The 57,671-nt window shown below is 29.3% G+C and carries 59 protein-coding genes and 1 other RNA gene; 29 read left to right on the top strand and 31 right to left on the bottom strand.

The annotated features are described in order from the left end of the window. Window positions 1–110: 110 nt before the first annotated feature. From ACUSRV_RS06240 to ACUSRV_RS06220, 5 genes are all read left to right on the top strand, one after another. Window positions 111–842 carry a DUF4397 domain-containing protein gene (locus tag ACUSRV_RS06240; RefSeq protein ID WP_490141072.1) on the top strand — a complete coding sequence of 244 codons (732 nt, stop codon included), beginning with the start codon at window positions 111–113 and terminating at the stop codon, window positions 840–842. A gap of 13 nt (window positions 843–855) precedes the next feature. Beyond that, entirely contained in the window at window positions 856–1,581 is a 726-nt protein-coding gene (locus ACUSRV_RS06235) for a DUF4397 domain-containing protein (protein WP_490141071.1), read from the top strand. Between the two features lie 47 nt (window positions 1,582–1,628). Continuing rightward, window positions 1,629–2,378 (top strand): LysM peptidoglycan-binding domain-containing protein, encoded by a 750-nt coding sequence (locus ACUSRV_RS06230; protein WP_490141070.1) that lies wholly within the window; start codon window positions 1,629–1,631, stop codon window positions 2,376–2,378. Between the two features lie 288 nt (window positions 2,379–2,666). Further along, the gene (locus ACUSRV_RS06225; protein WP_490141069.1) at window positions 2,667–3,005 is read left to right on the top strand and encodes a hypothetical protein; all 339 of its coding nucleotides are present in this window, start codon (window positions 2,667–2,669) and stop codon (window positions 3,003–3,005) included. Between the two features lie 102 nt (window positions 3,006–3,107). Beyond that, the gene (locus ACUSRV_RS06220; RefSeq protein ID WP_490141068.1) at window positions 3,108–4,022 is read left to right on the top strand and encodes a selenium metabolism-associated LysR family transcriptional regulator; all 915 of its coding nucleotides are present in this window, start codon (window positions 3,108–3,110) and stop codon (window positions 4,020–4,022) included. Window positions 4,023–4,037: 15 nt separating this feature from the next. On the opposite strand, the gene ACUSRV_RS06215 is transcribed toward ACUSRV_RS06220, so the two are convergent. The 3 genes from ACUSRV_RS06215 to pdxR are packed head-to-tail and all read right to left on the bottom strand — an operon-like array spanning window position 4,038 to window position 7,088. Further along, window positions 4,038–5,417, bottom strand: a complete 1,380-nt coding sequence (locus ACUSRV_RS06215) for an aminopeptidase (protein ID WP_490141067.1) — start codon at window positions 5,415–5,417, stop codon at window positions 4,038–4,040. A gap of 22 nt (window positions 5,418–5,439) precedes the next feature. Beyond that, the gene (locus tag ACUSRV_RS06210; RefSeq protein ID WP_490141066.1) at window positions 5,440–5,652 is read right to left on the bottom strand and encodes a DUF896 domain-containing protein; all 213 of its coding nucleotides are present in this window, start codon (window positions 5,650–5,652) and stop codon (window positions 5,440–5,442) included. Window positions 5,653–5,663: 11 nt separating this feature from the next. Then, a complete protein-coding gene (pdxR, locus tag ACUSRV_RS06205) occupies window positions 5,664–7,088 on the bottom strand; it encodes a MocR-like pyridoxine biosynthesis transcription factor PdxR (protein ID WP_490141065.1) in 1,425 nt (474 codons plus the stop codon). Between the two features lie 98 nt (window positions 7,089–7,186). Here pdxR and ACUSRV_RS06200 point away from each other — a divergent pair, with 98 nt between their 5' ends. After that, the gene (locus tag ACUSRV_RS06200) at window positions 7,187–7,981 is read left to right on the top strand and encodes a histidinol-phosphatase HisJ family protein (protein ID WP_490141064.1); all 795 of its coding nucleotides are present in this window, start codon (window positions 7,187–7,189) and stop codon (window positions 7,979–7,981) included. Between the two features lie 143 nt (window positions 7,982–8,124). On the opposite strand, the gene ACUSRV_RS06195 is transcribed toward ACUSRV_RS06200, so the two are convergent. Both ACUSRV_RS06195 and ACUSRV_RS06190 read right to left on the bottom strand, forming a co-directional pair. Further along, on the bottom strand, window positions 8,125–9,603 hold the full coding sequence (locus tag ACUSRV_RS06195; RefSeq protein WP_490141063.1) for a PAS domain-containing sensor histidine kinase: 1,479 nt from the start codon (window positions 9,601–9,603) through the stop codon (window positions 8,125–8,127). 159 nt (window positions 9,604–9,762) lie between these two features. After that, a complete protein-coding gene (locus tag ACUSRV_RS06190) occupies window positions 9,763–11,037 on the bottom strand; it encodes an amidohydrolase (RefSeq protein WP_490141062.1) in 1,275 nt (424 codons plus the stop codon). A gap of 101 nt (window positions 11,038–11,138) precedes the next feature. On the opposite strand from ACUSRV_RS06190, the gene ACUSRV_RS06185 reads away from it, so the two are divergent. Together ACUSRV_RS06185 and ACUSRV_RS06180 are read left to right on the top strand one after the other, a co-directional pair. Then, window positions 11,139–12,470, top strand: coding sequence for an oligosaccharide flippase family protein (locus ACUSRV_RS06185; RefSeq protein WP_490141061.1), 1,332 nt, complete (start codon window positions 11,139–11,141; stop codon window positions 12,468–12,470). Continuing rightward, the gene (locus tag ACUSRV_RS06180; protein ID WP_490141060.1) at window positions 12,471–13,271 is read left to right on the top strand and encodes a hypothetical protein; all 801 of its coding nucleotides are present in this window, start codon (window positions 12,471–12,473) and stop codon (window positions 13,269–13,271) included. A 17-nt stretch (window positions 13,272–13,288) separates the two neighbouring features. Here ACUSRV_RS06180 and ACUSRV_RS06175 read toward each other — a convergent pair whose 3' ends face one another. After that, window positions 13,289–14,509, bottom strand: a complete 1,221-nt coding sequence (locus tag ACUSRV_RS06175) for a hypothetical protein (protein ID WP_490141059.1) — start codon at window positions 14,507–14,509, stop codon at window positions 13,289–13,291. A 108-nt stretch (window positions 14,510–14,617) separates the two neighbouring features. Continuing rightward, window positions 14,618–15,694 carry a hypothetical protein gene (locus tag ACUSRV_RS06170; RefSeq protein ID WP_490141058.1) on the bottom strand — a complete coding sequence of 359 codons (1,077 nt, stop codon included), beginning with the start codon at window positions 15,692–15,694 and terminating at the stop codon, window positions 14,618–14,620. Window positions 15,695–15,919: 225 nt separating this feature from the next. Here ACUSRV_RS06170 and ACUSRV_RS06165 point away from each other — a divergent pair, with 225 nt between their 5' ends. Further along, window positions 15,920–16,930: a hypothetical protein gene (locus tag ACUSRV_RS06165; protein ID WP_490141057.1), complete on the top strand. Its 1,011-nt coding sequence runs from the start codon at window positions 15,920–15,922 to the stop codon at window positions 16,928–16,930. A gap of 69 nt (window positions 16,931–16,999) precedes the next feature. On the opposite strand, the gene ssrS is transcribed toward ACUSRV_RS06165, so the two are convergent. Next, window positions 17,000–17,180: non-coding RNA, 6S RNA (gene ssrS, locus ACUSRV_RS06160), on the bottom strand. Between the two features lie 87 nt (window positions 17,181–17,267). Further along, window positions 17,268–18,038 carry a hypothetical protein gene (locus ACUSRV_RS06155; RefSeq protein ID WP_490141056.1) on the bottom strand — a complete coding sequence of 257 codons (771 nt, stop codon included), beginning with the start codon at window positions 18,036–18,038 and terminating at the stop codon, window positions 17,268–17,270. Between the two features lie 132 nt (window positions 18,039–18,170). Here ACUSRV_RS06155 and ACUSRV_RS06150 point away from each other — a divergent pair, with 132 nt between their 5' ends. Continuing rightward, a complete protein-coding gene (locus tag ACUSRV_RS06150; RefSeq protein ID WP_490141055.1) occupies window positions 18,171–18,464 on the top strand; it encodes a hypothetical protein in 294 nt (97 codons plus the stop codon). Window positions 18,465–18,503: 39 nt separating this feature from the next. Here the strand turns inward: ACUSRV_RS06150 and ACUSRV_RS06145 are convergent, their stop codons facing one another. From ACUSRV_RS06145 to ACUSRV_RS06085, 13 genes are all read right to left on the bottom strand, one after another. After that, on the bottom strand, window positions 18,504–19,157 hold the full coding sequence (locus ACUSRV_RS06145) for a cyclodeaminase/cyclohydrolase family protein (RefSeq protein WP_490141054.1): 654 nt from the start codon (window positions 19,155–19,157) through the stop codon (window positions 18,504–18,506). 39 nt (window positions 19,158–19,196) lie between these two features. Continuing rightward, window positions 19,197–20,462: an imidazolonepropionase gene (hutI, locus tag ACUSRV_RS06140; protein WP_490141053.1), complete on the bottom strand. Its 1,266-nt coding sequence runs from the start codon at window positions 20,460–20,462 to the stop codon at window positions 19,197–19,199. A 7-nt stretch (window positions 20,463–20,469) separates the two neighbouring features. Beyond that, a complete protein-coding gene (gene ftcD, locus ACUSRV_RS06135) occupies window positions 20,470–21,363 on the bottom strand; it encodes a glutamate formimidoyltransferase (protein ID WP_490141052.1) in 894 nt (297 codons plus the stop codon). 138 nt (window positions 21,364–21,501) lie between these two features. After that, complete coding sequence (hutU, locus tag ACUSRV_RS06130; RefSeq protein WP_490141051.1) at window positions 21,502–23,553, bottom strand: urocanate hydratase; 2,052 nt, start codon at window positions 23,551–23,553, stop codon at window positions 21,502–21,504. A 30-nt stretch (window positions 23,554–23,583) separates the two neighbouring features. Beyond that, window positions 23,584–25,161: a histidine ammonia-lyase gene (gene hutH / locus ACUSRV_RS06125; RefSeq protein WP_490141050.1), complete on the bottom strand. Its 1,578-nt coding sequence runs from the start codon at window positions 25,159–25,161 to the stop codon at window positions 23,584–23,586. Between the two features lie 256 nt (window positions 25,162–25,417). Further along, a complete protein-coding gene (locus ACUSRV_RS06120; protein ID WP_490141049.1) occupies window positions 25,418–26,431 on the bottom strand; it encodes a LacI family DNA-binding transcriptional regulator in 1,014 nt (337 codons plus the stop codon). A 134-nt stretch (window positions 26,432–26,565) separates the two neighbouring features. Then, a complete protein-coding gene (locus ACUSRV_RS06115; RefSeq protein WP_490141048.1) occupies window positions 26,566–26,733 on the bottom strand; it encodes a hypothetical protein in 168 nt (55 codons plus the stop codon). 38 nt (window positions 26,734–26,771) lie between these two features. After that, window positions 26,772–26,939 carry a hypothetical protein gene (locus ACUSRV_RS06110; protein ID WP_490141047.1) on the bottom strand — a complete coding sequence of 56 codons (168 nt, stop codon included), beginning with the start codon at window positions 26,937–26,939 and terminating at the stop codon, window positions 26,772–26,774. A gap of 266 nt (window positions 26,940–27,205) precedes the next feature. Next, on the bottom strand, window positions 27,206–27,370 hold the full coding sequence (locus ACUSRV_RS06105) for a hypothetical protein (protein WP_490141046.1): 165 nt from the start codon (window positions 27,368–27,370) through the stop codon (window positions 27,206–27,208). Window positions 27,371–27,509: 139 nt separating this feature from the next. Further along, window positions 27,510–27,692, bottom strand: a complete 183-nt coding sequence (locus ACUSRV_RS06100) for a hypothetical protein (protein WP_490141045.1) — start codon at window positions 27,690–27,692, stop codon at window positions 27,510–27,512. A gap of 24 nt (window positions 27,693–27,716) precedes the next feature. Then, window positions 27,717–27,884, bottom strand: coding sequence for a hypothetical protein (locus tag ACUSRV_RS06095; protein ID WP_490141044.1), 168 nt, complete (start codon window positions 27,882–27,884; stop codon window positions 27,717–27,719). A gap of 159 nt (window positions 27,885–28,043) precedes the next feature. Beyond that, window positions 28,044–28,268: a hypothetical protein gene (locus ACUSRV_RS06090; protein ID WP_490141043.1), complete on the bottom strand. Its 225-nt coding sequence runs from the start codon at window positions 28,266–28,268 to the stop codon at window positions 28,044–28,046. Window positions 28,269–28,312: 44 nt separating this feature from the next. Beyond that, window positions 28,313–28,756, bottom strand: a complete 444-nt coding sequence (locus ACUSRV_RS06085; RefSeq protein ID WP_490141042.1) for a hypothetical protein — start codon at window positions 28,754–28,756, stop codon at window positions 28,313–28,315. Window positions 28,757–28,916: 160 nt separating this feature from the next. Between ACUSRV_RS06085 and acpP the strand changes: the two genes are divergently transcribed. Next, a complete protein-coding gene (acpP, locus tag ACUSRV_RS06080) occupies window positions 28,917–29,147 on the top strand; it encodes an acyl carrier protein (RefSeq protein WP_490141041.1) in 231 nt (76 codons plus the stop codon). Window positions 29,148–29,187: 40 nt separating this feature from the next. Here acpP and ACUSRV_RS06075 read toward each other — a convergent pair whose 3' ends face one another. Both ACUSRV_RS06075 and ACUSRV_RS06070 read right to left on the bottom strand, forming a co-directional pair. Continuing rightward, window positions 29,188–30,195, bottom strand: a complete 1,008-nt coding sequence (locus ACUSRV_RS06075; protein WP_490141040.1) for a nucleoid-associated protein — start codon at window positions 30,193–30,195, stop codon at window positions 29,188–29,190. An 11-nt stretch (window positions 30,196–30,206) separates the two neighbouring features. Continuing rightward, window positions 30,207–31,109, bottom strand: coding sequence for an RluA family pseudouridine synthase (locus ACUSRV_RS06070; RefSeq protein ID WP_490141039.1), 903 nt, complete (start codon window positions 31,107–31,109; stop codon window positions 30,207–30,209). Between the two features lie 217 nt (window positions 31,110–31,326). Between ACUSRV_RS06070 and ACUSRV_RS06065 the strand changes: the two genes are divergently transcribed. Together ACUSRV_RS06065 and yfcE are read left to right on the top strand one after the other, a co-directional pair. Next, entirely contained in the window at window positions 31,327–32,127 is an 801-nt protein-coding gene (locus tag ACUSRV_RS06065; protein ID WP_490141038.1) for an NAD(+)/NADH kinase, read from the top strand. 19 nt (window positions 32,128–32,146) lie between these two features. Next, window positions 32,147–32,713 (top strand): phosphodiesterase, encoded by a 567-nt coding sequence (yfcE, locus tag ACUSRV_RS06060; protein WP_490141037.1) that lies wholly within the window; start codon window positions 32,147–32,149, stop codon window positions 32,711–32,713. A 48-nt stretch (window positions 32,714–32,761) separates the two neighbouring features. Here the strand turns inward: yfcE and ACUSRV_RS06055 are convergent, their stop codons facing one another. From ACUSRV_RS06055 to ACUSRV_RS06025, 7 genes are all read right to left on the bottom strand, one after another. Next, complete coding sequence (locus ACUSRV_RS06055; protein WP_490141036.1) at window positions 32,762–34,204, bottom strand: ArsB/NhaD family transporter; 1,443 nt, start codon at window positions 34,202–34,204, stop codon at window positions 32,762–32,764. A gap of 256 nt (window positions 34,205–34,460) precedes the next feature. Further along, entirely contained in the window at window positions 34,461–35,924 is a 1,464-nt protein-coding gene (locus tag ACUSRV_RS06050; RefSeq protein ID WP_490141035.1) for a hypothetical protein, read from the bottom strand. 242 nt (window positions 35,925–36,166) lie between these two features. After that, a complete protein-coding gene (locus ACUSRV_RS06045; RefSeq protein WP_490141034.1) occupies window positions 36,167–36,733 on the bottom strand; it encodes an SPOCS domain-containing protein in 567 nt (188 codons plus the stop codon). 173 nt (window positions 36,734–36,906) lie between these two features. Then, entirely contained in the window at window positions 36,907–38,133 is a 1,227-nt protein-coding gene (pepT, locus tag ACUSRV_RS06040; RefSeq protein ID WP_490141033.1) for a peptidase T, read from the bottom strand. 29 nt (window positions 38,134–38,162) lie between these two features. Beyond that, the gene (gene ytvI, locus ACUSRV_RS06035; RefSeq protein WP_490141032.1) at window positions 38,163–39,212 is read right to left on the bottom strand and encodes a sporulation integral membrane protein YtvI; all 1,050 of its coding nucleotides are present in this window, start codon (window positions 39,210–39,212) and stop codon (window positions 38,163–38,165) included. A 63-nt stretch (window positions 39,213–39,275) separates the two neighbouring features. Continuing rightward, window positions 39,276–40,523, bottom strand: a complete 1,248-nt coding sequence (locus tag ACUSRV_RS06030; protein WP_490141031.1) for an HlyC/CorC family transporter — start codon at window positions 40,521–40,523, stop codon at window positions 39,276–39,278. Window positions 40,524–40,718: 195 nt separating this feature from the next. Continuing rightward, window positions 40,719–43,394, bottom strand: a complete 2,676-nt coding sequence (locus ACUSRV_RS06025) for a calcium-translocating P-type ATPase, PMCA-type (RefSeq protein ID WP_490141030.1) — start codon at window positions 43,392–43,394, stop codon at window positions 40,719–40,721. Between the two features lie 399 nt (window positions 43,395–43,793). On the opposite strand from ACUSRV_RS06025, the gene ACUSRV_RS06020 reads away from it, so the two are divergent. The 16 genes from ACUSRV_RS06020 to ACUSRV_RS05945 all read left to right on the top strand — a co-directional run. Further along, window positions 43,794–44,465 (top strand): hypothetical protein, encoded by a 672-nt coding sequence (locus ACUSRV_RS06020; RefSeq protein WP_490141029.1) that lies wholly within the window; start codon window positions 43,794–43,796, stop codon window positions 44,463–44,465. Between the two features lie 182 nt (window positions 44,466–44,647). Next, window positions 44,648–45,295, top strand: a complete 648-nt coding sequence (locus ACUSRV_RS06015) for a hypothetical protein (protein ID WP_490141028.1) — start codon at window positions 44,648–44,650, stop codon at window positions 45,293–45,295. Window positions 45,296–45,481: 186 nt separating this feature from the next. Further along, window positions 45,482–46,078, top strand: a complete 597-nt coding sequence (locus ACUSRV_RS06010) for a hypothetical protein (RefSeq protein WP_490141027.1) — start codon at window positions 45,482–45,484, stop codon at window positions 46,076–46,078. Window positions 46,079–46,326: 248 nt separating this feature from the next. After that, window positions 46,327–46,998, top strand: a complete 672-nt coding sequence (locus tag ACUSRV_RS06005; RefSeq protein ID WP_490141026.1) for a hypothetical protein — start codon at window positions 46,327–46,329, stop codon at window positions 46,996–46,998. A 326-nt stretch (window positions 46,999–47,324) separates the two neighbouring features. Beyond that, complete coding sequence (locus ACUSRV_RS06000) at window positions 47,325–47,951, top strand: hypothetical protein (RefSeq protein WP_490141025.1); 627 nt, start codon at window positions 47,325–47,327, stop codon at window positions 47,949–47,951. Between the two features lie 239 nt (window positions 47,952–48,190). Further along, window positions 48,191–48,784: a hypothetical protein gene (locus ACUSRV_RS05995; protein ID WP_490141024.1), complete on the top strand. Its 594-nt coding sequence runs from the start codon at window positions 48,191–48,193 to the stop codon at window positions 48,782–48,784. Window positions 48,785–48,920: 136 nt separating this feature from the next. Next, window positions 48,921–50,222: a hypothetical protein gene (locus ACUSRV_RS05990; protein WP_490141023.1), complete on the top strand. Its 1,302-nt coding sequence runs from the start codon at window positions 48,921–48,923 to the stop codon at window positions 50,220–50,222. Window positions 50,223–50,401: 179 nt separating this feature from the next. Then, the gene (locus ACUSRV_RS05985) at window positions 50,402–51,046 is read left to right on the top strand and encodes a hypothetical protein (protein WP_490141022.1); all 645 of its coding nucleotides are present in this window, start codon (window positions 50,402–50,404) and stop codon (window positions 51,044–51,046) included. A 157-nt stretch (window positions 51,047–51,203) separates the two neighbouring features. Beyond that, on the top strand, window positions 51,204–51,914 hold the full coding sequence (locus tag ACUSRV_RS05980) for a hypothetical protein (RefSeq protein WP_490141021.1): 711 nt from the start codon (window positions 51,204–51,206) through the stop codon (window positions 51,912–51,914). A gap of 23 nt (window positions 51,915–51,937) precedes the next feature. Beyond that, complete coding sequence (locus ACUSRV_RS05975) at window positions 51,938–52,555, top strand: hypothetical protein (RefSeq protein ID WP_490141020.1); 618 nt, start codon at window positions 51,938–51,940, stop codon at window positions 52,553–52,555. Between the two features lie 122 nt (window positions 52,556–52,677). Continuing rightward, complete coding sequence (locus ACUSRV_RS05970; RefSeq protein WP_490141019.1) at window positions 52,678–53,310, top strand: hypothetical protein; 633 nt, start codon at window positions 52,678–52,680, stop codon at window positions 53,308–53,310. 139 nt (window positions 53,311–53,449) lie between these two features. Continuing rightward, on the top strand, window positions 53,450–54,061 hold the full coding sequence (locus ACUSRV_RS05965) for a hypothetical protein (protein WP_490141018.1): 612 nt from the start codon (window positions 53,450–53,452) through the stop codon (window positions 54,059–54,061). Between the two features lie 192 nt (window positions 54,062–54,253). Next, entirely contained in the window at window positions 54,254–54,862 is a 609-nt protein-coding gene (locus ACUSRV_RS05960) for a hypothetical protein (protein ID WP_490141017.1), read from the top strand. A 57-nt stretch (window positions 54,863–54,919) separates the two neighbouring features. Further along, window positions 54,920–55,687 (top strand): hypothetical protein, encoded by a 768-nt coding sequence (locus ACUSRV_RS05955; RefSeq protein WP_490141016.1) that lies wholly within the window; start codon window positions 54,920–54,922, stop codon window positions 55,685–55,687. Window positions 55,688–55,825: 138 nt separating this feature from the next. Continuing rightward, entirely contained in the window at window positions 55,826–56,551 is a 726-nt protein-coding gene (locus tag ACUSRV_RS05950; RefSeq protein WP_490141015.1) for a hypothetical protein, read from the top strand. 318 nt (window positions 56,552–56,869) lie between these two features. Further along, window positions 56,870–57,671, top strand: an 802-nt coding sequence (locus ACUSRV_RS05945; protein ID WP_490141014.1) for a hypothetical protein, incomplete at its 3' end; no start/stop codon positions are given.

Genomic DNA, 57,671 nt, shown 5'->3' with positions numbered 1-57,671 from the left:
ATTTATATATATGTTTAAGAAGAGGTGTGTGATTACTATATTTCTTTAACATTAGATAACAAAATTCATATATTAAATTAATATATATTATTGAAAAAGGAGATGTCATTTTGTTTATTTATAGACAACAATATCCAGACTTTACAACATTGTTTCAATTTTTAAATAATGAACTAGGTAAGATTTGTTTACCTTATAAAGTGAGCCTTGTTAGAGCACTTAACGCAATACCTTCAGATGCTAAACTTGATGTATATGTAGATGAAATATTATTAGCCCGTGAACTAAAATACAAACAATTTAGTTATGCTATAGCTGTATCAACACTTAGAAGCCACAATATAAGAGTTTTTGATTCTAGCAAACCAGATAGCCCTATAATAGAAACACAAATACAAATACCTGAAGGTCATATAGCTACAATTGCTATAACTGGCACTATAGAAAATCCTAAAATACTCATGTTAACATCTAGTTCTAATCAGCCAACTTATAGTGATAGGGCCTTAATTAGATACTCTAATTTATCCAATAGCGACATTACAGTTAATGTAATAAAAAGTCAGAATGTTATTTCATCTACAATAGTCAAAGCAAATCATCAGGGTCAATATGAAATTATAGCCCCAGAAACATACAAATTTCAATTTAAATTAACAGATTCTGTAGGAAATAATGTTTCATCTTCTGCAATACATGAAATAAAACCTACTAGAATATATAAGTTTTATCTTGTAGGAAGTCCAACTAATGATCAAGATTATCCATTAGAACTTGTACTAGCAGTAGATATTATGACAGTAATAAAGCAGTGCCCACCTATGAGGAACTATTTTTTATAAAGGAGGTGTTATTTTGAATAGACAAGTGACTAATATAAGTTTATATGAATTTTTAACTAAGGAATTAGTTCTTCCTTGTATATCCTACAATACTTCAATTTTTAGAGTTTTTAATGCATTGCCATCAGATGCTAAATTAAATGTATATTTAGATAATGAATTGTTGGCTACTGAACTAGAATACAAACAATTTAGCTTTTATATACCTATACTTGAAGCTGAAACTCACAATATAAAAGTTTTTGTTTCCGGTAAAAATAATACTCCAATAATAGATACACAAATACAAATATATCAAGCACAAATTGAGACATTGGCTATAGTTGGTAATTTACAAAACCCTAGTTTATTGGGTATACCTGGAGAACTTAGACAAGAGCTTTCCCCTTACAAATCAATAATTAGATATGCTAATTTATCCAACAGTAATGTTGTAATTAATATAATATCTAATGAAAACATTATTCAATCTGGACCTATTAATATAAATGAATACAATAAATATTCACTTTTAAATACAGGATTGTATAAATTTGAGTTTATAAATCAAAAAGACAACTTTAAAACTTCTGTTGACACTATTTTAAAGCCTACTAGAGTATATACATTTTATCTTGTAGGAACTTTGGATTCTAATTCTCCAATGTATTTAAGTTATCCATTAGAGCTTGTAATATCAGTAGATATAGCTACAATACTAAAACAATGTCCACCGGATATGAAGCGATATAAAGGATGAACATTTTTATTTTAATAATCATATTTTATTATTAAAGGGGTGAAGAAATGAACACATTTTCTCATAGAATATATTATTATAAAATTCAACCAGGAGATACATTACAATCTTTAGCACAAAGATATTATACAAGTGTTAATTCGATTTTGGCTGCAAATCCATGGTTAAATCCTTATAATTTTTGTGTAGGCCAAATGATTTCTATATATCCTGGAAATTATATATCTAATAATAGACCAACTAATTGTATACCAAACTCAGTATTTGAACTAAGTAACCTTATGCGACTTCTTTGGATGCAGCATATTGAATGGACAAGGGAGGCTATTATATCCCTTGTTGAAGATTATCCAGCTAAGGAGTTAGTTGTTGAAAGATTACTTAGAAATCCAAAGGATATAGGAAAGGCCCTTGAGTCTTTCTATCCAGACCAAATAGTATCAACATTTATCACTTTACTAACAGACCATTTGACAATAGCAGCAGATCTTGTTAATGCAATAAAAGCAGGTGATACAGATACTGCTACTGATGCAAATAAAAGATGGTATGAAAATGCAGATCAAATTGCCACATTTTTAAGTAGTATAAATCCTTATTGGCCTAAGAAAGAAGTTTTGGAAATGTTTAATAGACATTTAGATCTTACAAAGGAAGAGGTTTTATATAGAATTAACAAAGACTATGAAAGTGATATAAAGAACCATTACGATATAATGCAAACACAAATTTTAGAAATGGCAGATATGTTTACAAATGGAATTGTAAAACAATTTCCAAATAAGTTTTTGAATTAATGTATATAAATTTCTATTTTGTCTATAATTAGAATGTACGGAAAACAAAAACATAATTCCCCCAAGAAGTAATACTTAGAAGGCCAGGATATATCCCCCATATCCTGGTCAATTTTTTTGTATTTTTTCAATGTTAGGTAGTATTCCTACATTATCTTTTCCTAATATAATAATACTTATATATTGCATGAAAATTACAATTATTTACTACAATTTAAGTTACTATAAAAGGTAAATTATTCATGTTGTCGAATATATATATCAAGACAGGATTATGGGGGGATTTACATGGGTTTAGCAACTAATAACTTAGAAAATGTAAAGCTAGTGCAGCCAAAATTTAACACTAATACTTTTATTTTAGTTATAATAGCATTTATCTTATTTACAGTAAGAATGTCTGCACCATTTGCAATAACAGCTATAACAATTATTCTTTTTGCTCTTATGCTATTTGATACCTATGTACTTAAAGTACCATGTATATTTTCTTATAGAATAGACTTTGAGTGTCCATGTTGCGGACAAACAACATCTCTTAGACTTGGGAGTATAGAAAAAACTTTTAAAAAAATAGACCACTTAGAAATTAATTGTAAAAACTGTTATAATATATATAATTTATAGAATTCGTGCTTGCTTTTGCAGGCATTATTTTTTTTGTACTTTTACATTGTTAAAATTAAAATGTTATAATATAGTTAATAACTAAACAACCGGAGGATAAAAATGGATTTCAAACAACTTGAGATATTTGTAGCTGTAGCAAAACATAATAGCTTTTCAAAAGCGGCAAAAGAACTATTTTTAACACAGCCTACAGTTAGTTCACATATGCAAAATCTTGAAAATGAATTAAATACAGTTCTTATTAATAGAAATAACAAAAGTGTTAATTTAACTGAAGCTGGAAAAATACTATATGGACATGCCCTTGAAATACTAAACAATCGCCAAAAGGCACTATACAACCTAAATGAATATAGTGGAAAAATAGAAGGAATTATAGATATGGCATGTAGTTCTATTCCTGAAACTTATATACTTCCAGGATTTCTTAAGTTTTTTATAAGCAAATACCCTGATGTTAAATTTAATATAAGTCACTACGACTCACAAGATGCAATATCAGAAATAATAGACGAAAAAATAAGCTTTGGGTTTGTTGGAAGCAAAGTAAATAACCCTCAAATTAAGTATGTAGACTTGGCAGGCGATGAACTTGTTCTTATAGCTTCTAAAGAATTAGAAATCCCTAACGACAACGGCTATATAAATATAGAAGACATAAAAAAATTCAATTTTATAATGAGAAAAGAAGGCTCTGGAACTAGAAATCTTATAGTAAAACAATTTGAAAAAAATAAAGTAGAACTAGAAAATTTTAATGTTATAGCCCATGTTGAAAATAACGAAACAATAAAGGAAATGGTAAGAATAGGACTTGGACTTTCATTTGTATCTTATAGATCAGCTATTGATTATATTGATACTAATAAAATAAATTATTATAAAATAAAAAATATGGAATTTAGTCGTAATTTTTATTTTATTCATTCAAAAAAGAAAACATTCACTCCACTAGAAGAAAAGCTATTAGATGGATTATACGAATATTTTGATATTACAAAAGGAGTTGTCTAAGACAACTCCTTCCTTCTATTTTACAAAAGCTTTGTAGCCTTTGTACATTTCATATATATCTGCTTTAGATACTACTTCGTATGGAGCATGCATGTTTAAAACACCAACTCCACAGTCTATAACATCAGCACCATAGTTTGCTAGTATATAAGCTATAGTACCTCCGCCACCTTCGTCAACTTTTCCAAGTTCGCCTATTTGCCAGATTACATTGTTGTCATTAAATACACCTCTAATACCCGACATAAATTCTGCACTTGCCTCACTAGCTCCACTTTTTCCTTTAGATCCAGTATACTTAGTAAGTACAACCCCTTTTCCCATATATGCATTATTTCTCTTATCTATAACTTCTGGGTAATTTGGGTCATATGCATTACAAACATCTGCAGACAATACCTGAGAATTAGCTAATGCTCTTTTTAGCTTTAATTCACAATAATCCGTTTGTAAATTAATTAGTTCTGCAACAGTATTTTCAAAAAACTTAGACTGCATACCAGTACTTCCCATAGAACCTACTTCTTCTTTATCTACAAACAATCCAACTGATGTGTATATTGGATTTTCAGCTTCAATTACAGCTCTAACTCCTGCATAGGAACATACTCTATCGTCATGTGCATATGCCAATATCATAGATCTATCAAATCCTAAATCTCGAGCACGTCCTGCTGGAACTATTTGAAGATCAGCACTTAAAAAGTCACATTCAACCATTTGGTATTTTGCATTTAATAATCTTAATACATTGCATTTAATAGCTTCTTTTTCTTCATCTTTAATTGGCATATGCCCAACTAATAGATTTAAGTTTTCTCCAGTTATGCCTTCACCTAATTTCTTTTGCATTTGACTTGATGCCAAGTGAATTAGTAAATCTGTTATACAAAATACTGGATCATTGTCGTCTTCACCTATAGATATATCTACTGTAGTTCCATCTTTTAATATAACTACTCCATGTAGTGCTAATGGTATAGTAGTCCATTGATATTTTTTGATACCGCCGTAATAGTGAGTCTTAAAAAATGCCATCTCTCCATCTTCATATAGTGGATTTGGCTTTAAGTCTATTCTAGGTGCATCTATGTGTCCACCTATTACTCTCATTCCTTTTTCTATATCTTCATTACCTATAACAAATAAAGCTACTGCTCTATTTCTGTTAACTGCATATATTTTGTCTCCAGGAGATATGCTCTTTTTATTCATAGCTTCTTCTAATGATACAAATCCATTTTCCTGTGCTATTCTCACTATCTCTTTAGCAGACTCTCTCTCTGTCTTTCCAACATCTAAGAAATGCATATATTCCTTAGAGTATTTCATTACAGCATCTAAGTTATCGCATTCTTTCCAAACATTTTTGAATTCGTGTTTTAAATTTTCCATAAATACCTCCAAAATACATTTACTACTTCTTATTATTTTCCTTTTTGTGCTTTTCATATTCATCTGGAGTCATTACTTTTATAGTCTCTAAGTGTCCTTTAAGGTTCTTTTTAAAACCATCTATGTATTCTCTTCTTAAAATGTCTCTTTCTTTAATTTCTTCTTCTGTAAGTCCCACACTTTTGGATTTTTTTGCCAATTCGTTTATTCTATTTATCTTTTCTTCAGTTATCATTGTATTTCCTCCTAATAAAATAATTTGTTGTTTGTAAAGTGAGATTTATACTTATAATTTTGTAAAAACTCATCTAGGTTATTAGATATTATATCTATACCATTTATTATTTCGTCAACTGATGTTGAAGCAATATTAATTCTAAAATACCTATCGTCTACTGGATTTTCAAAAAAATAGCTTCCAGGAAGTATTAATACCCCTTTGTTTAACATAAACTCTCTGAAATCATGAGATGAATAACCTCTAGGAAGTTCCAAAAAGAAGTTTATTCCACCCGATGGTATGTTGTATTTTATCTTACCTTTTAGTTTATTGTCTATAGATTGACAACATGTTTCAAACTTTATATTATATATTTTCCCAACATTTTTCAAGTAATCATACCAATCAAAATGCTCCATATAATAATAAAGTGATCTTTGTATAAGGCCCGATGTTGATATATCACTTGAATATTTTGCCCAAAGCACCTTATTTAATATCTCTGTAGGCATTTCTATAAATCCTATTCTAAGCCCTGGCATAAGTATTTTTGAAAAACTTTTTATATATATAACTCTATTACTATTATCATATGACCTAAGTGGCTTATTGTCATTTGAATTAAATTCAAAATCACTAATAAAATCATCTTCTAATATATAAAAGTCGTATTCTTCAGCAAGTTTTATTAATTGTTCTTTTTTCTTAGTAGCGTATGATATTCCAGTTGGATTTTGAAAATTTGGCATTACATATATTAATTTTGGTCTTATTTTTTCCAACTTCATTTTGAGAAGTCCTATGTCTATACCGTCATTTAGCATTGGTATACCTATAACCTTAGCCCCTCTAGTTTTGAACACCTCAAGTGCTCCACTATATGTGGGCTCTTCAACAAATACAACATCTCCATAATGTATAAGGCTTTTACAAATAATATCTATACCCTGTTGTGCACCAGATATTATTTGTATATTGTCCTTTGAAGTATTTATATTAAGATTATTAAGATATGAACATATACTTTTTCTCAAATTAGTATAACCTAACCCATCGTCGTATTCAAATATAGCTGGCCCTTCTTTTTCAAGTGCCATATTTATAGCTTTTTTGAAATTATCAACTGGGAACATATCCATAGATGGGTTACCTATATCAAAGGTTATAACATCTTTGTTTAATTCTATTTTATTTTCTTCTTTGTATCCATTTATATCACATACATAACTTCCACTTCCTACAACCTTGTATATATATCCTTCCTTTTCAAGTAGTTCATATCCCTTAACTATAGTTGTATTGTTAACATTAAGTAGCTCTGATAATTTTCTTATTGGAGGAAGCTTTTCGTGTTTGTTAAGTTTATTATTTTCTATCATATCTTTTATACGAGTATATATCTGCAGATACTTTGTATTATCTTCATTTATATCTATCTTGTATCTATTCATATTACCTCCTCTATAATATTACATTCCTTGAAGGCTATTATCATCTTTGGTATTATTATTATATAATATCAAATTTTAAATAAAAAGGGGTCATTAATATGTTCTACGATTATCATATGCACTCAGACTTCTCTGCTGATTGCAAAATACCTATGAAGGATATGATAGAAGGTGCTATAAAACTTGGGCTTAATGAAATATGTTTTACTGACCATGTTGATTACGACATAATAGGTGAAAAACCTTTTGAAGTAAATTATGAGGATTACTTTGAAGCTTTAGAAAAATACATAAGAATGTATAAGGATAAAATATCTATAAAAAGAGGTATGGAGATAGGCCTTCAACACCATATAATAGAAAAGTGTTCTAATGATGTATGTGCTCGTCCATTTGACTTTATTATATGTTCTGTTCATGCAATAGATAGAGAAGATTTATATTACGAAAATTTTTATAAGGATAAATCTCAAAGTGAAGCATACAGGGTATATTATGAAAAACTATACGAAATAGTTAAAAATTATAATGACTACTCTGTTATAGGTCACTTAGATATAGTAAAAAGATACGGTGGATATGAAAATCCGCTAAAGGACAATGACTTTGTAGATATAATAGAAATGATTTTAAAGGAAATTATTCATAATGGAAAAGGTATAGAAATAAATACATCTTCATTTAGATACAATCTTCCTGATTTATCTCCATCTACTTATATTCTTCAAATGTACAAGGATTTAGGTGGAGAAATAATAACTACAGGCTCTGATTCTCATATACCTTCAACAATTGGTTATAAATTTGATTATGTTTATCATACTTTAGAAAAACTAGGATTTAAGTATATAACTAAGTTTGATAAAATGAAACCTGAGTTTATAAAATTATAAAATTCGCTGCGCTCATGTCGCCAACGACCTTGAAAAGCAGGTCCGTTACTCAAAAACTCACAATATAAATAACAAAAAAAGAGTATGTTTTCAACTGAAAACATACTCTTTTTTTGAAAAAATAAGTTATAATCTTTAAATTATTAATTATTACTATTATCTTTTATTACTGGGACAAAGAAATAAAACTCACTTCCTTCTCCAAATTTTGAATTAACTCCAATATCTCCACCATGAGCCATTATAATTTCTTTACATATTACAAGGCCAAGGCCAGTACCTCCAACCTTTCTATGATCAGAACTATCTACTCTATAAAACTTAGTAAATAACATAGGAATACTTTCTTGCGGAATTCCAAGACCTTTATCTATTACAGATACATATATAAAACCATCTTTTTCTCTTAATTTTATTGTTATTTCATCGTAATGTGCTGAATACTTTATTGCATTTGAAACAAGATTCGTAATAAGCTGCTTTATCTTTAAATAATCACCATATATATCACTATAATGTCCTGTATCTAAATCTAGTATAATATTATATTCTCCAGATATTTCATAAAGTTCAATAACTTCATCTATAACATCTAATACAGACATTTTGTCTTTTATAAATGCATGTCTCCCACTTTCTATTTTCTGTATATCTAAAAAATCATTTACTAGATCTGATAGTCGCCTTGTCTCTTTATACATTGTATCGTAATATTTTTTTACTTTTTCTCTTTCTAAATCTTCTTTACTAATTAAAAGTTGAATTAATGCTAAAACTATAGTTATTGGAGTTCTTATTTCATGACTGACTGTATTTACAAACTCAGTTTTCATTCTGTCTATTTCTTTTCTTTGTGTAGCATCGTCACCATATGCTAACATCCCTGTAACATTTCCGTTATCATCTTTTAATAAAGAAGTATGCCATCCTATTATTATCTCATCGCCGTTCTTTGTGGTTACATAACTTTCGTAATAACTTTTGTGATCTATTGGAATACCCATTACCTTTATATAATCTCTTTTTTGTTCTTCTCTTTTAGGAGCAATCACAAAGTTATCAAACCAGTTTTTGCCTATAATATCTTCTTTACTGCATTTTAAAATTTCTAAACCTTTTTTATTAATAAGCTTAACATTTGCTTCTGTATCAAATGTAAGAATTGCAACATCTGCAATATTAAGATAACTTTGTGCTAGATCTCTTTCTTGTATAATCTGTTTTTCATAATCTATTTTGTCAGTAATATCTCTGCCTATATTCACTATATCAGTAACATTACCTTCTTTATCTTTTATAAAACTTCTTGATATTTCAATAAAAAAATATGTATTGTCTTTTCTTTTATGGTAAAATGTTCCTAAATTTTCTTTATGTGATTTTTCAATTGAAATTTTATAATCATCTTCATTTTTCCACAATACTGTACTTTTTTTTCCTATTATCTCATTATCACTATATTTATAACATTTTCTAAATGCATTGTTTACAAACTTTATATTATAATTTTCATCAGTTATATATACAATATCATTTATATTTTCTATTAAGTGATATTGTATATATAACTTGTCTATTTCATTATCCTTTATATGTGAAATTTTCGGACTCAAATTTTCCATAAAACCTCCTTTTTAAAAATTCTGGTTTTAGATAAGGTATGTGCCTGTGTTATATCCTATTTCTTACTATTTTACTGTCTTTTTAATATTATTGTCAATTTATATAATATAAACTTAATTTTTAATTATAATGAAAAAGACCAATTATATAACTGGTCTTTACTTAACCAAAGCTTCTAGTTTATCTATATCGTAATAAAGCTTTTCTATATCTATAGTCTTTAGTTCCCTTTTTTCCATAAGTATCTTACCATCTACTATAACAGTATCTACATCTGATCCTTGAGCTGAGTAAACAAGATTGCTTACTGTATCAATATCTGGATATAAATGTGGTTTTCTTAAGTCTATAAGAATTAAATCAGCCTTATACCCCTCAACTACATCTCCTATATTCATATTAAATATATGCTTTCCATTATATGTTGCAAGTTTAAGAGTATCACTAGTGTTTAAAACTGTTGGGTCTAGACTATAACCTTTGTGTATCATTGAAGTTAAATGCATTTCTTCAAACATATTAATATTGTTATTACTAGCACTTCCATCTGTTCCTATTGTAACTATTGCACCTTTTTCTATTAACTTAGGCACAGGTGATATACCACTACCTAGCTTTAGGTTTGAAGATGGGTTGTGTGCACATATAACATTATTACTTGCTAGAATTTCTATATCGTCATCATTTATATGAATACAATGTGCTGCTACTACTTGACTATTAAAATATCCTAAATCATAAAAATATTTAACAGGTGTTACTCCAAATTTATCATGTGCGAAATCTACTTCATCTTTTGTTTCTGCTATATGGGTATGTATACCTACCCCTAGTTTATTTGCATAATTTAGTGAGTCTATTAAAAACTCATTAGAACAAGTATACATTGCATGTGGTGCTATTTTTACTTGGATTCTACCATTGTCTAAATTGTTATAGTTATTGTAAACAAAGTCTATGTCTTTTTTTATAGCGCCAAAATCATCTCCCATTATACTAACCCCTATGCTTCCTCTAAGTCCGCTATCATAAACTCCCTTTGCTGAATATGTAGCATTAAAGTACATATCGTTAAGTGATGTTGTTCCGCTCATTATAAGTTCTGCACAAGATAGTAGTGATCCTAGATATATATGATCATCGCTTAAGTTTTTTTCAGCTGGAAAAACATGATTATATAACCAGTCCATAAGCACCTTATCAGAGCCAACTCCTTTTAGCAAGCTCATAGGTATATGAGTATGGGCATTTGTCATTCCAGGCATTAGTAGTTTATGTTTTCCATCTATTTCATAACTATATACAAAATCATTAGGTATATCTTTACTTATAAACTTTATAATATCTTTTTCTATTCCTACAAACATATTTTTAAGTATAGTTGCTTTTGACCTAACTTGAAGTAAGTTTACATTTTTTATTAATATGTTCATTTTATATCCCCTTTCAAACTATTCATTAATTATATATTCTCTATAAAGTTATTATTTTTTCTTTTTTTTATGAATATATTTAATTATAAGGAGGTGATTTGTTGAGAGTCCCTAATCTAGTCTTTTCAACTATAATATTATTCATATCAAATTTTATAGTACGGATTTTAGGATTTGCTTATAGAGTATTTTTATCACGAGCCATTGGGGCAACAGGTCTTGGTATTTTCAATATGGTTATAAATTTACTTATGATGTGTGTATCACTTACGACAACAGGGGTTCCGGTTGCCCTTAATTCACTTATAGCTAAGAGAAAGGCCCTAAAAGATAAACACAATATGAATGTTTTGTTTATATCTACTTTGTATGTAGCTTTTTTAATATCACTTACAGTATCTATAGGGATTTCTTTATACTCAAACTTTTTGGCCTTTAAGTTATTAAAAAGCGCTCAACTAAACATATACATCTTGGCAATTGCTCCAGCTATAAGTTTGATAACAATATCAAATGTTCTTAGAGGCTATTACTATGGAATAAAAAAAGTTAGTATACCTGCTACTGGCCAAATTTTAGAACAATTGAGCAAAATAGCCTTTGTAGTTTTAGTAATTACTTATTTCAAAAACCCTAGTATGAATACTTTAATAGCTCTAATTGGAGTATCTGTAGGTGAAGTAGTAAACATACTATTTACTACATTTAATTTAGCCAAAGATCCAGATCTTGAAAATAAGTACACAATAAATATAAGAGAGTTTTTAAATGGAACAATGGAAACATTCAAAATGGCTGTACCTATAACATGTAATAGAATGTCCTCAGTGATGCTTCAATCTATTAGCTCTATGATTATACCAGGTAGACTCGCCCTTAGTGGTATGGAATACTCAAAGGCCCTTGGTTTATACGGTATTATAGGAGGTATGGTATATCCATTTTTATTATTACCTTTTACTGTTACTTCTGCGCTAGTAGTTAATCTAATTCCTAGTTTATCACAAGAAGTAGCAACCAAGAATTACAAAAATTTAAATAAAAAGATTTATTTTTCTTTATTATTGACATTTTCAGTTGGAATATTATCAAGTCTTACCTTTTATTTCTTTGGTGAGCCGTTGTGTGTAGCTATATTCAAAAATAAATTAGCTGGTGAGTATTTAAAAGCTTTATCACTTTCTTCACTGTTTATAGTTTTGAATCATACTTTATCTGGGATTCTTAATTCAATAGGAAAGGAATATATATCAAGTATCAATAATATAATAGGAATGTGTATACAGCTTATAGCCATATACTTCTTATTACCTATACCAAGTCTTAATATATATGGATATATATACACACTTAATGTAACTTCTATTTTGACTTTCTTATTACAATTTACGGTTTTGATGAGGGCAAAAACAAAATTAAAAGGGGGTTATTAAATGGATATAAATAGTAGTATGAAGCCTTTTTATATATACACTGAAAATGATATTTTGTATATTAAAAATATAAACGAGGAGACATCTAAAATAGCTGACAATATTAAGTTTTATTCAGTAGCTATAAACGACAAAGAAGACATACATATATGTTGTGTAAACTCTGAGGGGAATTTACTTCATATATACAATATAAAAAACAGTTGGAGAAGAAAGTTATTATTTAGATATAGAAATAATTTAGAAAATATTAGGGATATAAAACTTCATTTAATAGAAGACTATCTAAACATATTTTTACTAGAAAAAAGTTCATTAAGCTCAAACTTATTTCATGTAACTCATATTAACAAAAGTATAAATAAAAGAAAGTTGAGTATTAATGAAATAAACAATGTTATTTATGAAAATAACTCTTTTTATAAAATAGATGTAGATGAAGATAATAACATTAGATTTGAATATAACTGTTTTGAAGATAGAGGCAGAAGACGTAAGTTAAGGATATTTAATAATAAAAATAAAACTTGGTCTAATAAAGAAATTTCAGAAGAAGTTCAAGAAGAAAATGTTCAAAAAGAAGTTTTGGAAGAAAGTGTTCAAACTCCTCAAAAAGAAGAAATTATTGAAAAAGAATATCCTATACCAATGGAATATCTAAATAAACCTAGAGTTGAACATAAAAGAAATTCAAAGAATAAAAGAGTTAACCAAAATGATGTAGTAAATGAAACTAAAAAAGAATCTACTATTGAGGATGACATAATGAAATATTGTCACAGTATAAGATATAATAAATAAAAGAAGAGCTTAGATATCTAAGCTCTTCTTTTATTTACCATAGTAATTTTATCTCGCGTGATTTCTGTTCTTTTAGGTTTTGAAATTTTATTTTTATTTGTAGCTACAGAATTAGGCACAATTGATTCTACTTCAGAACATACACAATAAGTTATAACGAATTTTCCAAGTAATTTTTCTATATTAGCATTCTCATCTGGCAATGCTGATAAAAATATAAAGTTTTCATCGACAAATGCTTGTATACTATTACTTTGTTTTAGGAAAGGTATATTATCACTTCCTATAAAATTTGGAACAGATATACAATACATAAGCGGAATGCAAACTTCATCTTCTACAATACCTACTGCTTCGAATTCTACTTCATCAAAAGATTCGCCAACATAGGCTATTCCCTTTATACATATTACTATTTCAACACAAGCTTCTACCCATTCATTTACCTTTAGGTCGAATCGAGTACATCCTCTACGACTACATATATTTATTAAACTTTCATCTAGATTAATTATATTAGTCTCGTTAGAAGGTATTTTATTATCTATACCTGTATCGATTTCATTGCCTTGTATAAATATCTTATTACATATTTTTTTTATTTTAATTTTAACATTTGCTTCACAAATGTCTACCTTACTATTAAATGGGATATTATCTGGACTTGTTATTTCAAAATCTGTACATCTAGGGCTATGTTCTTTAACGCAAGTTTCTACACAATCAAATATCCTGTCTATTAATACAGGTTCAATCTTTTTAACGTCTCCCTTATTGGCTTTAGCTTTATTTACGTTAGCTTTATTTACTTTAATATTATTTTTTCTTTTATTGCCATTGTATCTTATTTCTACCTTGTTATTGTATCGTATCTCAGCTGGATTTATTATTTTAGCATCTGCATTTTTAAGGCTATTCTCTTCAACTATAGTTTCTACTAACTCATTTATGTTATCAACTACTATAGGTTCTACTATATCATTTAGCTCTTCTACTAACTCAGGTTCAATTAAATCATTTAGCTCCTCTACTACAGGCTCTACTGCATCATTAAGTTCATCTACTATTACAGGCTCTAATATATCATTTAGTTCGTCTACTATTACAGGCTCTAATATATCATTTAGTTCGTCTACTACAGGTTCTATATTTTTAGCACCTTCTTTAGCAATTTTAGGTTTGTTTTTTCGTTTATTTCTTTTGTATACTTTTACTTTATCTATATATACCTTATTCATAAATTTCACTCCTTATAAAAGACTTCCTATACTACAATATGAAATAATCTCCGAAATGTTATATATAAAATAAAAAAACCTAGGCAGTATACCTAGGTTTTTTTGAACTTACTCTTCTGATCTACATCCACATTTATGTTTCTTATTATTGTTATTGTTATCATTTACCCCTTGTATATTTTCACATATACTAGCTATGCCTAATACTCTTGATGGTATTGGTTGAGCAGAACCTAATAAAGCTAATTGTGCTCTTGCTATAGAGTTTACTGTAGTCTCTGCACATAATACGAAGTCTACTTCGTCTACACATAAGCGGAAGCAACCATGACAATCTCTAACTAATCTTGCATCTCCTATACAATCTATAGTAAATGTTGAGTTAAATCTTTGTGTTAATCTAGTATTATTTCTAGATGGTATAAATATTCTAGCAGGCCCAAATCTTAAGTCAAAATCTACTGCATCGCCAAAATCAGCAACAGCTGTAAATGTTGAGCATCCAAATCTACCTTTTATTTCTACTTTTAAATTTCTAACTATTGCAACTACATCTCTTTGAACGAATCTTACAGTAGCACCTTCTTCAGCATCATCAATATTACATCCTGTAAGAATATATTCAAATTCATCGTTACATTCTTCATCATCATTTACTAACTCTACTTCACATCCATTTACTCTAGGTTCAGTTACTTCATAATCTATACAGTCAAATGTTAAACAAACCTTTTCTATAGTTACGTCTACATGCTCTCCTTGTGGTTTTGGTCCACATAATTCCTCAAGTTCAAACTCTATACCTTCTTCTGTTTCACAATCTTCTTCATCAAATATAAATGGATGATCATCTTCATCTCTTAAAACTATACTGTCAAATATTCTATCTACTTCTACTGGAAATAAAACAGCATTTCTTACATTTATACTGTTATCTACAACTACGAAATCGCTTACACCTGCTACTTCTCCAGTACATGAATCTGGGCAAATTATACATTCATCCCCATCTATATCACATGGTTTTTCACATTTCTTTGTGCATGGGTTAAAGCAGTCATCATCATGATGCTTATCACATTTGTCATCACATTTGTCATGGCATTTATCATGCTTATGATCATCGCATTTGTTGCAAAACTCGTTTTTCTTACATCCACATTTCTTTCTCATTAAATCTTGCATATATACATCCTCCTAAATAAAAATTATTAAGATAGATTAAAAACACATCTTCTCACTATAATATGATTTTTCAGTTATAAATGTTACTAAGTTGGCAATACCAATAAAATTATTAGAATAAATTTATAAATATAACATTTACTAATTTATACTATGAAAACTATGTATAAATGTTTACTAATAAAATATATATATTAGTAGGATATTTTTTTAGGAGGGATGATTATGGCATTTATAAATACATGCGAGGGATTAATAAGAAAATCCAACAAGGATATGATACATTTCAAATACGATAAAGGCCTTGTGGCAGACTACATAACACCAGATGAAAATATAGTTGATTCTAAGAAATTAATACATGGAGACATATCTTTTATAGATACTTGTTTTGATGTAGATAATAATGACAATGTATATGGAGTTGTAAACAACAAAGAAGGTAATCTATTATATATCCATAATAATGATACAGGTTTTGATACATCAACAATTCTAAACTATGATTCTAATAAGTTTAATATATCTTATCCATATGTGAAAAACATTAATGGAGATAGACATGTTATATACTATCTAAGTAATAAAGCTAATAATACTGTATCAGCATTGTTTCACCACTACAAAAAAGGTGGAGAGTGGTTTGAAAACAAAATAGACTTTATAAATCACCTTGTTCTTAATAACTTTATAGTTACTTGGAATGGAGATACTCCTACTGTATTTTATTTTAATAGTATAGATGGAGCTGAAGAATTATTTGCTTGTAGATTTAATAATGCAACTAAAGTATGGTCCAATCCTATAAAAGTAACTAATTCTAAGAGTCCAAAGATATATTTATCAATTATTAAAGATTCTATGAATTTTTACCATATAGCTTTTTCAGAAAATGTTAATTTAGGCTATGCTGTAAAATATACAAATGGATATCTTAAAGAAGGTTCATTTGAAACAAATATATCGAATTTCGTAACAGGAGCTTCTACTTGTTCTTTCCCTAGCTTAACTCAGGTAAATTCAGATTTATACTTATCTTGGATTCAATACAATAAACTTTGTACCTCTATATCAAATGATTTAGGAAATACATGGAGCGATAGAAACATAGATGAACACAGCATAGAAGAAGATTTTATAAGATTCTCATTTAGATCTAATTGCATAAACGATAAGGACTATAGTACAGATACTGTATTTGGAACTAAAGATCCATTTGGAATATTAGGATTCTAAAACAATCCGTTGCTCAAAAATTAAAAAAGTGTGTGAATTTAAATTCACACACTTTTTTTGCAAAAAAAAGAAAATCCCGGAGCACCGTTTTTCCTCATAAATTCATACCTGAGTTCACCCAGGTGGGTGCCTTGATGTCAGTTTCTAACTTCCCCTGCGCAATGAGGGCTTGTTATCTGCTGTCAAACTCAGCTCCCGTAATAATACTGTAGGTTGAATTTATAAGTTATTTCGAATGCTCTAGGACTTTCTTTAATATTATTATAAACCATAGTACCATTTTTTAAAAGCATTTTTAATTTCCAATTTTTCTAATAAAATCTAGTTTTTCAACTTTTTATTTCTCGTCTTCGACATCAAATTCATCTTCTTCATACTCTTCATAATCATCTATTTCATAGTCTTCATCTTCATAAACATCTTCATAAACATCTTCATCTTCATCTTCATCTTTACCTTTTCTAAATAGACCACTCAACAATTCTAAATTACTTAAACTTCCTAAATTATTTAAATTTAATATAGATCCTAAGTTAAATCCTTCTCCATTTTCTCCTATATCATCTGGTAAGAATAATTCCGCAAATAATTCTATTTTATCTTTAATATCCATAGCTTTTTCTATAGATTCTTTTTTGTTTTCAGGGAATACTTCTAATATCTCTTTTATCATCATATTCTTTTTATCTTCTTCATCCATACTTCTAAAAAATTCCGATTCATTTATATCGTTGCTGTAATCTACACCACTTAATCTCTTTATCCCGCGAACTAAATCTAACATACTTTCTACTTTAATTAAAAATACTTGTTCATCACTTGTAACATACTTTTTACTTCTACTTATTACTTCTAGACCTCTATCTAAGTCCTCATCACTTAAATCTAATAGCTTCATTCCCTTATTTATATCTGACATATTAAAGTTAAAGGTATTATTTTTATCTGAGCTTCGCTTTTTTGATTTATTTATGTTAGTTTTATTTTTTTTATTGTTAACTACAACTGGTTTATTTTTTCCTTTATTGTTATTAAGTAAGTTACCTATATTTATATTTCCGTTGCTTAAGGCTACTATCCCAAGTAAGAATAATAATTTGTTACCCACGCCTTTTCCCCCCTTAAAAATACCTTATATTAAATAGTACTCCATAATATATAAAATATGTATAATTTATAGTTTTTGTTACTTTTTTTTCTAAGACTGCATATACATTATTATATGAGGGGGGATTTCAATATGAAAAAGGTTGATAAGTCAAAAGTAGAACAAATGGCCAAGGAAAAAAATATAGACAAAGATAAGATAAAACAAAATCTAGAAGAATACGAAGATAAATCCCAAGAGGAATTAATGGATGAATTAGCAAAAATAGGCGAAACTCTAAAAGGCAAAGAAGAAATAATGGAAAAATTTAAAATGTTCCTTGATGATAAGCAAAAAAAGAAATTAGACAATATAATGAGCAAACTTGCAAGTAATGATGCTCAGAAAAAAGTTCAAGAAAAAAAAGCAGCTAAAAAAAATAAATAAAATTAAAAAGTGTGTAAACCTAGGTTTACACACTTTTTATTAAGCTTTAGCTGGATCTAAGCTTTTATGTATATTACTCATTATTCTATCTTTTATTTCACTACCTTCTTTTATCATAGAAGTGCATTTGCTACTATATTCTTCAACTATTTTTGTATCTTCTAATCCCATTAAGTTAACCTTTACATTTAGTATGGCACCTTCCATACCACTATATGAAAGAAGTGTTCCTACTCCTACATCAGTTATAGCATTTTGGTTGCCATATCCTACTAAATATTCTAAAAGTCTTAGGGCTTCTAAAGATAATTCTGCAGTCTTATATGGTACTTCTATAGAAAATAAAGTTGCTTCTTGTATAGCCTTATTTCTAAAGTCTTTTTCTTCATCTGTTGCTTTTGGCATCTTAAAAGCCTTCATAACTTCATTAAAAGACTCAGTGTCTCTATCTACTAATTCCATTAACTCATTTCTTATATCCCCTAATTTTTCAAATCTGTTATTAAATTCAGCTTTTATATCTTCATCTAATGCTTCGTACTTTTTCTTTCCAAAGCTTAAATTAGCCATCATTCTAGCTAAGCTAACTCCTATATTTGAAGATAGTGCTGCAACAGATCCACCTCCAGGCGCTGGAGAATTTGAATCTACCTCATTTGAAAATTGGTTTAAAGTCATTTCTATTAGTTTCATATTTGTCACCCCCGCTTATAATTATATGTACAAGTATTATTAATATACTAATCTTTGATTATCTACAACCAACTTGCCTTCTTTGTATACTTTATTAGTATGATTTATTCCAAAATGATACATTAAGTAATCTACATTTGGAGCATCAAATATTACTAAATCAGCCTTTTTACCTACTTCTACAGAACCTATTTCTTTTTCTCTACCTATAGAGCAAGCTGCATTTATAGTAACTGAACTTAGTACTTCATTAGGAGTCATTTTAAGACCTAAACATCCTAACTGCATTATAAACTGCATATTTTCACTAGGACAACTTCCTGGATTATAATCACTAGATAAAGCTACAGGTACTCCTAGTTCTATCATTTTTCTAGCATTTGCGTAATTTTTCATTAAACTAAATGATGTAGCTGGAAGTATATTTGCTATAACTCCCTTATCTGCCATCATCTTCATACCTTCTTCACTAGCTGCCATTAAGTGGTCTGCTGATATACATCCAACTTCTGCAGATAGTTCAGCTCCACCAAGGGATACTATTTCATCAGCATGAACTTTTGCACCAAATCCTAGTTTTTTAGCTTCTGTTAATATTCTTATAGTTTCAGGTACAGAGAATACCCCTTCTTCACAGAACACATCACAAAACTCTGCAAGGTCTAACTCCTTAACCTTAGGCATCATTTCATTTATAAGTATATCTATATATTTTTCTGAATTCTCTTTGTACTCAACTGGTACAGCATGAGCACCCATAAAAGTAGAAACTAAGTCTACTGGATGATCATCGTTTAACTTTTTAGCAACTTGTAGTTGTTTTAATTCTGTTTGAAGTTCTAGTCCATATCCACTTTTACCTTCAACAGTTGTAACACCAAATCCAAGCATTATATCTAAACTTTTTTTAGCTTTATTATATAATTCATCAAAACTTGCTTCTTTTGTAGACCTAACAGTACTTAATATTCCTCCACCTTGTTTTAATATTTCTATGTAAGGAACACCTTGTAATTTCATTGCAAATTCATGTTCACGAGACCCTCCATGAACTATATGAGTGTGTCCATCAACAAGTCCAGGAGTTGCAGTAAGTCCATTTGCATCATGTATTTCAGTATTATCATCTACTAAATTAGAATAGTCATCGCCGCATCCTATAGCAATAAATTTACCATCAGCTATAGCAACATATGCATTTTTTAATATTTCAATATTATGCATATCAGATCCTACCCTTGGGGCACTTGTTCCAGCCATAGTAGCTAATTGTCCAATATTTTTTATTATTAATTGTGCTTTCATATTATCACTACTCCATTAAACTAGTTTCAAGTACTTTATCCATTGAGAAATTTTCAAGTCCTAAATAATAAGATGCAGTATCAATTAGTGCTTCCATAGGACATAATCCTACTACTTCACTTCCTGTTACATTAACTCCATATCTTCTAGCTTCCATTTTTACTGTTTCAAATGCTCTATACATAGCTGTCTTAGTATAGTCAGTTAAGTTCATAGTAACTTGAGTTATCCCTCTTTCAGGTATTTCTACTGGACCTGCTTTTATAAATCTAAATCCACCACTTGAATGTCTTATAGCCTTAGCAATTTTACTTGCTACTTCTATATTTGGTGTATCTAAGTTTATATTATAAGCTATAAGCGGTCTTCTAGCCCCTACTGCTATAGCACCAGCATTTGGGTGTTTAGCACTTGGTCCAAAATCTGGATACCAGTTTGGATCAGCAAGTTTTGCATCTAATCCTTCATATTCACCTTTTCTAACTGTTGCTAAGTTTTCTCTTTCTGACTTTGATGCAGCATTTTCATATAAAAATACTGGTATTTCATATCTATTAGCTACTTCTTGTCCCATTTCACGAGCAAGGTTAACTGCATCTTCCATAGTCATATATTTTATAGGTATAAATGGGCATACATCTGTAGCTCCAAATCTTGAATGTTGTCCTTTATGAGTATTCATATCTATTTCTTGTGCTGCAACCCCTATAGCTTCAAGTACTGCATTTTTAACAGCTTGTGGTTCACCTATTACAGTTACAACTACCCTGTTGTAGTCTTTATCTGCTTCGTAATTTAATAACTTAACCCCTGCTTTTCCTCTAAGTGGGCTAACTATTTTTTCAATTTTTTCTAAATCTCTACCTTCGCTAAAATTAGGTACGCATTGTACTATTGCCATATTAAGTTCCCCCTTTATCATATTATTGGCCCATCTTATAGATGAGCCAGTTTAAAATCTATAGAAAATTGTAATTTCCTACTGCTAAACTTGAGCAAGGTCGCATTTTCGTCGCTTAAGACATGAGCGTTGCGAATTTTATTTTCCTAATCTATCATTTACAAGTTCTTTTACTAAATCTTCATCAGCTATAAAAGGTAGTGTTATATGGTCTTCTCCATAACACATTTGGTTGTATTCCATAGCAGTAGTTATAGAGTTTTCATTTCTAGCCCATGCACGTCTAGCAACTCCACTCATAACATCCCATGGCATAGCAGTTCTTAGTATTTCATCAACTCTATGAGATCCATCAAGTACCATACCAAATCCACCATTTATAGACTTACCAATACCAACTCCACCACCATTGTGAAGTGCTATTAAACTCATACCCCTTGCAGCATCACCAGCAAAACAATGGGTAGCCATATCAGCCATTATATTACTTCCATCTTTTATATTAGAAGTTTCTCTAAATGGAGAATCTGTTCCTGATACGTCGTGGTGGTCTCTACCTAACATTACAGGACCTATTTCACCTTTTCTTACCATTTCATTAAACTTAAGAGCTATTCTAGTTCTACCCATAGCATCTTGATATAGTATTCTTGCTTCAGTTCCAACAACTAATCCATTTTTCTCTGCATCTCTAATCCATATCCAGTTATCTCTATCTTGATATCTTCTGTTAGGATCTATACAGTCCATAGCTGCATGGTCAGTTTTTATTAAATCTTCCCTTTTACCACTTAAACATACCCATCTAAATGGTCCATATCCATAGTCAAATAATTGTGGACCTAATATATCTTCAACATAAGATGGGAATATGAATCCATCTTTTTCATCTACTCCATTTTTAGATATTTCCTGACATCCAGCATCATAAACTGCTTTCATAAAGCTGTTTCCATAGTCAAAGAAATAAGTCCCCTTTGAAGTTAATTGTTTTATTACTTCAAAGTGTTTTTTAAGTGTTTCATCAACCATTTCAATAAACTTAGACTTATCTTCTGCTAATAATCTAGTTCTTTCTTCAAAATCTATACCTTGAGGACAATATCCTCCATCATATACAGCATGACAAGAAGTTTGGTCAGACAATAAATCTATATGTATATTGTTTTCTACAGCATATTCTAGTAAGTCAACTATATTACCATGGAAAGCTATAGCACATGCTTCTTCCTTATTCATACATTCCTTAGCAAGTGTATAAGCTTCCTCAGGGCTTCTAGCTATTTTACTTACCCATCCTTGAGTATATCTAGTTTCTATTCTTGAGTAGTCAACTTCGGCTATTATACCAACTCCATTAGCTATCTCAACAGCTTTACCTTGAGCACCACTCATTCCGCCAAGGCCTGAAGTTATAAATAATCTACCTCTTATATCGCTATCAGCTGGTATCCCAAGTACTAATCTACCTGCATTTAATAAAGTAGAGTAAGTTCCATGAACTATACCTTGTGGCCCTATGTACATCCAACCTCCAGCTGTCATTTGGCCGTAGTTAGATACACCTATAGCAGCTGCTCTTTTCCAATCTTCTTGATTATCAAACATTCCAACCATTAATCCATTAGTTATTATAACTCTTGGCGCAGATGGATGAGATTTGAAAAGTCCAAGTGGATGTCCTGATTGTATAACTAATGTTTGGTCTTGAGTCATAACTTCTAAATATTTTTTAATTAATATATATTGCATCCAGTTTTGGAATATTTGACCTGTTTCTCCATATGTAACTAATTCATATGGATATAGAGCTATATCAAAATCTAAGTTATTGTCTATCATAACTTGGAAAGCTCTAGCCTCAACGCAAACACCATTATATTCATCTATTGATTTAGCCTTTAGATTTCCTTCTGGTCTGAATCTGTATCCATATATTCTTCCTGTAGTTAATAATTCATCTAAAAATTCTGGAGCTATTTGTTCATGATATTCTTTTGGTATATATCTTAAAGCATTTTTTAGAGCTAGCTCTATATCAGATCTTGAAAGTTTTGCTTCTCTTTTTGGTGCTCTTCTTATACCATCAATAAATGTTGGTATTGTATCTGGTACTGTATCTAATTTTATAGTCATTCCACTTCCTATATCTATATTATCTAAATTAGATATTTGTGTTAATGTACTCATCTTAAATCCTCCTTTATAGCTTTTTATATATTAATGAATAGACATTTTTATTGTATTTTTAGATTCTTCATCTGTAATTATAGCGTAACCTAATGCCTTTTCAACTACTTCAACTATTTTATTGTTTCTTACTAAATCTTCGCACTTGTTTATTTCTTTGTACATTACTAAATCATCTTCTATTTTAGCAGTATATTCTCTAACTAATTCATATGCAGCCTTTGTACCTTTACCTAATCCACTATTACCCCTTAAGTCTATAGCTTGGCAAGCACCTAGTATTTCCATAGCTATTACACTTTGTACATTTTTCATTATTTCTCTAGCTTTTCTAGATGCTATTGTTCCCATAGAAACATGATCTTCTTGGTTAGCTGAAGATGGTATAGAGTCAACACTTGCAGGATGTGCTAATACCTTATTTTCAGATACTAATGACGCTGCACTATATTGTACTATCATAAATCCTGAATGTAGACCACCTTTTTCTGTTAAGAAAGCTGGAAGTCCATGACTTATAGCTGGATTAACTAATTTTTCTAATCTTCTTTCAGAAATGTTTGCAAGTTCGGCCAAAGCTATTCCTAAGAAATCAAAACTTAAAGCCATTGGTTGACCATGGAAGTTTCCACCAGATATAACTTCTTCAACCTCTGGGAATATTATTGGGTTATCAGTTACAGCATTTATTTCTATATTTACTCTTTCTTTTATGTATTCTATAGCATCTTTACTTGCACCATGTACTTGAGGAGTACATCTTAAAACATAAGCATCTTGAACTCTTACTTCTCCTTGCTTAGTTGTCATATTACTTCCATCTAATATATTTAATAGGTTTCTTGCTGTATTTATTTGACCTTTGTGTGGTCTAACTGCATGTACTTTTTCATCAAATGCAGTAGTTATACCATTTAATCCTTCTACTGTTAATGCCATTGCTATATCAGCAGTTTTTAATAAATTTATAGAATCATATACTGTTAATGCTCCAACTGCTGTCATAGCTTGAGTTCCATTTATTAAAGCTAATCCTTCTTTAGCATGTAGGTTTTCTAAAACAGGTACTCCTGCTAATTCCATAGCTTTTTTTGATGGCATTTTTTCTCCATTATAAAACGCTTCACCTTCACCTAACATAGTAAGTACCATATGTGAAAGTGGTGCTAAGTCTCCTGAAGCTCCTAATGATCCTTTTTCTGGTACAACTGGATGAACACCGTTATTCAGCATCCCTATTAATGTATTTAGAGTTTCCATTCTTACCCCTGAATGTCCTTTTGATAATGCATTTATTCTAAGTAACATCATAGCTCTTACTATTTCTTCAGCAAATGGCTCCCCAACACCACATGCATGACTTATTATTAAGTTTCTTTGAAGCTGTGCCGTTTCTTCTTTAGATATAACAACATCTGAGAATTTTCCAAATCCAGTAGTTATTCCGTAAACTACTCTTTCTTCATCTACAAATTTATCTACTAAATTTCTAGCAATGATAACCTTTTCCTGAGCTTCCTGAGTAAGTTCTATTTTATGTCCTTGTCTTGCAACCTTAATAACGTCATCAATAGTCAAACTACATCCATCTATAAGTATCTTATTCATTTTCTGTCCCCCTCAAAATAATTTTCCTCTTTTAAAATATTATTCAACATAACTTATATATATCCTTCTTATCACATGTGATAAATTTTTTTTTATTCTAAAAAGTTACAATTTACTACACAATTCTTTTGCTAAAATTAAAATTATAATTCACTTTACTCAAAATTTGCTAGCCCATGTCTCCAACGACCTTGAAAAGATGGTATGTTGCTCAACTAAATGTTGGGAATTAAAAAAGAAGTAAATTCATATGAATTTACTTCTTTTCTATAACACTTTCTCTTTCAACTATTTTATATGGCAGTTCTACTTTTTTGTCATCTAACTGCTCACCATTTATCATCTTAATAACCATTCTTATAGCAACTGCACCCATATCGTATAAAGGTTGATGTACCGTTGTAAGTTTAGGTCTATATATAGAAGCCAATTTTACATCATTAAATCCTGCTACAGAAATATCCTCAGGAACACTATATCCAGCATCAAATATTGCATTCATAGCGCCTATTGCAGCTTCATCTCCTGTTACAAAAACAGCATCTGGTATATTCTCGTTTTTTAGGATTTCATTCATACCTTTGTATCCACCTTCAACCTCGGTATCTCCAGATTTTACTAACTCTTCATATATTTTTAAGTTAGCTTCATTCATAGCTTTTTCATACCCTATGTATCTCTCTTTTTCCATAACTGTAGTATCTTTACTAGTCATTATATAGGCAATTTTTTTGTGGCCTTTCCCTATTAAATACTTGGTCATATCATATGTAGCCTTTGTGTTACTTATACTTACTGAGTAAACATCAAACCCTCTTGCAGTCTTACTTATATATGTAGCCGGTATTTGGCATTTGTTTATAAAATTTATGTGTTCTTCATCAATTAGCCAAGACATCATAACTATACCTTCTACTTGCTTAGCTCTAAGTAGGTTTATACTCTTTAATTCCTGTTCTTTGTCAGAGTAAGTATTACATAATAATATATCATAGTTGTACATCTTAGCTATTTCTTCAATTCCATTTACAATTTCACTTACAAAAGAATCCGATACCTCAGGTACTATTACACCTATAAGTTGGCTTTTTTTAGTTACTAAACTTCTAGCTAATGGATTTGGTACATACCCCGTTTCTTTAATAACATCAAGTACTCTTTGCTTTATTTCATCCGTAACTGGTTTAGAATCATTTATAACTCTAGAAACTGTAGATATAGATACTCCCGCTTTTCTCGCTACATCTTTTATTGTAATGCTAGTTTTCATAATCCGATTCCTCCTTTATTTCAATTTTTGCCTATATTTCCAAAAATTATTCTATTAGATAGTAATTTTTAATTTTACCATAATGTCAAAAAAAAATAAAGAGCCTAAGGCTCTTTATTTCATAAAATCACATATTAGCAGTGGTCATTTCCAAAGTCAAATGCAACAAGGATTAATAATAATATTAAGAATGGGATCCAATCACATACAGATATATCATCTAAAGCATCTTGGAATACTAAGAATAAGAAAAATAATACTATTATCCACCATCCATCGAAATCATCAAAGAATCTACTCATAACTTACCTCCATAATAAATTTTATAATGAATTATTTTTTAGCAATCACACGAATCATCATCAAATGCAACAAGTATTAATAATAATATTAAGAATGGTATCCAATCACATAATTCTATATCTTGCCAGCAATCTTGGAATACTAAGAATAAGAAGAATAATACTATTATCCACCATCCATCAAAACCATTTAAAAATCCACTCATAATAATCCTCCTATTAGATAATGTCTTTTTAGTTTAAATCACCGTGTACTATATAATATGTCAATGCTTATAATGTGTTACTAACTGGTGAAAATATTTTAAAGGCTTTAATGCCTTATACCATATATTATGAAAATTCATATTATGTGTTACTAATTTAAATATAAAATTCGCGCCCCTCATGTCGCCAACGACCTTGAGGATATGGGACCTTTCTCAAAAAAATAGGCCATCCCTAAGGGATAACCCACTTTTATTTATACTTATTAGCAATGATCACAATCGTCGTCAAAAGCAACAAGTATTAATAATAATATTAAGAATGGTATCCAGTCACATAGTTCTATATCTTGCCAGCAATCTTGGAATACTAGGAATAAAAAGAATAATACTATTATCCACCAACCATCGAAATCATTAAAGAAGCTCATAACGTACCTCCATTTATAAATATTTAAGGCCTTATACCTTATATCCTATACTATGAAAACTTATATTTATGTGTTACTAATTTAAATTAAATATAAAAAAGGAGCTAATTATAATTAGCTCCTTTTTTATATTTAATAATTATCTTTTACAGCAAGCGTCATGATCACAGTCATCGTCAAAAGCAACAAGTATTAATAATAATATTAAGAATGGTATCCAATCTTTTAATGATATTTCTTGCCAACAATCTTGGAACACTAAGAATAAGAAGAATAATACTATTATCCACCAACCATCAAAATCTTTAAAAAATCTACTCATATTAAATCCCCCTTTATTTAGTTATTAGCATTCACATTCGCCGTCGTCAAAAGCAACAAGTATTAATAATAATATTAAGAATGGTATCCAATCACATAATGATATTTCTTGCCAGCAGTCTTGGAATACTAAGAATAAGAAAAATAATACTATTATCCACCAGCTGTCGAAATCACAGAAGAATTTACTCATTATAAGTCCTCCTTCAAATATAAATATTAATTCCTTAGAAGCTTTAACCTCTATACTCCATACTATGAAGTTAATATAAAATGTGTTATTATTTTTTTAAAATTTTTTTAAATTTTTTTTGAAATTTAAAAAAGAGCCAGTAAACTGGCTCTTTTATCATTAGCAACAATCATTATCATCAAAGTTACATAGTAATAATACTATTAACACTATCCATATTAGCATGTTATCGTCACAGAATAGGTCTTCTAATAAATCTGTACATAAAACTAACAAAACTAATACTATTATTAATATACTATTATTTCCACCGAACAAACCATTACATCCATTAAATAAACCGCCGAAACCACTGCCTCTTAATAAATTATTTAATTTAGCCATAAAGTCTACCTCCCTTATGATATTTGAAGAAAATGCTTCTCCATTTATTTATAGTATGAATGGGTAGACAAATATGTTACTTTAATAAAATTATTATATAAAACATCGTCTAATTTTTTATGTGCTAGGTCATTATATTTATTAAAATCTTTTAAGTACTTATCATTTTCATATTTTTCATAATTACAGTTTAAATGTTTTTTAAAACTCTCTATTGCTAGTATTTTATATTTCACATAATCATCTGTTAATATAGAAACCTTTGTATTTTTAATTCCTTCATTTATTTTATTTATTCTATTTATATATTCATCATTATGATTATAAACATAATGAGTATTATCATAGTACTCCTCTAATATAAAGTTCATCTCACTTACATAGGGTTTTATTTCTTCAATATCATATTGTAATACTTTATAATATGACCCTACAAGTAACATAAGGCTAATTGAACAGAGAACTACTATTGATATAATATATTTCATAAAATTCCTCCTTTGTACAAGCTTATACTAATATATATTCTAAAAAATATATATTATTCATAACTTATATAAAAATATATATTGAAAATTTGATTGATATATATTAAACTACAATTAAAATTAAATTCATAAGAACTTTTTATGTAGGGAGGTACTTATTATGGTATTTGAAAAGGTAAAAGAAATAGTAGCAGACCAATTAGGAGTAGATGATTTAGATTCTATAACTCCAGCTACATCTTTAATGAAAGATTTAGAAGCTGACTCACTAGATGCTGTTGAAATAATAATGGCTTTAGAAGACGAGTTTAGCCTTGAAATATCAGATGAAGAAGCTGAAAACTTCAAAAACATCGGAGATATATGTAAGTATATAGAAGAAAACAAATAAATTTCATAAATTAAAATAAGAGAGCCAAATGGCTCTCTTATTATTTTTCTTCATAAAAATTAACATTTTTTATTATTATATCCATACTTCCATCTTCATTTTGTTTTATAGAATATTTCAATTGATCTTCAAAATCAGTTAAATTAGATCTTATTTCAAATCCAGTATCAGTTTTAATATTTCTCTTTTTTAACTTCTTTTCTACCCACTTTTTATCTATAGTAAAAGTAGGCTCTATTCCTTTTTCTGATATATGTTCTTTAAAGCTTTCTTTAAGGTCATTGTCTTGTATAGACTTATCTACGAATTCATCTACATCCACTTCTTGTTTTTCCTTAAGTGTATAAGTAAGTCTTGATCTTACATCTTCAGCTTGTCTTGCATCTTGACTTAATGCATGAGTTATCCACTGTTCTGCACTACTTTTAAATAGCTTAGTTCTATATTTATCATCTAATACTTTTTCACAGTTTAAAAAGTCTATTATAAACTTAGTATCACTACCTTCTTTTTCGCCATCTTTATCTAATAGTCTTAAATGATACTCATCATTCATTCCACTAACACCAACTAATGCACATTGCTTAGGTTTTTGAGTTTCTGGTATGCCTATTTCATTTGGAACCATTTGTATATTAAACTTATCATCTACAAACTCAATAGAATGAGTATATAGCTTCTTATAATCGAGTTTAAGTATAGCTACATACTTTTGATCTTTTACAGTGTATAAACATATAGCCAAATCACATGATGCCATAGTTGGACCAGCAGTTTGCATTACATCAAATAAATAAGCTGCTATTTCCTTAGAATTTTCTAAAAAAGTATTTTCATCATATATTATTTGTTCACAGCAAGTTCTAACAATATTGTCATTGTAACTTTTAAAAACACCTTTTCTCAAATCATCATCTTTTGATACTCTATTTATAATTTTTTGGAAAAACTTTTCTACACCTTCATTTACCTTTCCTTCAAAATCATTAAGTATAGGCACATCACTATTTTTATCTAAAACATGGACTACAAACTTATGTATTAACATTTAAATTCCCCCTATCTCAAGTTGTCTATAAGTTGTTTCATATCAGCTGGAATATCTGCCTCAAAGCATAATTTTTCCTTAGTTCTAGGCTGTTCAAATTCTAGCTTATAAGCATGTAATGCTTGTCTATTTATTAGGTTTGTATCAATCCCATATAGCTCATCACCTATTATTCCATGGCCTATATGATTCATATGAACCCTTATTTGATGAGTCCTTCCAGTTTCTAAAAGAACCTCCAAGAGTGTAGCATTTCTTAATCTTTCTATTACCTTATAGTGAGTTATTGATGGTTGCCCTTTTTCATCTACAACTCTTTTTATACTATCTTCAGTTGGCCTATATATAGGTTCATTTATAGTACCTTTATCTTCTTTAACTATTCCATCTACAACAGTTAAATATTTTTTAGTTACTTTATCTGCCCCCATATCTTGAGATAATATATGATGACCATAGGCATTTTTAGCCACTATTAATAGCCCTGATGTGTTCATATCAAGTCGATTTACAAATCTTATTCTAGGATATTCACATTTATTTAATAGATAATAAGTAAGCCCATTTGCAACAGTGTTGTCACTATGACTTTTAGTTGGATGAACTACAATATAAGGAGGTTTATTTACCATAATAATATCAAAATCTTCATATAATATATCTATATTTAGATTTTGAGGTGTAAAGTTTCCCATATCCTCATCTATTTTTATTTCTATTAGATCGCCTTTTTTTACTATCTGACTTGGATGTCCATGTTCTTTATTTACAAATAAATTTTTATCCTTTTTAGCTTTTGATAAAAACCTCACTGATAAATTTAATTTATCTAAAAGCAGTTCTTTAAGTGTAACACAATCTTCATCATTTACATAAGATATTAAATTATAAAGTTGATTCTCTTTTATTAGCAAATATACACACCTTCCTTCTGATGATATAATAAGTATATTATATCCTTTATATTTTTTACCTACAAGTTATAAAAAATTCGCTTTGATCATTTCGCCAACGACTTTTAGGAGAAGGAATCTTGCTCAAATTTATAATTTGTTGTAAATTATAAGTTATGCAAAATGTTAATTTATTGTCATATATGATATAATTTTGATTATAAAGAGGTGAATAAAAATGACAAGAATAATAACTATAAATTCTAATGATATTGAAAGATCTTTATCTACTAGAGATATAATTACTAAAAAACTTATAGATGTAGGATTTGAAGTATATTATGAATTTGACCCTAGATCAGAACTAATTATATCAATAGGTGGCGATGGTTCTTTTTTAAAAACTGTTCACGATTTTGATTTTCCTGATATTCCTATAATTGGTATAAATACAGGTCACTTAGGTTTTTTTACAGATATAACTCCTGATGATATTGATAGTTTTATAGATGACTACATGAGAGGTAACTATTTTGTTCAAGATATGGCTCCTCTTGAAATTACAATATGTACAAAAGATAGTTGTATAGAGGCTATGGCTATAAATGAAGTAGTCGTAAAAGGCCATAGATCAAGGGTAATTCACTTGAATTTACAAGTTAATAATCATTTTATAGAAAAATTTAGTGGAGATGGAATGCTTATATCTACTCCAACAGGCTCTACTGCATATAATTATTCTGCTGGAGGAAGTATAGTGGACCCTAGTTTAAAATTAATTCAGTTAACTCCACTATCTCCTATAAATACAACTGCTTATAGATCATTTACATCTAGTATAATATTGCCTTATAACTCTACAGTAAAAATCGCACCTGAATATAGATTTGAAAATTCAATTTTAATGGTTATAGATGGTATCGAATATAAATTTAATGAAATAATAGAAATAGTTATTATTTCATCATCAGTTAGGATAAAATTACTAAGACTCTCAAATTACGAATTTTGGAGCAGAGTTTCAGAGAAATTTCTATAATATTTAGGAGGATATACATATGAAAATAGGAGTAATGAGTGATACTCATGGAAGCTTAACTTATTTAGAAAAGGCACTTGAAGTACTGGATGATTGTGATGTAATATTACATGGTGGAGATATTTTATACCATGGTCCAAGAAACCCCCTACCAGAAGGATATAATCCACAGGAAGTAGCCAATAAAATAAATGAAGTAGGAAATATATTAATAGCTAGAGGTAATTGTGACGCTGATGTAGACCAAATGGTAATAAATCATCCTATACAATCACCTTATATACTTACTCAATTTGGAGAAATAAGAATATTACTTACACATGGATATACACAGTCAAAAGAAGATACAATTGAAACTGCAAAAAAATACAATGCTGATATACTTATAATTGGTCATACTCATGTAAAAGAACTTTATGCAGATGAAAATCTAATAGTTTTAAATCCAGGCAGTATGTCACTTCCTAAAGACGGGACTCACTCTGTGGCAATTATAAATATAATATCACAAGATGATGATGAAATAGATTTAGAAATAAATCATATAGACATAAATACTAAAGAGGTTATACACATAAATGAATAGGGATAGGCCATTGATAAAGCTTTTATCAATGGTCTATTTTTATTACTATTATCCTACTTTTATATAGAAATATATTACACTTAGGATAACCATTAAGAAAGAAAATGGAAATGAAAACGCTATATATGATCTAAGATTATATATATTCATAATAGAATTCTTAGTTCCTTGTTTTATATCTGGTTTTTTCAAGAATCTATTTACTTCACTTAACATAATAGGTCCTCCTGTTGCTGACCAAGGTAGCATACTACTTCCTGCCAAAATTCCGAGTGCAAGGGCTGCATACACTAACTTATCTCCAACTGCAGGGGACACTTGTAAACATATAGGCATTAATGTAGCTGCTGCAGGTCCAGCTGATAAAAACGTTGCTATAACAAATGCCGATAACATTATACATAGTACAATTAAGAAGCTATTTCCATTTGTAAATTCCAAAATATAGTCTACAGCTACTTTTAAAATTCCAGCATATTCTAAAACTCCCCCTATTAAAAATAAGGTAGAAATAAAAACAATTGAATCCATAATAGGCATAGTATTTATTATATCTTCTGGTTTTTTTGTATTTGTAATAAGAAGAATAGAACCGAAAAGCATTGAAACAAATGCTATAGATACATTTATAAAAGGACCTATACAAACACTTAAAATAAATAGTGCAAATAATATTATAGAGAATTTTACTCTTTTAGTCATATTCAAACCATCGCCCCTATAAAGTCTATGGTGAGGCGGTTTATGGTGCGGTAAGTGCGGTGGTTTATGATGTGGTGGATGTGGTGGATGCGGTGGTTTATGGTGTAGTGGTTTATAAGGTTTATTATGTGTGTCTTCTTCATCAATCTCTTCATCTTTATATATCATGTCTTCTTTATATGGGTCATCTATATCTTTATATTTAAACCACATAAGTGTATATACTGATAATAAAATTATATAAACCAGACAAGGTAAAAATAATTTATTTAAAAAGTCTATTAAATTAAAATCAGTATATAGAGTAATAATGACAGCTGGAGTATCAGCCCATGGAAGTGGCGCTCCACCTATATTAGATGCAATAATAGTTGATACAAGCAAAGGTGTAGTTGGTAGTTTTAATTTTAGAGATAAACCCAAACAAATGGATGTAAATATTAGAACTACACTTAAATTATTCATAAATAATGATGCTGCATATATTGTAAGTGGCATTAATATTACAACCAATACCTTATTCCCCTTTGTAACATTAATAAAAGATTCTCCAATATAGTCAAAGATTTTATTATCCTCAAATACTTTAGCAAATAAAGCTAAAACTATAATCAAGATAATAATCTCATATGGAAATTTTTCAAAAACCTTAGTAAAAGGAAATGCATTTGTCAAACTTCCATAAATCAAAATTACTGCAGAACCTAGTACAGCAATAGGAGTACGATATCTTATAGAAAATATCATACTTGTATATGTTATCAAAACCAATGCTAATATAATAAGCATTTATCTTCCCTCCATTGTGATTAGTCCCTTTATCTATATATCCCTACATATATAAGAAAGTGAACTTTTAATATTTAGACTGTTTGTACTATAGTATGTATCTTCATTAATATAGTTACCGTGTACATAAATAAAAATTTTGCTTTCCTCATGTCGCCAACCACCTTGAAAGAAGGGATCTTGCTCAAGTTTATAAGTTGAATATTATAATAAAAAAATCCTCCTCAAATTACTATTTGAGAAGGATTTGATTTAACTAATGTTTATCTTTAAAAACTTTTATTACTACTTTAATTATATCTTTTTCTATAAGAGCTACGATGAAATTTTGATCTTTTATATCACAGTCAGGAGTTTTAGATTTAGTTTCATCATAATAGATATAATCTCCACCTAAATCATCTTTTACTTCTACACATATAACTTTATAGTCATCTTTTGGTTTAGCACCTGGAACGTTTACAATAAATTCAAATGGTATCTTTACTGTAGTATGACGTACTACACCGTCAATAGCTATACATTCAGGAATAAGTGACTCACAAGATGGGCCCTTTTTGTCATCTTTCTTATCACCTTTATTATCATCTTTCTTGTTGTCATCTTTATCTTTCTTATCATCATCTTTATTCTCTAATTTAAGTGCTTTTTCTACATCTTCTTTTTTAACTGTTTTATACATAATGTCTTTGTGTAGAATTCCTCTAACAATAGCTACATCGCAAGATACTTCAACAGCAACAATCTCTACTTCTTTTTCTATAGTTCCAACGCCAGTTACAACATCCTTATGAGGAGGATTTAGAGTTATTCTTTTCTCTACTAGATGCTGATCTTCTCCTATAATATCTCTATCATTATCTTTGCATTTATCATGCTTTTCATCGTCTTTGCATTTATCATGCTTTTCATCGTCTTTGCATTTATCATGCTTTTCATCGTCTTTGCATTTATCATGCTTTTCGTCGTCTTTGCATTTATCATGTTTTTCATCGTCTTTGCATTTATCATGCTTTTCGTCGTCTTTGCATTTATCATGTTTTTTATCGTCTTTGCATTTATCATGTTTTTTATCGTCTTTGCATTTATCATGCTTTTTATCGTCTTTGCATTTATCATGCTTTTTATCGTCTTTACATTTATCATGCTTTTTATCGTCTTTACATTTATCATGTTTTTCATCGTCTTTGCATTTATCATGTTTTTCATCGTCTTTACATTTATCATGTTTTTCATCGTCTTTACATTTACAATCTGTTTCTTTATCTTCCCAATCTTTGCATTTATCATGTTTTTCATCGTCTTTACATTTACAATCTGTTTCTTTATCTTCCCAATCTTTGCATTTATCATGTTTGTCATCATCTTTACATTTCCAGTCTTTCTTATGGTCTTCACATTCCCAGTCTTTGTCATCATCTTTGCATTTATCATGTTTGTTATCATCTTTGCATTTGCAATCTTTTTCTTTATCTTCCCATTTCCAATCTTTTTTATCATCTTTACATTTGTCATGTTTATCACTATCTTTACATTTGCAATCTTTTTCTTTATCTTCCCATTTCCAATCTTTTTTATTATCTTTACATTTATCATGTTTGTCATCATCTTTAGACTTACCATTTTTTTGCCATGTATACTCATATTTTTTGTTATTTACCTTATTTTCATATTTACCATCTTTACCCTTATTATCATACCAATAAGTTTTAGATGCCATATAAACTCCCCCTTACCCACTAATTAATATTCATTATATTCTATTCATAAACACCTTAAATGTTACATAAATTGAAAATCTGCAGCTATAAATCTAAATAAAACTCACTTTAAATATGCATACCTTAATAGCACAAAAAAGTGTGCAGCTCCTAAAATTGTTATTCATTTACATCGACGTTTAGGGCATCTGCACACTTTAGAATATTAATATTTTAATCTTTAGAATTAAATGAGTTATATTTAGTCCTTTTTAACTCTTACAGTTATCTTTACGATATCTTTTTCTATTATTCCTAGAATAAACTTTCCACATTCAATGCGCTTTTCTTCTAATACATCTAGCACTTCTGCACATACTTCAACATCATCACATGGATCAATACCTTTAACTTTTACTAAAGATTCAAACGGAATCCAAGTTGTTACATGGCGTACTACTCCATCTACTGCAGTACATTCAGGTACAAGAGATTCACACTTAGCACCATCTTTATCTTTTTCTTTATCGTCTTTTTGATCATCTTTTTTACCATCTTTATCGTCTTTTTTATCTTCTTTATCTTCGCCTAAAAATTCTTTAGCGTCTTCTCTTTTTGCTGTTTTATATAATATGCTTTTATTTAAGAATCCACTAACAACTACATAATCACATAATACCTTAGTATCAGTAATTTTTACTGTCTTAACTATGTCACCTATGTCTATAACTACATCGTGTTTAGGTGGGTTAAATAATATCTTTTTTTCTATTAATTCTCTAACTTCTCCTTCTATTACCTTTTTATTTTCAGCATTTTTATCTGACATTTAAAAAGTCCTCCTTCCAAAATTGTTCTATCTATGATAAATATACAGTTTCTATTTCATTATATTCAACAACATAAAAAGAGTTACTAATATCAAAAATTTATGCTTACTTATTTAAAAAATTTTCAAAAAAATATAGCCTAAATATATTTATCTAGGCTATATTAGCTTTACTATCTTTGTGTATACTTTTGTGCTATCTTAACTATTAATTCAGTAGCTTTTTCCATGTATGTTACTGGTACATATTCATATTTACTGTGGAAGTTTATTCCTCCAGCAAATATGTTTGGACAAGGTAATCCCATAAAAGATAATCTTGCTCCGTCAGTACCGCCCCTTATAGGTTTTATATTTGGAACTATACCTACTTCTTCCATAGCTTCTCTAGCTATATCTACAACAAATTTAACTGGCTCAACTTGTTTTATCATGTTGTAGTACTGATCTTTTAAGTTTAATTCTATTCTTTCATCACCGTATTTTTCTTTCATTTTTCTTATAACTTCATTTACGTAAGCTTTTCTTTCTTCAAACTTATTCATATCGAAGTCTCTTATTATATAAACCATAGTACATTTTTCAACATTACCATTTATATCATTTAAATGATAAAATCCTTCATAACCTGCTGTACTTTCTGGTCTTTCACTTGCTGGGAACATTTCTGATAATTCAGCAGCTATATGTAGTGAGTTAACCATTTTGCCTTTAGCGTATCCTGGATGTACATTTGTACCATTTATAGTTATAGTTGCAGCTGCTGCATTGAAGTTTTCATATTCTAATTCACCTATTGTACTTCCATCCATAGTGTAAGCATATTTAGCTCCAAATTTTTCAACATCAAACTTGTCTGCCCCTCTACCTATTTCCTCGTCTGGAGTAAATCCTATTCTTATATCTCCATGTTTTATTTCTGGATTATTTATTAAATATTCTATAGCAGTAACTATTTCAGCTACACCAGCCTTGTCATCTGCTCCAAGTAATGTTGTTCCATCAGTAGTTATTAAATCTTCTCCTACGAAATTTAATAATTCTGAAGAATCTTTAGTTGCAAGTACTATATTTAATTCTTTATTTAATACTATATCTTTTCCATCATAATTTTCTATTATTTGAGGATTTACATTCTCTCCACTCATATCTGGAGCTGTATCTAAGTGAGCTACAAATCCTATAGTATCTACACCTTCTACATTGCCTTTTAATGTAGCAAATAAATATCCATTGTCATCAACAGATACATCATCTAATCCTAATATTCTTAATTCTTCTTCTAAATATTTTGCAAATACCATCTGCCCAACTGATGAAGGACAAGTTTCAGAACTTGGATTTGCAGTTGTGTCAAAAGTTACGTATCTTAAAAATCTTTCTACAACTTTGCTTCTCATAATTTTATCTCCTTTTCTTTTGATATTCATTAGAGTACACCTGATTTACTCAAAATCTTATGCATACCTACTAAACCTAAAAAATAAAATATGCCCAGTACTCCATAAACCTGAACTCCTATAAATATAGCTGCTAAGCTGGCAAGGGGCGCTATTCCTATAGTCATAGAAACAAGTTTAGGTTCTAATATTTGCCTAGATATGGAAAGAACTGCAAACAATATTATAACAGATATTCCCACAAAATAATTATTAATTATTAAATAATAAACTATAACTGGAACATATATAATTACTAATCCCAAAAAAGGTATAAGGTCAAGCGATGCACCTATAACTCCTAATATGAATCCATAAGGCACGCCAAGAGTAGTAAATCCTATCCATGTAGCCAAAAATGTAATCCCCATTAATATTGAATAAGCTTTTATATAACCTAATGTTGTTACTCCAACCTCGTGTTTTATACCCTTTACCTTAGGTCTAAGATGTGATGAAAACATACAATAAAACCATTCTTCTATATCATCTGTATCCTTAGCTATAAAATAGGTAGCTACAAATATTGTTATAGTATAAACCACTATATAAGGTATTGATACTACTAAAGCTAATACATTCTCTAAAATACTCTTAGCAAAATTGACTATGTTATTGCTATATTTAGTAATTATGCTTTCTAGGCCAAAACCCCCTATATCTTGCACATATCCTATATAAATATTAGCTTGATCTATTAACTTCATAATATTATTGTATATAGCTTGTGAATCCAAAGATAAAACACTTATTATGTATAATGTTTGTTTTATACCATTAACTATGAATATAGTAAATAAGGCTAGCAGTATTATTACAGCCAAAAAACTTAAAATTAAAGTAGATATTCCTTTATCTATATTATATTTTTCCTTTAATCTTTTAGATATTGGCTTTATAAAGAATGCTATTACCCCTCCTATAACAAATGGGGCTACATATGGAAATGTATAATATAATACTATAAATATTAAAGTATATATCCCAAAATATATGGCGTTGTTTTTTAGCTTATTTAAAAAAAGCTTATTTAAAACCATTCTATTTCCCCCTTCTTATTTATAACTTTTGTAAAAACATAAAACACTGCATTTTGCAGCGTCTTATGTGTGTATTCTAATCTTCTTTATTCTGTTTTTGTCTATACTTTCTATACAAAATTTTATTCCTTCAACTTGTATTATCTCATCTTCTTCTGGCAATCTACCTAGGTAACCTATTATAAATCCACCTATTGAATCAAATTCATCTGATTCTAATTTGGTACCTATCATTTCATTTACATCTGATATTTTAGTACTTCCATCTACTATATATTCATCTTCCTTTATTACTACTATTTCTGCTTCTTCTTCATCATACTCATCTTCTATTTCTCCAACTATTTCTTCAACCAAATCTTCCATAGTAACTATTCCTGAAGTTCCTCCATATTCATCTAAAACTACTGCCATTTGAACTTTTTCCCTTTTCATTTCTTCAAATAACTCAGTAATTTTCTTGAATTCATATGTGTAGAAAGGTTCTCTCATATAATTTCTTATATCAAAGTCCTTAATTTCTTCGCCATTTAAGAAAACCACATCTTTTATATTTACTATACCTACTATATCATCTATAGTTTCTTCATAAACAGGCATACGAGTAAATTGCTCGCTTTTAAACGTATCTATTATTTGTTCATAACTATCTTCTATATTAATAGCTACTATATCCATTCTTTGAACTATAGCTTCCTTAGCTTGCATATCTCCAAATTCAAAAACGTTATTTATTATTATTCTTTCTTCTCTTTCAAGCAATCCTTCTTCATGGCCTACATTTACCATAGTTTTTAATTCTTCCTCAGTTATATAAGGCTGAACTATATTAGAATTTATTCCAATTATTTTAAATATAACTTTTGTTATTGTATTAAATATTATAACTACAGGAGTTAATATTAGTATAATAAACTTAATAGGTTTAGCTACTTTTAAAGCCACACCTTCAGATTTTTGTGCAGCTATAGATTTAGGAGTTATTTCTCCAAATATAAGAACAAGCACTGTCATAACTCCAGTTGCAATAGCCACCCCTTCATTTCCAAATATACTTATAAACAAAGATGTAGCAATAGATGATGCACCTATATTTACAACGTTATTTCCAACTAATATTGTGCTCAATAATTTACTTGAATCGCTAACTACGTTAGCTACATTTTTAGAACCTTTTACTCCTTCGTCAACCATATGTCTTAATCTTATTTTACTAAGTGACATAAGCGCTGTTTCTGAAGCCGAGAAAAAAGCTGAGAACATAAGAAGTATTACTAATATTACTACTTGTATAAAAATTGCCGAATCCAAAATCTATCACACCCCTATTTTCTAATTGATATTGTATCAAATTATTATTTATCTTAAATTCATCATATTTTATTATTTCCACAATTTTAAAATTTTATGGCATAAGTATTAAAATTCGCTTTACTCAACTTTATATGTTTTAAATTATAAAAAAAATGGCTGCTAATTTATATTAGCAGCCATTAAAAATTAAATTTAATTTTTTCTCATAGAATTAGATATAGCCTTTTCTATCTCAACTAAAATAACTATTGAGAATGCTAATCCTATAACAGTTAACCATTGGTTAGTATTTAACATAACTATACCAAATAAGTCTCTTACTCCTGGGAATAAAGTACATAATTGTATTATCCCTGATACGAAAAATGCTCCCCATATATATTTATTTCTAAATAAACCTACTTTAAATATAGAGTTTCTATCTGAACGAGCATCAAATGCATGAAATAATTGTGTAAATGCCAATGTCATAAATGCCATTGTACTTCCTACTTCATGGTTTATTTGTACACCTATATAATAAGCTACAAATGTTGCTAAACCTACATATATACCTTGATACGTTATTCTAAGTCCTAATCCATCACTAAATATAGAAGCTTTAGGATCTCTTGGTTTTCTATCCATTACATCAGGCTCTGCAGGCTCAAGTCCAAGAGCTATTGCAAGTAATGAGTCTGTAACTAAGTTAACCCATAATATTTGAGTTGCGCTAAGAGGCATATAATCCGCTGCACTTGCAAATATAAATGGACCAAGTAAAGATGCTAATAATATAGTAACTATCTCACCTATGTTACAACTTAATAGGAAGTGAGTAGCTTTCTTTATGTTAGCAAATATACTTCTACCTTCTTCAACAGCTGAAACTATAGTTGCAAAGTTATCATCAGTTAATATCATATCTGAAGCACCCTTTGAAACTTCTGTTCCAGTAATACCCATTGCAACACCTATATCAGCAGTTTTAAGTGCAGGTGCATCATTTACACCATCACCTGTCATTGCAACTATATTTCCATTTGCTTGCCATGCTTTAACTATTTTTACCTTATGCTCTGGTGCAACCCTTGCATAAACAGAGTAATTTTTTACAGTCTTTGCTAATTCTTCATCACTTATCTTAGCAAGTTCTGCTCCTGTCATAGCTTGATTTTCGTTTTCTATTATTCCTAAATCCTTAGCTATAGCAATAGCAGTGTTTTTGTGGTCTCCAGTTATCATAACTGTTTTTATGCCAGCATTTTTTGCTACTTTTATAGCATCTTTTGCTTCTTCCCTTGGTGGATCTATCATTCCATATAACCCTAGGAATATTAAGTCGTTTTCTAATTCACCGCTACTTGGATTATTTGGAACGTTATCTAACATCTTATATCCAACAGCTAATACTCTCAATGCACTATTTGCCATTTCTGCATTTGATGCATTTATATTTTCTATATCCTTATCAGTTATATCGCGAACAGTACCATTTATATATATCTTATTACATCTAGCTACTAATATATCTGGTGCACCTTTAGTTATAGATGCATATTTACCTCTTATATTATTTACAGTAGTCATTAACTTTCTTTCTGAATCAAAAGGTATTTCAGCTTTTCTATCATATTCATTTATTATATCTATAGGATTGTATTTAACTTCTATAGCCAAATCTATCAATGCTATTTCAGTTGGATCTCCTATTTTTGTAAATACTCCATCAGTTTCCTTATTTACCTTAGTATCATTACATAATACTCCGTAATCTATAAGCATTTTTATAGTATCATCAGAGTTATTTATATTTTCAACATTAGTTATAGATTCATCAGTATAAACTCTTTTTACTGTCATTTTGTTTTGTGTTAAAGTACCTGTTTTATCTGAACATATAACACTAGCTGAACCTAGAGTTTCAACAGCTGGAAGTTTTCTCATTATAGCATTACGTTTAACCATTTTTTGCATACCAAGTGCTAATACTATTGTAACTATAGCAGGTAACCCTTCTGGTATAGCTGCAACAGCTAAACTAACAGCAGTCATAAACAGTTCAAGTATAACTTCTCCATTTATTTCTCCTGCTTCAAATAATCCAATAGCAAATATTACTGCACATATAGCCAATGCAACTACAGCTAAAGTTTTTCCTAATTGTTCAAGTTTTCTTTGTAGTGGAGTTTGAGTAGATTCAGCGTTATTTATCATATCCGCTATTTTACCTATTTCTGTGTTCATTCCTGTTTCTACAACAATACCAGTTCCTCTACCATAGGTAATTACACTTCCCATAAACGCCATGTTAGTTCTATCACCAATTCCAAGGCCTTCATCATCAAGTTTATGTGTTATTTTCTCAACAGGTACTGACTCGCCTGTTAATGAAGATTCTTCAACTTTTAAGTTGTATGATTCCAATATTCTTATATCTGCTGGCATATAGTCTCCAGTATCTATAACTACTATATCTCCTGGAACTACTTGTTCGACACTTACAATTCTTTGAACGCCATCTCTAATTACCTTTGCGTTAGGAGACGACATCTTTTTAATAGCTTCTAGAGACTTTTCTGCCTTACTTTCTTGAACAACTCCAAGTAATGCATTAAGTAAAACTATAGCTACTATTATTACAGCTTCTTCCCACTCGCCTAGAACTAATGATATACCACTTGCTACTATAAGAACTATAACCATAAAGTCTTTTAGTTGTTCAAAGAATCTTTGTAACATACTTTTGGTTTTTCCCTCAGCTAGCTTGTTTTCTCCATACTGAGCTAGTCTTTCTTCGAATTCTTTCCCAGATAAACCGGCTTTGGTATCTACTTGTAATTCACTAGATACTTCTTCTACGGTTTTTGCATGCCATATTTTTTTCACTAAACTATCACCCTTTCTTTTAATCCTAAAAGGTCTTGCTTCAAGAATATCTATATTATTGCCAATTAATTAACTTTAATAAACATAAAAAGACCTTAGAAATATATAACTTAAATAAATTATATATTCCTAAGGTCTTGCTACCAAGAATATTCTTGTTAATCAACCGAGTGCACTGCACCGAGATGACGATTGATTACCACTTATGTGTAAGCTACTCCCCTTTTATGAAGTTGTTTCATATATAGTTTATATTTAATTATATTCGTATTATGTAAATAATGTCAACTAATTTTTGTAAAACAGTTTTTATCTGTTTACATTTAGTGATTTGGGGAATAATATAATTTGTACTTTATATAAATCTATTCAATTATTTACATAAGAGGAGGTAATATTATGCCAGATTTATTAGATAAAGGTGCTGTATTACAAAGAGATAAGGAGACTTATGCAATAGCACCACACTTACCAGGTGGACTTGTAACTTCTGCTCAACTTAGAAAATTAGCTGATGTAGCTGATAAATACGGTGCACAAGCTCTAAAATTAACTAGTTCACAACGTATAGCTATGGTAGGTTTCAAAGAAGAAAATTTAGATGATATATGGAAAGAACTTGATATGAAGCCTGGAGCTGCTGTAGGTCTATGTGTAAGAAGTGTTAAGTTCTGTCCAGGAACTACATTTTGTAAACGTGGACAACAAGATGCAGTTGGAATGGGACTTAAGTTCGACGATGCATTCCACGGAAGAAATCTTCCTAATAAGTTAAAAATAGGTGTTAGTGGATGCGCCAACTCTTGTTCAGAAAACCACTTTAGAGATATAGGTCTTATGGGAACTCCAAAGGGATGGACTGTAACTGTAGGAGGAAAAGGCGGTATGAAACCTAGAATAGGCGATGTATTATTAAAAAATGTTGATGATGAAGATTTGTATCCATTAGCAGAAGAAGTAGTGAAAGTTTATGAACAAAATGCCCAAAAGCACGAAAGACTAGGTGCTTATATAGATAGAGTTGGTCTTGAAGAATTTAAACAACAAGTTAATATAGAAAAATTTATGTAATACTCAATCACCGTATAAAATTATACGGTGATTTTTTATTTATGATAATTATTTCTTGTTAACATATAAATATATTGTAGGAAATTATACTTTTTTACACCCTTCTTCCCTTGTCCACATATATTGATATAAGAAGGAGGACAAACCTTCTATATCAATATAAGGAGTGTGCATTTTAAATTATGCCTATTAAAAGTATACTTTCTCAAATGCAAGAACTTACAAAACAACTAAACGAAGAAATAAAAAATCCTATATCTGCTCAACAAGCACAATTAGTTATAGGCTGCAATGATGTGGAAGAGTTAAGAGACCAATTAATTTTTATTCTTGAAGGTGGTGAACTTTTCATTGGTCTTATTAACTATGTAGTTAATTTAATAGCTACAGAAGAAGCTAGAACACCTTCAAATCTATCTTATTTAGCTCAACTAGAAAGATTAAGATGTATATTAGAGTTATTACTAACTAAATTACAATCAATATCTTGTAGTGAAACATGTCCAGAATTACTAGAAGAATTATTTTGTATATTAAGAAAAATATACTATTTATTACTTGGCTCATTAACTAAACTTTATGATTTAAATTATTATAGATACAATTCTATATTATTTCAATGCTTATTATGTGACTTTATAGGAGAAATAACTAAACTTGAAGATTTAATAAAAGATTTAGTTTGCATAATAATAGCATTAATATCCTGTGAAACAGATACTTGTACACCTTGTTTTGTAGCAAAACATTCTGGTGAAAGACTTAAACCTATACCTTCTAAAGATATATGTCTAAACCACAATGAACCTGATTGCAGTTGTAAAGAGTAAATACTTTATTTTTTATTATTTTCGTAACATTGTAGTTCATTAATTCATATATTTATATTGTAATAAAAATAGCTGTATATGCCTTTATACAGCTATTTTTTGTGTCATTTTTTTCTTACACACATATAGTGATATTAGAAGGCGGACATCCCTTCTATATTAATTAAGGGAGTGTGTAATTAAATTATGTTTTATGAAACTCTACTTTCTCAAATGCATGAAGTTACAAACCAAATAAAAGAAGAATTAGAAAATCCTATATCTACTCAACAAGTTGCGGTTATAGACTGTAATGTTATAAATGCTGTGGCAACCCTTATAATTATAGATGCAACAAATCTTATAACACTTATAAATATTATAATAGAGATAGAAGAAAGGAATAGACCTGTAAATCACGGTTATATAGCACAACTACAGAGATTAATATGTATATTACAATTATTAATATCTAGGTTAGAATCATTGCCTTGTAATGAAAGATGTCCAGATTTACTAGAAGAGTTGCTATGCATATTACTTCAAATATTTAATTTAATAGTTGCAATTAACACCAAGCTTATAGCCATTGCTAGTTTTAGAAGTGCTTCTATATTCTTTGAATGCGTATTGTGTGAATTAGTTAATGAAATAACTGATCTTGAAAATTTAGTAAAAAATTTATCTTGTATAATAGTTTCACTACTATCTTGCAATATAGATGATTGTACTCCTTGTTATGTAGCAACCAATTCTGGTAAAAGACTTGTACATGATAAAAATATCTGTGTAGACAACAAGTAATCTAGTTGTAGTTACAAAAATAATTCCTAGAAATACGGCGGTGAACTTATCACCGCTTTATTTTTAGGTCTTACACATTGATTTTTTATATATAACAATGATTAAATTATAATCGCTAAAATATAAAAATAATTAGTTTTTTAAGTAAAAACTTGTACCATATTTTCGCCATATACATATATTTATATTAGAAAGGACAACCAATATTTCCTTTCTAATATAAAAAATTTTAAAGGAGTGCTTTGCTTATGACATTTGCACAATTAATACAATTTCTTGAAGCCACTATAGGTGACATAGACCTTTGTACTGATGATTTTTGTGATGCTATATGTGCGTTTAGAGAATTCTTACTAGAAGATATTCCTGGTACCGATCCAGTTATACCAGGTGCTTTAGGTGCATTGCTAGATCTTATAGATGAATCAATAACAGCAGCTACAGATGCAGGTCAGTTTGGATATGCTGCTCAATTACAAAGATTTAGATGCTTAGTAGAGTCTTTAATAACTCAACTAGGGTTAATACCTTGCGATTGTGATGCAGTAGGTGGGCCAACTGGAACAGCTCTATTAGGAACTCTTTCAGCTGACACAATGGCTGATATATTATGCATCCTAACTGAAATAGTAATAGAATTAATAGCTTTAGCATTAAAAGTTGTAGTTTTAAATGATTTAATAGAAGCTTGCGGCGATAATGCTGCTGCAACAGCGTTTAAATTACGTGTATTCAACTGCTTAGTATGTGACTTTGTTGATGAATTATGTAGACTTGAAAAAATGTTAGCTGACTTAGGTTGTGCAATAAGACCAGTAGTTCTTAATATGGTTGAATGTACACCTTGCTATGTAGCTAAATCTTCTCATAGAGAACCTAAAGCTATAGTACAAGCTAGTTGCTCATGTAATAAAAATTAATCTACAGATTGTGCTTGTTAATATAAATAGAAAGTCCCTGTTATTCAGGGACTTTTTATTAAAAATATATTACTTATGGTAACATATCTACCACTATTTTCATATACACAATTAAGTATATAAATAACTTTTTTGTTTAGTTTCAGAATCATTATATTATAACTATATTTGTCATAATGATATATGTTGTGAATTGCATAGGTGTAATTGTCATAACAAGCATTGCTATAACAATTGCTAATATACATACCATTGATAACATATATCAGTGGTATGTAATTATTTAAAGTTCTATAAGTATCAATAATAAAAAAAGAGGTGTTTTTATGTTTTATAAAGACAGTGATTGTAGTTATCAAAGCAAATATTCCTGCTTACCCCCTATTACTGTAAATGTAACATGCGAATCTACAGGTCAAGATGGAGATGGGTGTTGCTGTAGCAAAGATAGTATAAGAGATGTATTAAACTATATTCTTACTCCAGCTATATCTCAGTATATAAACCTTAACACTATAGATATTAATGGAATAAAATCTTTATTAGACCAAGGTTCCATAATATCTGTGTCAAATGATTTAGTCTATGTAGATACAAACCCTATTGATAAATATATCTCACTATGTTCTATATATGATATACATTTTGTTGCTACAAATGCTAGTGCTCTAGAAACTGCTATAAGAGCTAACCCTCTATTTTCTAGTGATATTACTGTGCCCGATGATCCTTGTTGTTGCAAAGGAGAAATAATAGATAAGCTAGAAGCAGCGAGAACTGCAAATACAACTGTAATACTAGATATGGAGCGTATATCTGATGCAAACATAAGTGGTAAGGTTATAGGTATAGCCCCTGATATAGTTTGGATACGAGGCGTAACAGGAGCTGGCGTTCCTAACAATAATTTTCATATTGCTTCTATATGTAGAATAGCATCTATTGCCCCATAGATAAAAAAGGCGTCTACAAATCCTCTCGTAGACGCTTTTTTTATTCAATAATATTATCAGCATATACATAATTTGCTATATCATCTTATTTCACTTACTCTTCTACTCTGCATATCACTTTAATATTTAACTCTTATATAATTTTTATTTATAACACTTGTATCATTCTATTTTATTAATTCATAAGTTTATATTGTAGAAAAATATTTCTTATATAAATTTATAGGGGGATTTTTAAAATGAGTGAAGATTTAAGAAAAAACTGTGACTTATGTAATTCAGATAAAAATAATTCTTGTAATAAAGATGATAAAGATTGCTGCTGTGGTATAGATACAATAAGAAAAATATTAAAAATATTTCAAAGAGATAATATCCCAATAAGTATAGATACTGAAAATAGTGATGTTACAGGATTTGTTTTTGATTTGACAGAAGATGTAGTATATATTTCTGAAGATGCTGGTTCTAGTCCTGATCAAATTGTTCCACTATGTAATATATCTATATTTTTACCTAATACAGACGATTTACCTAATGGATTTATAGAAGAAGTAGCAAGTCTTATACCTCCAACTTCCAACACAAATCCATGTTGTTGTACAGATGGAGTTGCAAATACAATAAATGATATAAGGCGATTTAGTGATCCTACAAATACTCTAGTTCTTGTTGTTCCAACTACTAGCATTTCAGACACTCTTTGTGTAAGTATAGATGCTATAATAAAAGTTAATGATGATGTCGTATTCTTTTTTGGCAACTCCAGACCATTTATAATTTCTACTTGCGCGATAGACTCTATGTCAATATCTGCTAACTGTCCAGTGTAGACATTACCTAATCATCGTATAAAAATATGCGGTGATTTTTTATTTATAACTCTTGTATCATTCTATTTTATTAATTCATAAGTTTATATTGTAGGAAAATATTTCTTATATATAAATTATTGGGAGGAACTTCTAAATGAGTGAAGATTTAAGAAAAAATTCTAACTTATGTAATTCAAATAAATATAAAGAAAAAAATAAATCTTTTGATAAGACTAATGAAGATTGTTGTTGTGGTATAGATACATTAAGCAATATATTAAAATTATTTCAAGGAGAAAATATATCAATAGGTGTATTTACTAGAGACTTCGATGATAGAGGTGGATTTGTTGTTGAAGTAACAGAAGATGTAGTATCTATTTCTACGGCTTTTGGCAGTCAACCTACCCTATTTGTGTCACTATGTGATTTAACTTCATTTAATACTGCCGTTGAATCTGGTCCATTAGGTGATGAAATTGTAAATAAAATAAAAGCTCTTTTACACCCAACTTTTAATACAAATTCATGTTGTTGTTCAGATGGTATTGCAGATGCAATAAATAATGTAATACGATTTAACTCACCTACAACTCAACTACGTTTTTACCTTCAAGGTTTTACTACAGGATGTATTGATGTAGGTGTTATAGAAAAAGCTAATGATGATGTAATATTCTTACTCAGCGAACCAAATGGATCAATTTCCATTTCTATAATTTCTACTTGTCAAATAAATTCTTTTGAAATTTGTTCAACCGATTCAGATATTGAGGATAAACCTTATAAGCAAAATCGATTCTTTAAAAACCGTCATAAAGAATTTAAAGAAAAAAAGAGTGAAGATTCTAAAAAGAATTCTGACTCGTGCGATTCACATAAGTGTAGTGCAATAAATAAATGTTTTGATAAAGATAACGAAGATTGTTGCTGTGATACTGATACGTTAAGCAGGATATTAGAATTATTTGTAGGATTAAATGTAGAAGTCCAGATAGATATTGACGGTACTGTTTTCGAAGGATTTATCGTTGATGTCACAGAAGATATAGTATCTATTTCAGAAAATTTTGGTGATATGCCTACTCAGTTTATTTCACTATGTAATATGCTTCAGTTTTCTGTTTTTGCTGTAGATCAGGAGCTATTTAATGAAATAAGAGAAAGAATAGAGGATCTTATACAACCAACTTGTAATACAAATCCATGTTGTTGTTCAGATGGAATCGCAGATACAATAAATGGTATAAGACGATTTGTTGACCCTATAGCTAGGCTATGCTTTGTTACTATTGCTTTTACTACTTGCTATGGTATAAATACAATAGTAAATGCTAATGAAGATGTGGTATACATTGCTGATGAGGACGGCAATGCGATTATTATACTTCCTACTTGTTCAATAGACTCTATGTTTCTTCAAGAAGTCGATGGTGCACGAGATAAATCTATTTAAGATACTTTTAAAAATAAACTCAGTAAATAAATAATAAGTTTGCCTATTAAAAATCATCGTATAAAAATACGGTGATTTTTTATTTATACCTCTTGTATCATTCTTTCTTATTAATTCATAAATTTATATTGTAGGGAAAATATCTCTTAAATATATAAATTAATTGGAGGATTTGTTAAATGAGTGAATTTTCAAGAAAAAACTCTAACTGGTGTGATTCAGATAATTGTAAAGAAATAGATAAAGATTGTGATAAATTCGATAAGGGTTGTGATAAAGACTTTAAAGATTGTTGTTGTGGCATAGATGCAGTAAGAAAAATATTAGAAGTATTTCAAAGAGAGGATATAAGAGTCAATATAGCTACAAAAGGTCAATTTTTTTCTGGATTTATTTTTGATATAACAGAGGACCTAGTATTTATTTCCGATAGTCCTAACGATAGTCCTACTATATTTGTTCCGCTATGCAATATCTCTATATTTTTTGCTTTTATTTTGGAAAATGAACGAACTGATGAACTTAGAGAAGACATATTATCTTTTATTAATCCAACTTGCAATACAAATCCATGTTGTTGTTCAGATGGAATTGCAGATACAATAAATGATATAAGACGATTTAGTGATCCTACTGATTTCTTAATAATTGATATTCAATCACCACCCCTTAATGGAACTACTTGCTTTGGAATAGGTAATATAGTAGCAGCCAATGATGATGTAGTATTTATTGACACGCCTGCTGAAGATAACATTTTTTCTATAATTCCAACTTGCGCAATAAGTTCTTTATTAATATCTGATCAATGTCAACAAGATTGATATTTTGGTATTAATTTTTATATCCTATACTTAGTCGCCGTATAAAATGATACGGTGATTTTTTATTTATAGTCAGTATCATTCTATTTTATTAATTCATAAGTTTATATTGTAGGAAAATATTTCTTATATATAAATTATTAGGAGGAACTTCTAAATGAGTGATGATTTAAGAAAAAATTCTAACTTATGTAATCTAGATAATTGTAAAGAAAAAAATAAATCTATTGATAAAGTTCATCAAGATTGTTGCTGTGGTATTGATACATTGAGCAAAATATTAAAATTATTTCAAGGAGAAAATATACAAATAGATATATCTATTAGAAACCTCCCTTCAACAGGTGGATTTGTCTTTGATGTAACAGAAGATATAGTATCTATTTCTACAACCTTTGGCGGCCAACCTACTATATTTGTCTCTTTATGTGACCTAACCCTATTTAATACTGTCGTTGAATCTGGTCCATTAGGTGCTGAAATTGTAAATAATATAAAAGCTCTTATACATCCAACTTGCAACACAAATCCATGTTGCTGCTCAGATGGCATTGCAGATGTAATAAATAATATAATACGATTTAACTCTCCGACAACTCAACTACGCTTTTTCTTACCAGGTTTTACTGCAGACTGTGTTGAAGTAGGTTCTATAGAAAGCGCTAATGAGGATGTAATATTCTTACTTAGCCAAACAAATGAACTAATTCCAATTTCTATAATTTCTACTTGTGCGATAAATGCCATTTTAATAGCTGATGATTGTCCAATAGGTCCAGGTATTCAAACTCAACCTAATAAGCAGAGCAAATTATTTGAAAACTTTTATAAAGAATTTAAAGAAAAAGTGAAGTTAAAGAATAAATAATAAATTAATGGGGGTAACGTTAAATGAGTGAAGATTTCAAAAAAAATTCTAACTTATGTGATTCAAATAAGTGCAAAAAAAACAATGAATGTTTTGATAAGATTGATAAAGATTGTTGCTGTGGCTTAGATACATTAAGCAATATATTAGAAATATTTCAAAGAGAAAATATAGAGTTAGACATATTTATTGAAGCTACTGGATTTACAGTTTTTTCTGGATTTATTACTAATTTAACAGAAGATGTGGCATCAGTTTCAGAAGAACTTGGTAGTAGCCCTACTCTATTTATTCCACTATGCAATATGAGTGTATTTAATGCTGTAATTGAAAATGAGGAATTGCGAAATGAAATTAGAGAAGCAATAGAAGATCTTATAACTCTAACTTGCAACACAAATCCATGTTGTTGTACAGATGGAATCGCGGATGCAATAAATGGTATACGACGATTTGGCGATCCTACAACTGGCCTATGTATTAGTACTCCTTCTGGTACTGGATGTCCCAGTATAGATAATATAGTAGGGGCTAATGAGGATATAGTATTCCTTGTTGCAGCTGAAAGTTCATTTACTATAATTTCTACCTGTTCAATAGACTCTGTGTTTTTAAGTTCTTTCAATGGAAATGGGATATAAGGTCAGTTTATTGAAGATATTTTTTCAATAAGCAAACAATAAATTTATGTATTATTAATTCATAAGTTTATATTGGAGGGAAAATATCTCTTAAATATATAAATTAATTGGAGGATTTGTAAATGAGTGAAATTCCAAGAAAAGATTCTAACTGGTGTGATTTAAATAATTGTGAAGAAATAGATAAAGATTGTGATAAATCTAATAGTGATTGTTGTTGTGGCATAGATATATTAAGAAAAATATTAGAATTATTTCAAAGAGAGAATTTAGAAATAGTTTTATTTACTAATTCTCAATCTTTTGTAGGAATTATTTTTGATATAACAGAGGATTTAGTATATATTTCTCAAAATCCTGGTGATAACCCTAACGCATTTGTTCCGCTATGCAATATTTCTACGTTTTCTACTGATATTGATTCTGATGAGTTAAGCAATGAAGTTAGAGAAGAAATATTATCGCTTATAAGTCCAACTTGCAATACAAATCCATGTTGTTGTACAGATGGAGTTGCAAATATTATAAATAATATAAGAAGATTTAGTGATCCTACAAATGGTTTATTCATTGGTATTCAAGCAAAATCGCTTCAAGGGAGTATTTGTGTTGATATAGGTAATATAGTAATAGCCAACGATGATGTAGTATTCATTGATAACGAACTTACTGAAAGTGAAGGTCACCTTTTGCGTATAATTTCTACTTGTGCAATAAGCTCTTTGATGATTACTAATACGTGTCCAGGAGATTAGATATTCTACTTAATCACCGTATAAACCATTACGGTGATTTTTATTTATAGTTTGTATCATTCTTTCTAATTAATTCATATATTTGAATTGTAGGAAGAAACATCTCTTAAACTATATACATTACTGGAGGAATTATTAAATGATTGAAAATTCAAAAAAAACCTATAGCTTGTGTAATTCAGATAAAAAAAATACATCTTGCAATAAAATCGATAAAAATTGTTGCTGTGATATAAATACATTGAGAAAAATATTAGATATATTTCAAAGAGAAAATATTATAGTATCTATATCTACCGACGCCACATCTGTTATTGGAGTTATCTTTGATTTAACAGAAGACGTGATTTATGTTTCTGAACTTGATGACGATGGCAGACCTGATTATATTATACCACTATGTAATATAATTGACGTTTCTGTTGATATCGCTCAAGGAGATTTACGTAATGAAATTAGAGAGGAAATAGAAAATCTTATAGGTCTAACTTCTAATACAAACCCATGCTGTTGTTCAGATGGAATTGCAGATGCAATAAATGATGTAAGACGCTTTAGTGACCCTGGAACTTTATTATGTATTATAACAGCTCCTAATACTCCAAGCCCTTGTTATAATATAGCTGATATAGTAAAAGCTAATGATGATGTAGTATTCATTGATAACGGCTCTTCGTTTATTATAATCCCTACTTGTCAAATAGACTCTCTGAGAATTTCTTCTGCAGCTGTAGTTGCTAAACAAAGTTAATTTCTTAAAAATATTTATAAAAATATAATCAATAAAGAAACAATAAATTTATATGCTAAACTAAATCACCGTATAAAATTATACGGTGATTTTTTATTTATAGTTTGTATCATTCTTTGTTATTAATTCATAAGTTTATATTGTAAGAAGAAATATTTCTTAAAATATAAACTTAATTGGAGGATTCGTTAAATGAATGAAGTTTTCAACAAAAAACATGATTGGAGTAATTCTGATTGTTGTTGTGATATAGAAACATTAAGAAAAATACTTAGACTATTTCAAGGAAGAAATATAGACTTATTTGGAGTCACTAAAAATAATTTTTTTATAGGATTTGTTTTTGATTTAGAAGAAGATATTGTATATATTTCTTCTGATTTTGGTGAGCCACCTAATCAATTTGTTCCACTATGTAATATAGTTTTCTTTTCAGTAAATACTGAATCAGATTCATTAACTGATGAGTTTAGAGATAAAATACTAGATATTATAAATACAACTTGTAACTTAAATCCGTGTTGTTGCACAGATGGAATTGCAGATACAATAAATGGTCTAAAGCAAGTTTATCCACCTAATACTTCCTTAAATATAGTTTTGGATACTGATTTTCCAGTGGCTCTCTCTGCCTCATTAGGTGCTATAATAAGAGCTACCGATGACATAGTCTTTATAGTTGCAGGAAATACCCTTGCACTAATTCCTACTTGTGGAATAGACAGTGTATCTATAGCTACTACAAACGGAGTTTCTGAACAAAGCCAATCTTTTAAATATATTTTAAAAGAAACAAAATAAAAAATTAAATTAATATTTTTATAAATATACCTACAAATTAATGGGAGGAATTGTTAAATGAGTGAAGATTTAAGAAAAGACACCGATATGTATGATGAAAATAGATACAAAGGACCACATCATGGACATGATAAAGATTGTTGTAAAGATGACAAAGATGATTACGATAATCTCTGGAAAGATAATAAGGATAAAGATAAAAACAAGGATTGTGATAAAGACAAAGATAAACATTGCAAAAAAGATGCAGACTGTTGTTGTGATACAGACACATTAAGAAAAATATTAGATCTATTTAAAAAAAGAAATATACTTGTAAATATAACTTCTAGAGCTGATAGTTTTGAAGGTTTTATCTCTACCCTATCAGAAAATATAGTGGATATTTCTCCAACCTTAGGTGGCACACCTAATCAGTTTATTCCACTATGTAATATAGTTAGAGTTATTGCTAATGTTTCAGGGCTTCCATCAGCGATTCGTCAAGAACTTAGTAATATGCTACAGTCGCTTATACATTCAACTCGTTGCTTAAGCCCATGTTGTTGCACAGATGGAATAGCAGATACAATAAATTCTATAAAGAAATTTTCTAATACCTCAAATATACTCTGTTTTACATTAGATATTATTGATTTTGATATAATTCCAGACAACTGTTTTAGTATAAATAATATATTAAAAGCCAATGAAGACATAGTGTTTGCCGTATTTGAAAACAACTTTTATATACTCCCTACTTGCGGAATAGATTCTATGTTTATAGGAGCGCCAGCTGATTCTCTAATCAATACTAATTTATCAAAAATATTTTCAAAGAAATAATATTTAATCACCGTATAAAATTATACGGTGATTTTTATTTATAGTTTGTATCATTCTTTCTTATTAATTCATAAGTTTATATTGTAAGGGAAAATTCCTTACAATATAAACTTATGAATTAATAGGAGGATTTATTAAATGAGTGAAGATTTAAGAAAAGACGATGAATATAGATATAAAGAACCACATGAAGGTCCTGATAAACATAAAAAACATGATGATTGTTTCTGTAACAAAGATAATAGCGATGATTTATGGAAAGATGCTAAAGAAAAAGATAAAGATTGTGATAAAGATAAAGACAAAGATAGAGATTGTTGCTGTGATATAAATACATTAAGACAAATATTAGAATTATTTGTGGAACAAAATATAAGTGTAGAAATAATTACTAGAAATGTCATTTTCGAAGGTTTTATTTCTAATGTAACAGAGGATGTAGTGGATATTTCTGAAACTTTCGGTGGTACGCCTATTCATTTTATCCCTCTTTGTACAGTAGTAAGATTTTTTGCTGATGTTTCAGATCTTTCAGAAGAAATACGTATACAGCTCAGAAATACAATACAAACTCTTATGCATTCAACTCATAACGAAATCCCATGTTGTTGCGCAGATGAGATAGCAGCTAAAATAAATTCTATAAAGAAATATACTAATAGATCAGCTCTACTCTGCTTTAATTTAGATACTGATGCTAGTCCTTTTAGAAATCCAAATAACTGCTTTAGTTTAAATGATATATTAAAAGCTAATGAAGATATAGTATTTGCTATCTTTGAAGATGATTTCTATATATTCCCTACTTGCGGAATAGATTCTATGTTTATAGAACTGCCAGTTGAAGTTGCTAACCGAGGTTAGTCTTTTAAAAATATTTACAAGAACATAATACACTAAATCGCCGTGTAAAATTATACGGTGATTTTTTTATTTTGTATTATTTTATCTTATAGCTTCATATGATTATGTGTAAGGAAAAAACGCCTTAAAATATATGGATTAATAAGATAAACTTCTAAAATCAATAAACACATAATAAATTTATATATTATTCTTAATGGCCAATATAAAATTATACATGCTTTTTTATTCTTTTCGTAACATTGTATTTTGTTAATTCATATATTTAAATCATAAGGAAAATATTCCTTATAATAAATCATTGGAGGGAATTGTTTAATGAGTGAAGAAGTAAAAAAAGATCACGAAATGTGTGATGAAAATAGACACAAAGGACCAAAAGGACCAAAAGGGCCACATCATGGGCCACACCATGGACCTCATAAAGGACCTCATGGACCTGGTAAAGATAAATGCAAAGACAAAGATGACAATAAGCATGATAAAGAAGATAAATGCAAGTGTAAAGATGACGACAAGCATGATGACAAGAATAAATGCAAAGACAAAGATGACAATAAACATGATAAAGAAGATAAATGCAAAGACAAAGATGACAACAAGCATGATAAAGAAGATAAATGCAAAGACAAAGATGACAACAAGCATGATAAAGAAGATAAATGCAAAGACAAAGATGACAACAAGCATGATAAAGACAAAGATAAATGCAAAGACAAAGATGACGATAAGCATGATAAAGACAAAGATTGCTGCTGTGACAAAGACCATGATAAAGATAAGTGCAAAGACAAAGATCATGACAAAGATTGCTGCTGTGACAAAGACCATGATAAAGATAAGTGCAAAGACAAAGATCATGACAAAGATAAAGACAGAGATTGCTGCTGTGACAAAGACCATGATAAAGATAAGTGCAAAGACAAAGATCATGACAAAGATTGCTGTTGTGACAAAGACCATGATAAAGATAAGTGCAAAGACAAAGATCATGACAAAGATTGCTGCTGTGACAAAGACCATGATAAAGATAAGTGCAAAGACAAAGATCATGACAAAGATTGCTGCTGTGACAAAGACCATGATAAAGATAAGTGCAAAGACAAAGATCATGACAAAG

The organism is Sporacetigenium sp. TC11, from assembly GCF_058146105.1.
This window is presented reverse-complemented; position numbering and strand designations above follow the sequence as displayed.

Excerpts from the sequence above, each read along its gene's own strand:
- ACUSRV_RS06230 (WP_490141070.1), top strand. The coding sequence starts at position 1,629 with ATGAACACATTTTCTCATAGAATATATTATTATAAAATTCAACCAGGA.
- ACUSRV_RS06225 (WP_490141069.1), top strand. The coding sequence starts at position 2,667 with ATGGGTTTAGCAACTAATAACTTAGAAAATGTAAAGCTAGTGCAGCCA.
- ACUSRV_RS06220 (WP_490141068.1), top strand. The coding sequence starts at position 3,108 with ATGGATTTCAAACAACTTGAGATATTTGTAGCTGTAGCAAAACATAAT.
- ACUSRV_RS06215 (WP_490141067.1), bottom strand. The coding sequence starts at position 5,417 with ATGGAAAATTTAAAACACGAATTCAAAAATGTTTGGAAAGAATGCGAT.
- ACUSRV_RS06210 (WP_490141066.1), bottom strand. The coding sequence starts at position 5,652 with ATGATAACTGAAGAAAAGATAAATAGAATAAACGAATTGGCAAAAAAA.
- pdxR (WP_490141065.1), bottom strand. The coding sequence starts at position 7,088 with ATGAATAGATACAAGATAGATATAAATGAAGATAATACAAAGTATCTG.
- ACUSRV_RS06200 (WP_490141064.1), top strand. The coding sequence starts at position 7,187 with ATGTTCTACGATTATCATATGCACTCAGACTTCTCTGCTGATTGCAAA.
- ACUSRV_RS06195 (WP_490141063.1), bottom strand. The coding sequence starts at position 9,603 with ATGGAAAATTTGAGTCCGAAAATTTCACATATAAAGGATAATGAAATA.
- ACUSRV_RS06190 (WP_490141062.1), bottom strand. The coding sequence starts at position 11,037 with ATGAACATATTAATAAAAAATGTAAACTTACTTCAAGTTAGGTCAAAA.
- ACUSRV_RS06180 (WP_490141060.1), top strand. The coding sequence starts at position 12,471 with ATGGATATAAATAGTAGTATGAAGCCTTTTTATATATACACTGAAAAT.
- ACUSRV_RS06175 (WP_490141059.1), bottom strand. The coding sequence starts at position 14,509 with ATGAATAAGGTATATATAGATAAAGTAAAAGTATACAAAAGAAATAAA.
- ACUSRV_RS06170 (WP_490141058.1), bottom strand. The coding sequence starts at position 15,694 with ATGCAAGATTTAATGAGAAAGAAATGTGGATGTAAGAAAAACGAGTTT.
- ACUSRV_RS06165 (WP_490141057.1), top strand. The coding sequence starts at position 15,920 with ATGGCATTTATAAATACATGCGAGGGATTAATAAGAAAATCCAACAAG.
- ACUSRV_RS06150 (WP_490141055.1), top strand. The coding sequence starts at position 18,171 with ATGAAAAAGGTTGATAAGTCAAAAGTAGAACAAATGGCCAAGGAAAAA.
- ACUSRV_RS06145 (WP_490141054.1), bottom strand. The coding sequence starts at position 19,157 with ATGAAACTAATAGAAATGACTTTAAACCAATTTTCAAATGAGGTAGAT.
- hutI (WP_490141053.1), bottom strand. The coding sequence starts at position 20,462 with ATGAAAGCACAATTAATAATAAAAAATATTGGACAATTAGCTACTATG.
- ftcD (WP_490141052.1), bottom strand. The coding sequence starts at position 21,363 with ATGGCAATAGTACAATGCGTACCTAATTTTAGCGAAGGTAGAGATTTA.
- hutU (WP_490141051.1), bottom strand. The coding sequence starts at position 23,553 with ATGAGTACATTAACACAAATATCTAATTTAGATAATATAGATATAGGA.
- hutH (WP_490141050.1), bottom strand. The coding sequence starts at position 25,161 with ATGAATAAGATACTTATAGATGGATGTAGTTTGACTATTGATGACGTT.
- ACUSRV_RS06120 (WP_490141049.1), bottom strand. The coding sequence starts at position 26,431 with ATGAAAACTAGCATTACAATAAAAGATGTAGCGAGAAAAGCGGGAGTA.
- ACUSRV_RS06115 (WP_490141048.1), bottom strand. The coding sequence starts at position 26,733 with ATGAGTAGATTCTTTGATGATTTCGATGGATGGTGGATAATAGTATTA.
- ACUSRV_RS06110 (WP_490141047.1), bottom strand. The coding sequence starts at position 26,939 with ATGAGTGGATTTTTAAATGGTTTTGATGGATGGTGGATAATAGTATTA.
- ACUSRV_RS06105 (WP_490141046.1), bottom strand. The coding sequence starts at position 27,370 with ATGAGCTTCTTTAATGATTTCGATGGTTGGTGGATAATAGTATTATTC.
- ACUSRV_RS06100 (WP_490141045.1), bottom strand. The coding sequence starts at position 27,692 with ATGAGTAGATTTTTTAAAGATTTTGATGGTTGGTGGATAATAGTATTA.
- ACUSRV_RS06095 (WP_490141044.1), bottom strand. The coding sequence starts at position 27,884 with ATGAGTAAATTCTTCTGTGATTTCGACAGCTGGTGGATAATAGTATTA.
- ACUSRV_RS06090 (WP_490141043.1), bottom strand. The coding sequence starts at position 28,268 with ATGGCTAAATTAAATAATTTATTAAGAGGCAGTGGTTTCGGCGGTTTA.
- ACUSRV_RS06085 (WP_490141042.1), bottom strand. The coding sequence starts at position 28,756 with ATGAAATATATTATATCAATAGTAGTTCTCTGTTCAATTAGCCTTATG.
- acpP (WP_490141041.1), top strand. The coding sequence starts at position 28,917 with ATGGTATTTGAAAAGGTAAAAGAAATAGTAGCAGACCAATTAGGAGTA.
- ACUSRV_RS06075 (WP_490141040.1), bottom strand. The coding sequence starts at position 30,195 with ATGTTAATACATAAGTTTGTAGTCCATGTTTTAGATAAAAATAGTGAT.
- ACUSRV_RS06065 (WP_490141038.1), top strand. The coding sequence starts at position 31,327 with ATGACAAGAATAATAACTATAAATTCTAATGATATTGAAAGATCTTTA.
- yfcE (WP_490141037.1), top strand. The coding sequence starts at position 32,147 with ATGAAAATAGGAGTAATGAGTGATACTCATGGAAGCTTAACTTATTTA.
- ACUSRV_RS06055 (WP_490141036.1), bottom strand. The coding sequence starts at position 34,204 with ATGCTTATTATATTAGCATTGGTTTTGATAACATATACAAGTATGATA.
- ACUSRV_RS06050 (WP_490141035.1), bottom strand. The coding sequence starts at position 35,924 with ATGGCATCTAAAACTTATTGGTATGATAATAAGGGTAAAGATGGTAAA.
- ACUSRV_RS06045 (WP_490141034.1), bottom strand. The coding sequence starts at position 36,733 with ATGTCAGATAAAAATGCTGAAAATAAAAAGGTAATAGAAGGAGAAGTT.
- pepT (WP_490141033.1), bottom strand. The coding sequence starts at position 38,133 with ATGAGAAGCAAAGTTGTAGAAAGATTTTTAAGATACGTAACTTTTGAC.
- ytvI (WP_490141032.1), bottom strand. The coding sequence starts at position 39,212 with ATGGTTTTAAATAAGCTTTTTTTAAATAAGCTAAAAAACAACGCCATA.
- ACUSRV_RS06020 (WP_490141029.1), top strand. The coding sequence starts at position 43,794 with ATGCCAGATTTATTAGATAAAGGTGCTGTATTACAAAGAGATAAGGAG.
- ACUSRV_RS06015 (WP_490141028.1), top strand. The coding sequence starts at position 44,648 with ATGCCTATTAAAAGTATACTTTCTCAAATGCAAGAACTTACAAAACAA.
- ACUSRV_RS06010 (WP_490141027.1), top strand. The coding sequence starts at position 45,482 with ATGTTTTATGAAACTCTACTTTCTCAAATGCATGAAGTTACAAACCAA.
- ACUSRV_RS06005 (WP_490141026.1), top strand. The coding sequence starts at position 46,327 with ATGACATTTGCACAATTAATACAATTTCTTGAAGCCACTATAGGTGAC.
- ACUSRV_RS06000 (WP_490141025.1), top strand. The coding sequence starts at position 47,325 with ATGTTTTATAAAGACAGTGATTGTAGTTATCAAAGCAAATATTCCTGC.
- ACUSRV_RS05995 (WP_490141024.1), top strand. The coding sequence starts at position 48,191 with ATGAGTGAAGATTTAAGAAAAAACTGTGACTTATGTAATTCAGATAAA.
- ACUSRV_RS05990 (WP_490141023.1), top strand. The coding sequence starts at position 48,921 with ATGAGTGAAGATTTAAGAAAAAATTCTAACTTATGTAATTCAAATAAA.
- ACUSRV_RS05985 (WP_490141022.1), top strand. The coding sequence starts at position 50,402 with ATGAGTGAATTTTCAAGAAAAAACTCTAACTGGTGTGATTCAGATAAT.
- ACUSRV_RS05980 (WP_490141021.1), top strand. The coding sequence starts at position 51,204 with ATGAGTGATGATTTAAGAAAAAATTCTAACTTATGTAATCTAGATAAT.
- ACUSRV_RS05975 (WP_490141020.1), top strand. The coding sequence starts at position 51,938 with ATGAGTGAAGATTTCAAAAAAAATTCTAACTTATGTGATTCAAATAAG.
- ACUSRV_RS05970 (WP_490141019.1), top strand. The coding sequence starts at position 52,678 with ATGAGTGAAATTCCAAGAAAAGATTCTAACTGGTGTGATTTAAATAAT.
- ACUSRV_RS05965 (WP_490141018.1), top strand. The coding sequence starts at position 53,450 with ATGATTGAAAATTCAAAAAAAACCTATAGCTTGTGTAATTCAGATAAA.
- ACUSRV_RS05960 (WP_490141017.1), top strand. The coding sequence starts at position 54,254 with ATGAATGAAGTTTTCAACAAAAAACATGATTGGAGTAATTCTGATTGT.
- ACUSRV_RS05955 (WP_490141016.1), top strand. The coding sequence starts at position 54,920 with ATGAGTGAAGATTTAAGAAAAGACACCGATATGTATGATGAAAATAGA.
- ACUSRV_RS05950 (WP_490141015.1), top strand. The coding sequence starts at position 55,826 with ATGAGTGAAGATTTAAGAAAAGACGATGAATATAGATATAAAGAACCA.